A 57671-nucleotide genomic window follows, 5' to 3' on the forward strand; every position below is an offset into this window, starting at 1 on the left:
CAACACCCCAATTGCGCCACTACAAAGCATTCATGCAGTTGCCACTACAAAACTTCCGCAAAAATGTGCATAAGTCGTTGATTCACATGGAAGCGGCTTCACCAAAAACGCGAAATCGGCATTTTGGTGTCGAACTCGGGCGCTCTCTCCATCCCTTGCCGTAGCCATGACCAACCCTTCGCCCTCACGCAGCCCGTCGTCCGCACATTGCGCCTTCGTCACCGGCGCCGCCCATGGCATCGGACGCGCGACCGTTCTGGCGCTGCTCAAAGAAGGGTGGCTGGTGGGCGCAGCGGACATCGACACGGCCGGGCTGGAGCGACTGGCGACCGAAGCCCAGTCTCCGCGCTGCCTGACCTACAAGCTGGACGTCGCCAGCATCGGTGACTGGCAAGCCGCGCTTCAGTCCTTTCACACCGTCAGCCAACGCCTGGATCTGTTGATCAACAACGCGGGCATTCTGGTCTCAGGTGACTTCGAGTCGATTGATTTGGCGCGCCAACTCAGATTGGTGGACATCAACATCAAAGGGGTGATGACCGGCTGCTACGCCGCTTTCCCTTATCTGCGCCAGACACCCGGCGCCACCGTGATCAATCTGTCGTCGGCATCGGCCACGTATGGTCAACCCAGCTTGGCAACGTACTCCAGCACCAAATTCGCGGTACGAGGTCTGACCGAGGCGCTCAACATCGAATGGCAACGTCACGGCATCCGTGTGATCGACATGATGCCGCTGTTCGTGCAAACCGACATGGTGGTGGGCATGGACGCCCGCAGCATCGAGCGCCTGGGTGTGCATGTGCGCCCTGACGATGTCGCCCGGCACATTGTGCGTGCTGCCCAACGCGCCCGCAGTCATTACCCGGTGCACTGGCATGTCGGCCCGCTGGCCGGACCGTTGTTCGCCCTGAGTGGCATGGTGCCCGGCCGGTTGCAACGCTGGATTGCAAAAAAAATCGCCGCGTGAGGGCGGGTGCCCCCCCCCCCCCAAGCGCTCACCCGGTGGTAACGCGGAAGGTCGCCACCGCCGCAACCAGCTGTTGCGCCTGATTGCGAAGGCTCTCTGCGGCCGCTGCACTCTGCTCCACCAATGCCGCATTCTGCTGCGTGGCGGCATCCATCTGATTCACTGCACGCCCAACCTGCTCGACACCTTCGCTTTGGGTCGAGCTGGCGGCGCTGATGCGTCCCACGGTGGCCGACACGCCATGAATCGAGCTCACCACTTCCTTCATGGTGGCGCCTGCCTGATCCACCTGCCGCGAGCCTTCGTCCACCCGCTCCACGCTGATGGCGATCAGTTCCTTGATTTCTCGCGCCGCTTCGGCTGAGCGCTGCGCCAGCGATCGCACCTCGCCCGCCACCACGGCAAAGCCTCGCCCCTGCTCTCCGGCCCGCGCAGCCTCAACCGCAGCATTCAGCGCCAGGATGTTGGTCTGGAAGGCAATGCCATCAATCACCCCGATGATGTCGGCAATCCGTCGCGAGCTGTCGTTGATGCCATGCATGGTGTCCACCACTTGGGCCACAGCCTCGCCCCCCTTGCTGGCCACCTCCGACGCGCTTTGCGCCAGTTGATTGGCCTCGTGTGCGCTGGCGGCGTTTTCACGAACCATCTCGCCCAACTGCGACGCCGAACTGGCGGTCTGCTGCAAGTTGCTGGCCGTCTGCTCGGTTCGTTGGCTCAGGTCAGCATTGCCCGCGGCCACCTCTGCCGCGGCCAACTCGATGCTGTCTGCTGCACCACGCACCTGACCGATCACCTGCGTCAGGTTGCGGCGCATTTGCTCCATGCTCAACAGCAATTCCCCAATCTCGTTGCGACTATCCGACTCGATGTGAACCGTCAAGTCGCCTTGTGCGATGAGCTGAGCGGATGAGTTGGCTTTTTCAAAGCCTCGGCGCAAGCGATGCAGCAGGCGCAACGACACGACCATGACCGGCACCCCAAGGCCGAACAACACCAGCCCGAACATGATTCCCGCCGTGCGATGACGACGATCGGCCGCAGCAGCAGCCTCAGCAGCGGCCGATGCCTGGTACGTGGTCAGTGCATCAATCGCCGTCATCATGGCGTCGCCTTCCTCGCGACCCGCCTTCAAGTAGGCGGCCATGACCTCGCTGCTGTATTGATCGTGCCTGACCGACTCAAGCGCCGCATCCGCCTTGGGCACCCATGCCTTGCGAGCCTCGGCAGCCTGCGCAAACAAGGCATGCTCCGCGTCATCCATGGGTGTGTCTTGCACCTCTTGCCAAAGGCGAGAGGTTTCCTCGCGACGTTTGGCGTACCGCTCAAAATGCACGCTGATGGCATGGTCATGCACGCCGTGCAAGGCACCCTGCGGATCATGCTGGAACATCAACATGATCTCCAACCGATTCTTGGTGATGTTTTCCGCGATCTGAGACAGCCTGTCCACTTTGGCCATCCGCTCGCCGTGCACCGCATGCAAGCTCGCGGATGCCGTCGACGTGGCCCACCAGGACAAGCCGGACAGAAGCAAGATGGACAGGCACAGCCCGATCACGATCGTTCTGAAGTAAAAAACGATCCTGAGATTTTTCAACATACCTGTCCCCGCCTCATCAAATCAAGGCCTCAGTCAGGCACGCAAACCCCGACCCAAGCCACCATTAGCTTGGCAGTTTTATCGGCATGCATTCAGGGTTCTTGAGTACCCCCACGGGTAAATCAGGCCGGCTTGTTCAACCCACGCTCGGCCCAGTCCGTGATGCGCCCAATCAAGGACTCCCCCTCCTGGCGCAGCAGCACGATGTGCTCGCGCAACTCCGCCAGACGCCCCTCCCGCTTCAAGCTCATCAATGCGGTGGCCTGATCGTGCAGGCGCAAGTGATCCAAGTCGGCTTCATGCAGATCTTGCTCGCTCAACCCGGCCTGCTGTGCCGCTTTTTGCAACCAGCGACCAAAGTGACAACGACCGGGATCCAGCTCAGGTGGCTGCTCACGGCGCCCATCCAGAAACGCATCGAGCGCATTGATCCATGCGCGCACATCAATGCTGGCTCGCAGGACCGACACCGCCGTGGGGCCCAAGGTCTGCGTGGCCACCCATCGGGGATGGGGCTGCCAGTGGCTCAACCACGGCAACAACTCCGCGGCCGGCAACGGACGAGAGATCCCGAACCCCTGTCCCAACTCACAACCCAGTTGCAGCAGCATGACCCCGTGGTCGATGGTTTCGATGCCCTCGGCAATGACCTCTCGGTCAAACGCCTTGGCCAAGCCCATGACCCCCTCCAGAATGGCCAGGTCATCCGGATCCTCCAGCATGTCCCGAACAAAGCTCTGATCGATCTTGAGCTGATGCGCCGGCAAGCGCTTGAGGTAACTCAGCGACGAGTACCCCGTCCCAAAGTCATCGATGGCGCTGCGCACGCCACGCGACGCACACGCCGCCAGCAAATGCGAGATCTGCGAGATGTCCTGCAGCGCGCTGGTCTCGACGATCTCGATTTGCAGGAAGGACGGTGGCACGTCGGGATGACGCGCCAAGATCATGTCCAGTCGCTCGATGAAATTGTCTTGCTGCAAATGGCGCGCCCCGATGTTGACGCTGACCGGAATGTCGTGCCCCGCCTGACGCCAAGCGCCAATCTGAACCAGCGCCGTCTCAATGACCCGCTCGCCAATGTCCACCGCCAGGGGATGGTTCTCGGTCACGGGCAAAAACACGGCCGGAGACAAAATGCCACGCATCGGATGGCGCCAGCGAATCAGGGCTTCCGCGCCCATCAGGTGCCCTGAGCGCAGATGCACCTTGGGCTGGTAGTGCAGCACGAATTCGCCGTCCTTCAAGGCGCGCGCGATGTCCTGCAAATGCTCGTGCAATCCACGGGCATCGCGATCCTTATCCGGATCGAAGATGTAGCACCGGTTTTTGCCCGCCACCTTGGCCTGATACATCGCCTGATCGGCCTGCCGCAGCAACTGATCGGCGTCGATGTCGTCGTGTCCACGGTAAAACGTGACCCCGATGCTGGCCGAGGCCTGCAAGGACAGCCCCTCCACGTCGCACCGCTCGAAGGCGGCCTGCTGCAGGCGTTGCAGCAAGGGTTCGGCATCGGCCGTGTTGCGCAAATCGATGAGCACGGCGACGAACTCATCACCCCCCAGGCGAGCCAAGGTATCGCTTTCGCGCAGCTCTCGCTTCATGCGGTCAGCAATGGCCGACAAAAAACTGTCACCCACGCTGTGCCCATGCTCATCATTGATGGCCTTGAACCCATCCAGGTCCAGATAAGCCACCGCCACCTGCAAGCCCCGCCGCTTGGCCTGAAACATCGCCTGCTGCAAGCGATCGGCCAACAGCACCCGGTTGGGCAGCAGCGTCAGTGCATCGTAATGTGCGATGCGTTCCAGTTGCTGCTCATGCTCCTTTTGCTTGCTGACGTCGGAAAACAGTGCCACGTAGTGGGTCACCTGATCCTTGGCATCGGTCACCGAACTGATGGTGATCTGCTCCGCATAGATCTCTCCACTGCGTCGGCGGTTCCAGACTTCGCCGCTCCAGTGGCCATGCGCGGCCAGGTCATGCCACATGGTCTGATAAAACTCACGTGTCTGACGGCCGCTTTGCAAGATGCGGGGCGTTTTGCCGATGGCCTCTTCACGGGGGTAGCCCGTGATGTCGGTGAAGGTCTCATTCACGTCGACGATGGTGCCATCCGCCTGGGTGATCATGATGCCTTCGCGCGCATGGGTGAACACGCTCGCCGCCAGCAAGAGTTGCTGCTCGGTCTTACGTCGCTCGGTGATGTCTCGCGCGATCCCCATGATGCCGAGCAGGCTCCCATCTTCCGTGCGGACGGGCACCTTGGTCGTTTCATACAAGCCACTGGGGCGGCCATCGACAAAGTCCAGCCACTCTTCAAACACGTAGGGCTTGTTGGACTCCGCAGCGATCAGATCATCGGACCGGAAGGCCGCGGCCTGGGCCTCGCCAACGAAATCACGGTCAAAGTGCCCGAGCAACTGTGCCTCGGGCACGCCATACATGCCCTCGAAGCCCTTGTTGCAAAACAGATAACGACCTTCCGACGACTTCATCCAGAACAGGTCAGGTAAGGTGTCGGTGAGCAAGCGCAACAAGCGGCGCTGTTCTTCAGAATGGCGCAACGCCACAAACAGGTCGTGCCGAGCCTTGTCGCGGTCGTCCTGAAGACGTTGCGTCAACTGATCATTGCCGCGGCACAACTCCACAGTTCTCGCCAAGTTGCGCAACACCGGGCTGAACACCTGCACAAGCGGCAATTCGGTTCTGGGCATTTCTGGCGCCAGCAACACGATCACGCCGCAGCCAGGTATGGGCAACCTCAGACCACAGACCAGCCTGTCGGCGCCCCCCAAAGCCCGCACATCGGACTCTCCCAGCCACCCCGACTCAGCTTCTTTGTACGCCGAGGGCAAAGACAAAGCCTGACCTTGTCGCGCACTCAACAGCTGATCGCCCAAAGCCACTTCGCACCGCAGCGCCATGTGGCCTGGCTCGCTCAACAAAGCGACCCCGACAGGAAACGAGGTATGGAACAGCAGACGTTGCAAGACCCGTCCGAGCAACGGCTGGACATGGACCTCGCTGCCGATGGTCAGCGTCAGGTCATACAAAACGGGAAGAACGTGCTCGCGCTTCATCGCCCGTTCCACGTGGTGCAGACCAAGGCTGCGTTGTGAAACATGGGATAGCCCCACACATCTGGGTTACCGACCTCGCCGAGAGACAGCGCGCCCCCCATGACCGGCGCGTGCAGACGCGCCTGCACGGCGGCCAGCTCGCCGTGAACGGCTTCCCCCATGTGCATGCGACGCCCTGCGCAATAAAACAGGCACGCGTTCTTGCCTTTGGCATGCGGTCCCAGTGCAGCATCCAACGCATCCACACAAGCCGTGCCCAAGGCATCTGGCCCGCGCAACACGACGAGCATGGCATGCTCGGGCACCTCACCTTTGAGGGTCAGCGACCCATCTTCATTGAGCAAAACAGGAATCCGAACCAGCACATCGCCATTCGCTCGCAGCAAGCCGATGGGGAAATGCACGGCATAGGTGTAAAAGTTTTCCTTGGTCAACTCCACACCATAGTGCTTGCGCACCAAGGCGCTGTACACCTCAAACGCAGGCTGCCAGTCAATGCTGACGATGCGATTGCCTTGTGTGGCCGTGGCACTCAATACGTGCTCGGGCACCGGATAGCAGTGCGCCAAAGCGGTCCGCGATGCCGGCGGCAGCACGGCACACAACACGCCTCGGGAGATCAAGCGATCGCGGTCAAACAGACAGGGAATGGGCTCAAACGTTTCCGAACCCGTACATACACCAGCGTAGCGGAAACGATCGGCCACCCGCTGATACAAGCCTTCGAGGATGGAACCAATGTGCTGCAAATCGCTGTCAAACATCAGGTACAGCGTCGGCGCCCCTTGCCCTTCATCTGGCACGCTCACCGCAGACAAAGCGTTGGCAATGCGCAAGGCGGCATCGGCGGGATCATCGGGCAAATCAGGCACCAAGGTGTACGCGGCACCACGCTCCTGCGCCAACAACCACACGCCATCGCCAACCAATTGATCGCCATCGATCAACTGCGGGAACACCCCGCCAAACAACGAGATGCCACGACGCTGGCAAATGCCTTGCAACACGGGCAAACGCACCACCTCGCGCTCGGGTAGCAAGGCCATGACCGCCACATCAGGCCATTGTGCTTGCCATGCCCCGAGCACCTCGTCGAGCAAGACCTCGTCCATCGCGACACGACGCATGTGTGTGGAATTCATAAGGCAACGGGTTTGTGCAGCCACGATGGGGCACCATACAGTCGGTCGAGTGTAGGCGCCTTTTCAGCGTCACGATGCTGTTAAATACTCCACAGGTACATGTCTGTTTTTCAGGCAGGTGTGGCGAGCTCACCCCATGGGAATCTCGTCAATCCGCACGCAGTTACGGCCCTCAGCCTTGGCACGATAAAGCGCTGAATCCGCCCGGGCCAGCCACACGGACAGGCTCAACTCACGTGGATCAAATTGGGCCACGCCCACGCTGACGGTATAGCGCAAGGGCTTCCCATCCACCATCAGCATGTGCTCATCGACGGCCTCACGGATCCGTTCTGCCAAAGCCTGAGATCGCTCGGCACTGATGTTGGGCAGCAGCACCACGAACTCTTCGCCGCCCAACCGAGCCACCAAGTCAACAGAACGCACCTGCTGCAACACGGTCTGAGCAAAGCTGACCAACACGGCATCCCCCGTCATGTGGCCGTAGGTGTCATTCACGGCCTTGAAGTGATCCAGGTCCATGATGAGCAAAGACAATTCCGTGCGGTAACGAATGGCCCGCTGCATTTCGGCCTCTGCGGCCTCCGTGAAGGCGCGTCGGCTGGCGACCCCTGTCAGGGCATCGGTTCGCGCGGCTTGCTCGGCCGCATCCTTTTGCACGCGCAACTCCTGCGTCGCATGCTCAATTTGCTGCTGCAATTCTTCCTGCGTGGTGGCGATGCGGGCGATCATCAAATTGATCCCGACCGCCAGAGGGCGCAAGATGCCCGCGCGCTCGGCCTCGACGCGCGAATCCAGATGCCCGCGCCCCACCTGGACCACCACCCGGTTGATCCGCCCGATCTGCGCGGTCACCACCGAGGCGATCACCGAAGCCAGAATGCCTGCGAGCAACAGCCCCCCGGCCGCCGTGGCCAAGGACCATGTCAACAGCTCCCGCCGTTGCTGCTCCAGCGTCAACATCGACATTTCGAGCACGGCATACCCCAGCACCTGCGCCTTGGCCACGCGCGCAGCCCCGGCCACGGGGGGCGCATAAGGATCGTCCACCGGCACCGCAGTGGGATAAATCGGTTGCGCCACCAACAGATTCTTGCCCGTGATCACCTGCAGCGCGCCGTCCAGCCGGGGCATCTGGGTCATCGGTTGCCCCACCGACGCACGCACCTGCCCTTGAGCGTTGTAGATGATGACCGCACGCAGTTGGGCGTCACTGCGCATGGCAGCTTCGGCCAAGCGGATCAAGCCCTCACGGTCCCCCGCGAACAGCATGAACTCTGCAGCACTGCCCAACTGCCTGGCTGACGCGATCGCGCGATCTTTCAACGCATCGGCCATGCGCTCGCCATAGCGCGAAGCAAAGCCCACCACCAGCAGCCCAATCACCAACATGGCGGGCAAGGCCGTTGCAATCCACAGGCGCGCCCGGATACCACCCAACTTCAGCGTCACCGTCCAACCTCCTGGCGCCTGATGGCTTCCGTCAATTCGGCAGCATCTGGCACATCCAATCCCATTGACCGACAAACCTGCTCGTTCACGGCAATGGTGAAACCATCGGCCAATCGGGGGGCAGGCCAACTCTGCGAACTCACGGAAAGCCGCAACAGGGTAGCCACCTGTTTTCCGACCTGCGCCGGACTGGCATACAAGCCCAACGTCGCACCGGCTTTCACCAGCGACGGCGAATACGCCACCACTGGCACCCGCTGCCGATACGCAGCAATCAACAAATTCTGAAGTGCCGAGGCATCCACCACGGCAGTGTCTGGCAAAACCAGCAACACATCACTGTCGGCCAGCACCGCTCGCAAACTGGCGTACACCGTATCCGACTTGGCGATCGTGCCCAGCACCAAATGCAACCCGCGATCACTGGCGGCCTTGCTCAGGGCCACGCGTGTCGCCGTCGCCTCCACACCAATCAATACGCCAACGCGACGCATGCGCGGGAAGGCACGAGCGATCAAATCCAGGTAGCGCTCCACAGGCTGATCCAGATAGGCCGCGGAGACCCATGCCGGAGGATGCTTCCATACGGCCTGGAAACCATCTTTGGGCAGCAAGCCGGCCACCACGGGCACACGCGACCAGTCCGCATTCACCTCCGCCCGCTCCATGGCGATGCGCACCGCCGAACTCCCCAAGGTGACCAGGGCCGCGGGTGGCGCCCCCACCGGCAACTCACGCCCGTTCAGCACCAGCAGGTCTTTGCCCCGCCCGATCTGACGCCATTCGGCCTGAAGCGCTGAGGCAGCTTCGGCATAAGTCCAAGAGTTGTCTGACAGCAGCACCCAGATGGAGTCTGACGCAGCCAGCACACGACCTGCCCCCGCAGCAAACCAGCTGCCGGCAGCCCAAGCCAGTGCATGACGTCTGCGAATCAGATCAATACTCCATGCTGATATTCATGAATGTGCGACGGCCTTGCTCAAACCCTTCCCGGGGTAAAACCAGTTTCGCCCCCTCCAGCGATTGAACCGTCACCGCCGCTTCGGCCTTGTGGGGGCCGACACGGAAAGGATAGGCCAAACGGATATCCGTTCGATGACCCGCGGGTTGCCAATCTTTAAAATCTCGCCACGTCCAGGCCCCCGAATACTGATAGAGCACCGACAACTGGAGTTGCGAAGGCAATTTCTGAAACCAGGCGATCGTCGTCGCGTACCTGGGCGGGAAACGGTCCTTGCTGCGCTCGAATTTGTCCACCTGCCAATTCACATTGGTGAAACTCTGGTTCACCCAGATCTCCGAACCCTCCACCGGGTGCCATTTCAACTGGAACTCGCTGCCCGTGATCGATAAATCGGTTCGGTTCTTGAAGTCCACCCCCGACGAGCGAATCACCCCGCGCATGGCTTCCTCGTACAGGCGCACGTCCAGCGTCATGTTCGCCGACGGGAAGCGCCCCAGATACCCGATCTCCCGGCTCTGCAGCGTTTCCGGCTTGACCTGCCCCGATGCCAGCACCTCCTGGTCATACAAGGCGCCCACATTCGTGTAGATGCGGGTATTGCCCCGCAACTCGTACAGACTCGGCGTGCGAGTGGATTCGGTCACCCCGGCCCGAAAGGTATGGTTATCGGACGCGAGCCAGTTCACCATCATGCGTGGCGACGAATGGTTGCCCACCTCGCTATGGTGCCCCACAAACAAACCGCCGTTCAGCAGCCACTGCGGCGCGATGCGCCACTCCACCGTCCCGAACACCCGCGTTTCGTCATAGCCCACCCAGTTGGGCGAGGCATACAAGGCCATCGACTGCGTGGCCTCCGATTTGTAGCCAACCCCCACCAAGGTCCGCAAGTCGGGACGCCACACCGAGATGTACTCCAGCTCCCAGTTGGTGCGTCGCCCTTTCCCGCTGTAATCCCAGTACACCGCCGTGCCGGGCACGTCGGGCTCATCATTGGGTGAAATGCCCAAATCTTTGCGCGTGTCCTCCATGTAACTCATCGACAAGCGAATCTCCCCGCCCTCGCGCACCTGGTGATGCCAAGCGGCCTGGAAATAGCTGTCTTGGGTCGTGATGGTGTGAAAGGGGTTGCCGACATCATCCGGCGCACTGCCCTCGCCGGCATCGTGAGACGTCACGCCTATCGACACCATGACATCGTCTCGGAGTGAGGGCTTCCAGTCTGCCCGACCATGTACCTGCCGCAACCGGGCATCGTCGTACGCATGCAGATAGCCACTGTCACGCTGCTCGCCGACAGACAGTCGGAAACTGGCCGTCTCATCGCCCACACCGATCCGCGCACGTTGGCCCAGGATGCCGTCATTGCCCGACGTCAGCAACACCTCGCCGCCGATCGTGTCAGCACTGTGCCGCGTGATGATGTTGATTACACCAAACATCGCATTCGCACCATACGCTGCCGAGTTGGCGCCACGCAAGATCTCAATACGTTCGATGTCTTCGAGCATCACGTCCATCAGTCCACGATGCGTGTCACCGCGGTACGTCGACGAATACACCGATCGCCCATCAATCAACACCAGATTGCGCGTGCCGTAGTCATCGAGGGGCACATGGTAGGAAGCCACGGGATTGGCCCCGTTCCACCCGCCCACTAGATAGCCTGGCACGAGGCGCAAGACCTCGACCACATTTCTCGCCCCCGACAGCTTGATGGTCTTGCGATCAATCACCGTCATGGCGCCAGGTGCCTCGTTGAGCGGCTGCTCCAGGCGACTGGCCGTCAACACCACCGGAACGTTGGCAAAGTAATCATCCTCGGAGGCGACCCGATCGACGCCCTGTGCAAGTGAGAACGAAGCCCCGCCGCCCAGCATGGAGCAGAACCCCAGCAATTTGCAAACAGTCCGGATACGAAACATCGATGAAAACTTCGGTTAGACAAATACACGTGTCACGGTTTGATTATCACCGTTGCTAACCGACCGTTACACCCAGTCAACCCTACTTGTCGGCAAATCTGGCCATGATGCGCAGAGATGGCGACAAGATGATGACGCCCGCACGCCGTATCGCCCGCGCTGCCAGATGGCTCTCCGCTGCAGCGCTGACAACAGGCACAACGGCGGACACCGGGAAAACACGCACGCAAAAATCGGAGCGAGAACGTGACGAAGTGGACATTCCCCCCTTCACCGGAATCGATAATGTCATAGCATTTAGCTCGACAACCATGACTGCAGTGCCGCCCAATTCCCTTGACGATCGCCTCCATGTCCTTCGGACGCGGTGGGGTTTCTATGTCTCGGAAGGCCGCTTCGAGCAGTTCATCGAATTTGCCGTCGCGGTCAACAGCCTCGCTGAACACCTCAATCGGATGCGCCTGCCAGGGCTGGTGCGCATCTGCGAGGGCCTGGAGGGCGTGGTCCTCGCTCGCCTCGGCACCGAAAGCTCGCATCCGCTGGCGGAGCAAGACATCGGCATCCTGCAAAGACAGCTCGACGCATTGCTCGGGGCCGTCGCCACCGCCAAGCCGCACGTCCCGGAGCCGAATCGTCGGCACGATGAATCGACCACCACGTCGCCCACGGATGTGGACTGGATCAAGCCGCGCTCCGTGTGGCTCTTCAGCCCGGCCGCCCATGGCGACATGGCCGAGGCTTTGTGCAAGCAATTGCGCTATTTCGGCTTTCAGGTTCTGGACATGGCGTGGGGCGACCAGCCCCCAGCCGAGGACATGCCCTTGGCCGTGCTGTTCATTCCAGCCGAACTGGCAACCTCTTCGTCCGATTTTGATTTCATCGCTCAGGTGCGCGCAGCCTGCCCGGCCAGCCAGCTGCTTTACTTGGGTGCCCAGTCGGCCATCGAGCCCATCGTGGCCCTGATGCGCGCGGGCATTGACGTCGCCATCCCGGCTGATGAGCAAACGGCCATGGTGCTGGACCGCATCCTGGATCTGGTGCAAAACCTGGAACAGGAAAAGCACCGCGTGCTGGTGGTCGAAGATTCCCGCGTCGCGGGCGCGCTGATTCAGCGCACCCTGGCACAACACGGCATCGACAGCCTCGTCATCCGCGACCCGGGCACCCTGATCGAGGCCCTGGAAACCTATCGGCCCGATCTGGTCCTGATGGACATGTACATGCCCCGCTTCAATGGTGTGGAGGCCACCCGTGTCCTGAGGCAGATGTCTGCGTACAGCACGGTTCCCATCGTCTACCTGTCCGGCGCCACCGATGTCGGCATGCAGGTGGAAGCCTTGCGTCTGGGCGGCGACCAGTTCCTGACCAAGCCCTTCAACCCCGTGCTGCTGGCGGCCGTGGTCAAGACCAAGATTCAACGCTTCCGTGAAACGCAGCGTTCGACCCGTCTGGACGGTTTGACCGGCCTGCTGAACCACACCGCCGCCAAGGCGCGCTTGAACGCGTTGCTCACGCAAGCCGAGCACAGCGAGCAGCCGCTGCTGACGGTGGCCATGATCGACATTGATCACTTCAAATCGATCAATGACACCTACGGGCACCCGGTGGGCGATCAGGTCATCCGTTCGCTGGCCTGGCTGCTGAAGGGACGTCTGCGCTCAGGCGACCTGATCGGGCGCTACGGTGGGGAAGAGTTTCTGATTGCCCTGCCCGGCGTATGCCCGGAACAGGCCAAGACAGTGATCGATCGCATCCGCAGCGATTTCTCTGCCCTGCCCCACGCGCACCCGGGTGGCACGCTGCACGCCACGTTCAGCGCGGGCATGGCGTCCTACCCCTTGTTTGATTCCGCCGCATCGCTGACGGAGTCTGCGGACCATGCCCTGCTGCATGCCAAGCGCATGGGCCGCAACCGCGTCGAGACCGCCCACGGCCACCATCACTTGAGCCTGGCTTCTTCGTCCCGCAGTTGATTGCTCATCGCATCGCAACTGTCGGACCAGGCCTGAAGCCAGGCGGGCAGCGGCGGCGACTGCTCGGGCAAGCCCATGCCGCGCACAAACGCCACGGGTGACACCGTGCCCTTGGGTGAGCGAAACAGCCAACGAATCACGACCACGCCCAGCACCCGGCCGTGGCGCACAAAACGATGCTCGACAAAGCTCCATTTGTCGTCCCAACCCAGCATGCGTGTGTGAGTTTCAAAGGTCTCGAACAGGCGCAACTCACGTCGGAATTTGCCCCACGTGTCCCCCACGATCGGCAAGGCCTTGTGCTGCAAAGCCACTTTGTAGGCCCCTGTTCGCAAGACGTAGTGCATGCGTCCCACATCGGCCATGGTGAAGTAACGCCCGTTGGTGACATGGCGGTTGAAGTCGAGATCGAGCGGCCAGACCCGCATGCGCACCACCGTGGTGTCCAGGCCATGGGCGGGCTGTCGCCAGGGGCGACGACACAACATCAAGAAAAGGCGAAACCAGAGATTCATGGTGAAGCAGACTGCATGTGAAAACCTTCGGCACTCTAGTGAAGCGCTCTCTGATAAGGTAGATGCAGAAATGACATTTTTCATGCGAAAAACGCACTAGCCTCTCATGCATGTCACACTGCTCCTGGCCGAACACTGCTCGGCCGCCAGTGCCACCATGGCCGCTGAACTGCTGGCTGCGGCCAATGCGTTCAGCGCCGGCGATCGCCCCCTCTTTCAGGTCACCACCGCGTCGCTGAGCGGGCAAGCTGTTCGCTCCACCGGCACCCAGACCCTCCATGTGGACGCGGCACTGTCGAGCATCCGCCAAACCGATCTGGTCATCATCCCGGGCTTCCTGTTCACCCTGCGCGAGGCCATGCCCGCATTTGCGCAATACCGGACCTGGCTGCGCAAGCAACATCGGCAGGGTGCCACCCTGGCCACACTCTGTACGGCCACATTTCTGCTGGCCGAGTCCGGCTTGCTGGATGGGCTGCGCGCCACCACGCATTGGGCGTTTGCATCACTGTTTGCGCGGCAATATCCGCAGGTACACATCGACTGCCAACAGATCCTGTGCGAAGACAACCGCCTGGTGACCAGCGGAGGCGCCAGTGCAGGCATGGATGTCATGCTGCATCTGATTCGGCGATTTGCCTCTTTGGAGTTGGCTCAGCAATGCAGTCGCTACCTGCTGATTGATCACACGCGGCACGAACAAACGCCTTACGTCTTGTGGTCGATGCCCAAAAGCCATGGTGACGTGGAGATTCTGCGCGTCCAGAACTGGCTGGACACGCACTTCGCCAAGCCCATCCTGATCGACGATCTGGCTCAACAATTTGGCTTCGGCGTTCGCAACTTCAAACGACGCTTCAAGGATGCCACCGGCTATACCCCGCTGGCTTATCTGCAAACCTTGCGCCTCGAAAAGGCCAAGCACTTGCTGGAATCGACACGCATGGCGCTCGACCGCATCACCTTTGCGGTGGGCTATGAAGACAGCAATTCGTTCCGGCGCTTGTTCCAGAGTCGAGTCGGACTGCAACCGGCTGCGTATCGCAGAAAGTTTCAGCTCACGCCCCCGTGACGCGCGCCCCGCTGCCCAACAAACTGCCCGGGTGCCTGCCCCATCACGCCCCGGAACATGTCGATGAAGCTGCTGGACTCGGTGTACCCCAGCGTGATGGCCACCCGCTGCACACTGTGTCCGGCGTCCAGCAGCGTCAAGGCGTGCTGCACCATCAGGCGGCGGTTCCAATCCCCCACCGACATCCCCACCGCCTTGACAAACAGCCGCGCCAAAGTGCGCTCACTGGCACACGCCACCTGCGCCAACTCGGCCATCGAGAACACCAAGCCTGGCCGCTCGGCCAAGGCATCCATCACACGCTTGACTCGCGGCTCCGTGCTCATGGGCAGTCCGATTTCCGTCACCGTGGCTTGTGCCATCTCATCGAGCAGCACACGCATGAAACGATCCGCAGGCGTGTCGGGCTCATAGTCCGTCCCCAGGCGGCCTGCACGCAAGATCATCTCTCTGAGCAGTGATGACACCTGGATCACCGAGCACTGGTCAAACAGCGGGGCTGCGGCGGCTTCTGCCACAAACAAGCTGTGCAAGGTCACCGCGCCGGGCAAGGCCACCTCATGCACCACATGCGGCGGAATCCACACCGCCTGCGACGGCGGCACCAGCCAGGCGCCTGCCGGGGTGCTCACGCGCACCAGGCCATGACTCGCATACAGCAGTTGCCCACGTGGGTGCGCATGCGGGGCCTGGCAGACTGCGTTGTCAACGGTCAGGCACAAGCCCATGACCGGGCGCTCGGGCTCCTCGCGGAACCCCAGCGTGATCGGCCTGAGTTTTGTCAGTTTTCCTTGATGGGTTGGCATGCTGGCTGAATCGCCTCGTCATGGATCGCGGGAGGATGTGACATCACACATCAGGAGTGGCGCATGCGCATCCCCCCAACCGATCATCTTGACATCATCATCGACCAATTCACACGACAGTCCATCCCGTTTACGCAGATCCCGGGGCACTTCAGTGCCATCGACACCTTGCTGCGCATGAGCGCCGTCACCGCGGACGACACCGTGCTGGACGTGGCCTGTGGCCCCGGCATCGTCGCCTGCGAACTGGCCCGGCACGCCCGATCGGTCACCGGCGTGGACATCACCCCCGGCATGTTGCAGCAAGCTCGGCAGCGCCAGCGGCAACAAGGCCTGAGCAACGTCCAATGGCAAGAGGCCAATGCCGTGCAATTGCCCTTTGCGGCCGACACGTTCTCGCTCGTGGTGACGCGCTACAGCTTCCATCACTTGCAGGATGTCCAGCAAGCGCTGCGTGAAATGATGCGCGTGTGCGCACCCGGTGGCCGCGTTCTGGTCGCCGATGTGGTCATGCCCGACGAGCAGGCTGCCGCCTATGACGAGCTGGAAACCTTGCGCGACCCTTCTCACACGCATGCGCTGTCCACCAGCGAGAGCCTGGCGCTCTTTGCCTCGTCGGGGCTGACGGACTGTCGCTTCGGCACGTATGAAGTCGAGATCGAACTCGAAGCCCAACTGGCTGCGTCGTTTCCCGCAGAAGAAGACGTTCCACGCATTCGGCGCATGGTGACCGACGACATCGGCATCAACCGACTGGGCATTCACGCGCGTCGAGATGCCCAGGGGCGGGTGCACTACACCGTGCCGATTCGGGTCTATGTCGGGCGCAAGGCTCACGCGACCGACGTGGTCTGACGGGCAATGTCAATGAACGCGCGGAGATAGTCGATGTCCACATCGGCCTCCCGCGCGCCCAGGTAGATCTGCTTGGCAATGCCACGTGCCCCCAGTTGAACGGGCACCACTGGCATGGTCTGCGCGTAGTGCGCCACCAACCATCTTGGCAAGGCCGATACCCCTCTGCCGCTGGCCACCATCTGCAGCAGGATGTCCGTCGTTTCAATGGTTTTGTGCTGACGTGGGGCCACGCCGGCAGGGGTCAGGAACTGCGTGTAGACATCCAGGCGATCGGGGGACACCGGATACGTGATGAGCACCTCTTTGGCCACCTGACGCGGGGTCACATGATGGGCGCCCGCCAAGGGATGCGAGGCTGCCACCACCAGCACTTGCTCGTAATCGAACACGGGCTCAAAGTGCAAGCCCGGCTTGAACAGGGGATCCGGGGTCACCAGCAGGTCGATCTCATAGCCGAACAAGGCCCCCATCCCGCCAAACTGAAACTTCTGTTTGACGTCCACATCCACATCGGGCCACGCGGACAAATAAGGCGACACCACTTTGAGCAACCACTGATAGCAGGGGTGACATTCCATCCCGATGCGCAAGGTGCCGCGCTGCCCCTTGGCAAACTGCTGCAGGCGCTCTTCGGCCAAGACCAATTGCGGCAACACGCGGTTGGCCAACGCCAGCACCTGCTGGCCGGCCTGCGTCAGGCGAAGCCGCCGCCCCTCTCTCAACCAGATGTCTGTGCCGAGTTGCTGCTCCAGCTTCCTGATCGCATGGCTGAGCGCCGACTGCGTCAGGCACAACACATCGGCCGCCGCCGTCAGCGAGCCGCGTTTTTCAACTTCCTGAACGATGGACAGGTGGATGCGCTCCAGCACTTGAATGAGCCAAATTCATGGATTGTTGAATTAATACCATTTTACTTCATGCATGGCGATCCGTAGTCTCGCGGCTTCTGCAATGAATCGAGCACGCTCTCACCATGATCACCACACACAACCTGGGCTTTCCTCGCATTGGCGCCCAGCGTGAATTGAAGTTCGCCCTGGAGTCCTACTGGAAGGGCCAATTGCCTGCAGCCGACCTGCACGCGCTGGGGCACACCTTGCGTCAGCGTCACTGGACCCAGCAAGCCGACCTTGACTGGCTGCCCGTTGGCGACTTCTCGTTTTATGACCAGGTTCTGGACATGAGCCAGACACTGGGCAACCTGCCTGCGCGCGCGCTGCATGGCCACGGCACCGAACTGGACGCCTACTTTCGTGTGGCGCGCGGACGCTCGGCCCCCGGCCAAGCAGACCCGGCTTGCTGCACCGCGCATGCTGTGGCCGCGGGTGAAATGACCAAATGGTTCGACACCAATTACCACTACATCGTCCCCGAGTTTGATGCCCACACACACTTTGCCTTGCATGCCGACCGACTGGTGGCGCAATTGCAAGAGGCCCTCGCACAAGGTCATGCCGCCAAGCCTGTGCTGATCGGGCCCGTGACCTACCTGGCCTTGGGCAAGTCCAAAGATGGCACGTCCAAACTGAGTCTGCTGCCGCAACTGTTGAATGTGTATGCGGAGTTGATCGAAGTGCTGGTGCAGCACGGTGCCACCTGGATCCAGATGGATGAACCGATCCTCGTGACCGAACTGGACGCCGACTGGAAGCATGCATTTCAAACGGCGTACCACCAGCTCAAACCCTGCCGGGCCAAGCTGCTGCTCACCACCTACTTCGGCCCCTTGCAAGACAACCTGCATCTGGCAGCCACCCTTCCCGTTGCCGGCCTGCACCTGGATGCCATCACCGGTCGAGAAGACGTGCCTGCGCTGCTGAACCTGCTGCCCAGCCACAAGGTCCTGTCGCTGGGCGTGGTCAATGGCCGCAACATCTGGAAGACCGACCTGAACGCCACCCTCGATTGGTTGGCACCCCTCCATGACCGGCTGGGGGATCGGCTGTGGCTGGCCCCCAGCTGTGCCTTGCTGCACGTCCCGGTTGACTTGTCCAGCGAGCAGCACCTCCCCACCGATGTGCAGCGCTGGCTGGCGTTCGCCGTGCAGAAGCTGGACGAGGTCCGGACCCTGGCACATGCGCTGAACCACGGGCGAGAATCGGTGCACGCGGCGCTGCAGGCCAATGCCGCCGATGTGCAATCCCGCAGCACCTCCCCCCGCGTCCATCTGCCCGAAGTCAAGGTAGCCGTCGCCAAGATTCACGCCGGCATGGGGCAACGCCAACACCCTTATGCCGTCCGGGCACGTCTGCAAGCCGAACGGCTGCGGCTCCCGCCCTACCCCACCACCACGATCGGCTCATTCCCGCAGACCACCGAAATCCGTCAGGCGCGCCGCGCTTACAAGTCGGGTGAGCTGGATGCCACGCGCTACCAAATCGCCATGCAGGCCGAGATTGCGCGCAGCGTGGCCGAGCAGGAGGCCTTGGACCTGGACGTGCTGGTTCACGGTGAGGCCGAGCGCAACGACATGGTTGAATACTTCGGCGAGCAACTCGATGGCTATGCCTTCAGCCAGTTTGGCTGGGTGCAGTCTTACGGCTCGCGCTGCGTCAAGCCGCCCATCCTCTTTGGGGACATCCGTCGCCCCGCCGCGATGACGGTGGCATGGACACGCTTTGCCCAATCACTGACGCAGCGCCCCATGAAGGGGATGCTGACGGGTCCGGTCACGATGCTCAACTGGTCCTTTGTCCGGGACGATCAGCCACGCTCGGAAACCTGTCTGCAACTGGCGTTGGCCATTCGGGAAGAGGTGTTGGACCTGGAGCGCGCCGGTGTGAGCATCATTCAGATCGATGAGGCCGCCTTGCGCGAAGGGTTGCCCTTGCGGCGCACACAGTGGGCCACGTATCTGAATTGGGCCATTGAGGCCTTCCGGATCACGGCCAACGGGGTGCGCGATGACACCCAGATCCACACGCACATGTGCTATTCGGAGTTCAACGACATCATGGACGCCATTGCCGCCATGGATGCCGATGTGATCACCATCGAGACCTCCCGATCAGACATGGAATTGCTGGATGCCTTTGAACACTTCGCCTATCCCAACGAGATCGGACCGGGGGTGTATGACATCCATTCGCCCAACATCCCCAGTCAGGATCAGATCGTGGGCCTGATGCGCAAGGCCCAGTCCCGCATTCCTGCTGAGCGCCTGTGGATCAATCCCGATTGCGGCCTCAAGACACGCCAATGGCAAGAGGTGATCCCGGCGCTGCAGAACATGGTGGCCGCCGCCAAGCAGCTGAGACAGGCGGCCTGACCGCGCTAGCCCAGCATCTGTGTCACACCGTCCACGCCCACGGGCGGCTGCGACAACATGGGCACCCGAAACAGTCGCTGCGCCAGGCCCGAACGGATGCGCGCCACCTGCTTGCGCTCGCCCTGAAGGCGGGCTGCCAGCGTCGGGTCTGTGCTGCCGATGGCGCTCAAGGACTTGTTGAGGATCCAAGCATACGGCTCGATCTGGGCGCGCCGCAGATCGTCCTGCAAGGCGACGGCCTGCGACACAGGCGTCGTCTCAGGCAAGGTCACCAACAGGATGCGGGTGTACTGGGGATCTTGCAGGCGCATCAGCGGGGTCACGATGCGGGCGGCCGTTTTGCCCTCCAGCTCACGCGTCATCTGGCGGTGATAGGCCCCGGTGGCATCCATGAGCAACAGCGAGTGACCGGTGGGCGCGGTATCCAGCACCACAAAGGCGCTGCGCGCCGATGCCACCGTGTGCGAAAACGCGTGGAACACCGCCACCTCTTCGGTGCAGGGAGACTGCAGGTCTTCCAGCAAGAGTGCGCGCTCCTGATCATCAAGCTGCGCGCCACGCGTGGCCATGATCTTGTCGATGTAGCGCTGGGTTTCTGCCTTGGGGTCGATGCGGCTGAGCGTCAGCCCGGGCACCTGCCCCTCCAGCGTGCTGGCAAGGTGGGCAGCCGGATCGGTCGTGCTCAAATGCACCGCATGCCCGCGGCGCACCAAGCCCAGCGCCAAGGCCGCCGCAATCGACGTTTTGCCGACGCCGCCTTTGCCCATCACCATGATGAGCCCCTTGCCTGCGATCGACAACTCGTCGACCAAGGCCTGCAAGGAGGCCGCGTCCGGCAGATCGTCCGCCGCAGCGGGGGCCGATGGCACCCAACGCTGGGCGGACGCGTCATCCAGCAGCGCCCGCAGCGCGCTCACCCCCACGGTGTCAAACGCACGCAGCGGCACCTGCGCGGAGGGCAGCGCACGCAACGGCGCAGGCATGGCGGCCATCGCGGCCGCGCCCGTTGCCGCCAGCGCACAGGCCAGCGGATCATCGGCCTGCGGGTCTCTCAACACGCCGTTGACGATCAGGGCTTGGTGCGACAGGCCCAAGGGCAACAGTTCCTCTGCGGTGCGCGCCGCCTCACGCAGCGCAGACGTTTCCGGGCGTGCGACCAAGACCACCGTCGTCAGGGCCGGGTCGCTCAAGGCGCGCAAGGCCGCGTTGAAGCGGGCTTCTTGCATCTTCAAGCCGGAATGCGGCCCCAGGCAGGACGCCCCACGATCATTGTCCTTGAGGAAGCCACTCCAGGCCTTGGGCAGACTCAGCAATCGCAGCGTGTGCCCCGTCGGCGCGGTGTCAAACACCACATGGTCGTAGCCCTGCGCCCCGTCGGCCAGCAGGCTGGCAAATTCGTCAAAGGTGGCGATCTCGGTGGTGCAGGCGCCCGAGAGTTGCTCACGCACGGTGGCGCGTTCCTGCTCACTGCTACGGTCGGCCATTTGGGCCAGCACCCGCTGCCGGTAGTCTTCTGCTGCAGTATTGGGATCGATGTTGAGCACCGACAAGCCCGGCACATCCGGCACCGGCGTTGCTGAATTGTGCAGCGGCACATGCAGCATCTCATCCAGGTTGGATGCGGCATCGGTGCTCACGAGGAGCACCCTCAGCCCACGGTCTGCCAGCTGAATCGCTGTGGCGGTGGACAGCGACGTTTTGCCAACCCCGCCTTTGCCGGTGAAAAACAGAAAGCGGGTGGGATGTTCAAGCCATGTCATGGTGATGCGCGCCACGAAGTCAGATCAACCAGCTCCGAATCTTGTCACGACTGGGCACGCCCCCGGCATGCACCACTTTGCCATCGACCACCACGCCCGGTGTCGACATCACGCCGTAGCTCACGATGCGGGGCATGTCCTGCACCTTCTCGATCTGGATGGCTGCACCCACTTCTTGTGCCACGGACTCAATCAATGTGATGGTGTTGCGGCAATTCGCACAACCCGAACCCAGGACCTTGATGTCTTTCATGATGTTTCTCGTCGTTGCGATGCTGCGTCACAGCACCAGATTGAACACATAGCCCACCAGCAAGATGCCCGTGGCCACCACCGCCGCAAACGTTGCAATCAAAGGCGGCTTGAGCACTTTGCGCAAAATGATCATTTCGGGGGCCGATAGCGCAATCACGCTCATCATGAAGGCCAGCACGGTCCCCAACGCAGCCCCCTTCCCCAGCAAAGCCTGCACGATGGGGATGATGCCTGCCGCATTGGTGTACATGGGCACACCCAACATCACGGCCACCGGGACCGACCACCAGGCGGAGCGTCCCATGATGCTCGCCATGAAGTCCTCGGGCACGTAGCCATGGATGCCCGCCCCGGCGGCGATCCCGGCGATCACATAGGGCCAGACTTTGCCGACAATCTCCTTGACGTGCACCGCCCCGGCTTGCAGGCGTTGCGGCCAAGACAGGCTTTCGCTGGCAGAGTCAGCCGCGCCCGCGCCCTGCGCCACGGCTTGGACCCAGTCCTCCAGATGGTGCTCCATGCCAAGGCGGCCGATGACCACGCCAGCCACGATGGCCACGGCAAGCCCCAGCCCCAGGTACAGCGCGGCCACTTTCCAGCCGAACAGGCCCAGCAACATGACCAAGGCCACTTCATTGACCATGGGGGCCGAAATGAGGAAGGAGAACGTCACCCCCAACGGTACGCCCGCCGACAGGATGCCAATGAACAAGGGCACGGCCGAGCAGGAGCAAAAAGGGGTGACGATGCCCAGCAAGGCGGCGAGCACGTTGCCGATGCCCGCACGGTGCCCGGCCAACAAGGCACGTGTGCGCTCAGGGGCAAAAAAGGTCTGCACCACGCCCATCACGAACACCACACCCGTCAGCAACAGCAGCACCTTGGGCGTGTCGTAACAGAAGAAGTGCAAGGCCTCTCCCAAAGCGGTCTGGCGGGTGAGCCCGGCGAGCACCACCACGGCATCGGCAAAGTCTGTGAGGTGGACATAGGCCCACCACCATGTGGGCAGCAAGACAGCCATGGCGGCCATCCAATGCCAAAACCGGTGGGTCTCTTGTGACACTCTGGCTGCTGTTGTGCTCATATGGGAAGCATCCCGCGACGGATTCTGGGTGTCAAGCAGCTGCGTCAAACTTGATCGCATCCACAGCCCGCCATGACGTGACCGTGGGGGCACCCTACTGCAAACGGACGGGTTGGCCGAGGGGATCGGTTTCCGAACGGATCATCTCGCCCCAACGCTCCAGCGAATGCTCCCGGCGTCCGATTTCCTGCGGGCAGACCCAGGCCTTGATGTCTTTGGCGTATCCCATGCACATGCGCATCTCCTGTGTGGTTCAGCAAGAAGACGCAGCAGTCCGCCAAAAGATGCAGGGGGCCAGTCCCTGCTACCTCATGGTGACCGGGGTGTGAAGCAACAGACCGATCCGTGTGAATCAAGCGAGACCTGACAGGACGTCATCAGTTGCGCCTTGAGACGACGTCGGGCCCGTTGGATGCGTGATTTGGCGCCAGGCAGCGTGATGCCCAGCAGTCGGGCGTAGTCTTCTTGACTCATGCCATTCAGGTCACAGCGGGTGATGGCATCCCGGTCTGCTTCGCTGAGTTCAGCCAGCACGCGCGGCAAGCAACTGGCGAGGCTGTCGACAGCGGCCGGCTCCTCGGGCTCGGCATCGGGCAAGGTGTCGTCCAGCACGTCTGTGGGGCGGTGCTTGCGCCAATGGTCGGTCAGGGTGTTGCGTGCCACCTCGAACAACCACGCCCTGGCGTTGGTGACATCACAAAAGCGCCCACCCATGCGCAGGGCTTTGATGAACACGTCCTGCAGCAGGTCACGCGCCGTCGCCGGGTCATCCAGACGGTACGCGAGCCAGCCCAGCAATTCCCGTTCGTGGGCATGCCAGGCCCGCATCAGGCAGGGCCATTGTTCGGCCGCACTCATGCGCGACGGCCCCCTTGTTCGTACCAGCCCTTGCTCTGGTTGACCACACGCACCACCAGCAACATCACCGGAACCTCGATCAGCACGCCCACCACCGTGGCCAGCGCGGCCCCCGACTGGAAGCCGAACAGGCTGATGGCTGCCGCCACCGCCAACTCGAAGAAGTTGCTGGCACCGATCAAGGCCGAGGGGCAGGCCACGCTATGCGACTCACCCACGCGACGGTTGAGCCAGTAGGCCAGCGCCGAGTTGAAGAACACCTGAATCAGGATGGGCACGGCCAGCATGGCGATGACCAAGGGCTGCTCAATGATGGCCTGCCCCTGGAAGGCGAACAGCAACACCAGTGTGGCCAGCAGGGCAGCGATCGACCACGGGCCGATTTTTGCCAGCGCCGCGTCGAAGGCAGCCTGACCGCGTGCGAGCAAAGCCTTGCGGACCAACTGGGCCAGCACCACAGGAATCACGATGTACAGCACCACCGAGGTCACCAGGGTGTCCCAGGGCACGGTGATGGCCGACAGCCCCAGCAGCAGCCCGACAATGGGTGCGAAGGCGAACACCATGATGGTGTCGTTGAGCGCGACCTGGCTGAGCGTGAACAGGGGATGACCGTTGGTCAGTCGGCTCCAGACGAACACCATGGCCGTGCAAGGTGCCGCCGCCAGCAGGATCAGGCCAGCGACGTAGCTGTCGAGTTGCTCTGCGGGCAACCAGGGCGCGAACACCTGACGCACGAACACCCAACCGAGCAAGGCCATCGAAAATGGCTTGACCGCCCAGTTGACGAACAGCGTGACGCCAATGCCCTTCCAATGGGCCTTCACCTGCGACAGGCTGCCAAAGTCCACCTTGATGAGCATCGGGATGATCATCACCCAGATGAGCAGGCCCACGGGCAGGTTGACCTGGGCCACATCCATGCGACCGATGGCCTGGAAGGGCTCGGGGGCAAACTGCCCCAGTGCGATGCCCGCGACGATACAGAGAAACACCCACACCGTCAGGTAGCGCTCAAAGACGCTCATCGGTTGTGCGTTGGATTGCGACATCTTGATCCCCTCAGCTTCGCGCGATGGCGGCCAAAGCATCGGCCAACGCGGACTTGTCCATGGTGTCCAGCGGCAAGGCCAGCAGTTGCAGCATCTTGTAGCCAATGGCCTGACGGGTCAGCTCGAACGCACGGCGCTTGCCTTCTTCGCCGCCTTCTGCGTTAGAGGGGTCTGGGTAGCCCCAATGCACCTTCACGGGCTGGCCGTTACCGCCGAAGAAGACCGGGCAGGCTTCAGCGGCCGCGCTGTCACACACGGTGATCACGATGGACAGGGGGGGCGCCTCGGGCGTGGTGAATTCGTCCCAGCTCTTGCTGCGGTAGGCCGAGGTGTCAATGCCGGCGTTGTTCAGTGCTTCGACGGCGAAGGGGTTGATGCGACCACTGGGCGCACTGCCGGCGCTGTGCGCCTTGACGTCCTTGCCCAACTTGGCGGCAAGGTGATTGAGCATGCCCTCCGACAACACACTGCGGGCAGAGTTGTGGGTACACAGGATCAGAACGTGAATGGTCATGGTGATCAGCAATCAGCAGTGAGGACAGGACGACGCATCAGGGGCAGACACCTCGCACGCGCCGCCCTGACAGCAGTGCTCGGTCAGGTAGTGCAGCAAGCCGTTCATGCGCGCAAACGCGGCGCGGTAAACCAGATGTCGCCCGTCTCGCTCCTGCGAGACCAGCCCGGCATGCGTCAGCTCCTTGAGGTGAAACGACAGCGAGGTGGCGGGCACCACCAACTGCTCACTCAAGGCGCCCGGCGTCAAGCCAGCAGGCCCGGCAACCACCAAGGCCCGAAACACACGCAAGCGGACGGGCTGCGCCAGCGCCGCCAAAGATTGGATGACATCGTTTTCTTCCACATTTCAATAATAGTTGAATTATTGAATGAATTCCAGCCGACCAGCCTCACTGACCCCGATCAAGGACACCGGGCGGTGCGCACCCTAGGATGGCACACCGCCTGCTGGCGGGGATTTGTCATACAAGAAGGTTTGTCATGAATGCGTCGCTGGACACCGATGTTCTGATCGTGGGCGCAGGCCCGGCCGGTCTGGCCCTGGCTTGCTCGTTGGCGGATGCAGGCATCCGCACACGGGTGCTGGAGCAAGCGCCCCTGTCCAGTCTGGCGCATCCTCCCGAAGATGGTCGCGACATCGCCCTGACCCACCGCGCCCGCCGCGTGCTGAGTGTGCTGGGCCTGTGGAATCGCCTGCCTGCGGACGAAGTGGCGCCGCTCAAGAAGGCGCAGGTCACCAGCGGCAACTCCCCCCTGGTACTGCCCTTTGACGCCCAGGACGAGGGACACGAGGCCTTGGGTTGGCTGGTCCCCAACCACCGCATCCGCGAGGCCTGCTACGCCGGCGCCGTGGCCCGTGCCGACTGGATCACCCTGCAAGGCGAGGCCCGGGTGACGGCCCTGCATCGCACTGCCGACCGCGCCACGGTCACCCTGGCAGACGGCAGCCAACTGAGCGCCCCGCTGGTGGTGGCGGCCGACAGCCGCTTCTCGACCGTGCGCAAGATGGCCGGCATTGGTGCCCGCATGCTCGATTTCGGGCGCACGGCCATCGTTTGCCGCATGGCGCATGAACACGACCACGAGGGCATTGCCCACGAATGCTTCCTGCACGGTCACACCCTGGCGATCCTGCCCATGGCGGGGCGACAGGCCTCGGCGGTGTGGACCGTCAGCACCGATGGCGCCGAAGCCATCATGCAATGGAGCGACGAAGCCTTTGCCCAAGCCGTGGACAGTGAATTCGGCCACCGCCTGGGTGACATGCGCACCGCCGGACAACGTCACGCCTACCCGCTGGTGGCCGTCTACGCCCAGCGCTTCTGGGCCGACCGCTTCGCCTTGATTGGCGACGCCGCTGTGGGCATGCACCCTGTCACTGCGCACGGCTACAACTTTGGCCTGTATGGCATCGAGACGCTGACGCGCGAACTCGTGGCGGCGCGCGCGGCCGGTCGGGATCTGGGCGACAGCCGTGCCTTGCAGACCTACGCCAGCGAACACCAGCGCGTGACCCTGCCCATCTACCTGGGCACCAACGCCATCGTCAAGTTGTTCACCAACGATCTGCCTGCTGCACACCTGGTACGCGGCGCCATTCTGCGCGTGTCCAAGCACCTGCCCCCACTGAAGGCCGCCATCACGCGCCAACTCACGGGCAGCGGCCTGTCCCCGTTTGATCTGGTTCGCGACAAGCTGAACACCTTGCCCCACATCCCGCGCCCCTCGTCCCTCTTCGGCCGACGCTGACACCGCATCCCGCGTCGCGTTTGCCCGGTCGCATGCGGTCGGCAGATGGCGCACTTTGTCAATACGCGCCACGGCCGCTTGCTTAGCATCCACCAGGTTGAATGACTTGAGAGGATGCGATTCATGGCACGGCGTTGGAACGGCTGGGGAGATGAAGCACACCATTTCCCGCTTCGACCGTCTGGTTTGGCTCACGTACAGAGCCTGCTGGGTGAGGGTCGCGTGTTGGCAGATGCCCCACTGTCAGCAGTGATGGCCACCGTGCCGCCCAGCCGACTGCCAGCCCACCCGCTGGTGGCGCAGGATGCCGAGACTCGCATCCGTCATGCGCGCGGACAAAGCCTGCCGGACTGGTATGCGATGCGATCAGGTCGCTTCGAGGTGTTCCCTGACGGGGTCGCCCAACCGACCCATTCGGACCAGGTTCGCGAGTTGCTGCAGTGGGCTCAGGCTCAGGGCGTGACCGTCATCCCATACGGCGGCGGCACCTCGGTCGCTGGCCACATCACGCCGCAGCCGTCGGATCGCCCGATCCTGACGCTGTCGCTGGCGCGCATGGACAAACTGCTGGCCCTCGACCCGGTGAGCCAAATTGCCCGACTGGGCGCAGGCACCCCAGGCCCAGAGATCGAGCGACAACTGGCCGCAAAGGGCTACGTGCTGGGGCACTTTCCGCAGTCGTTCGAGTTGTCCACCCTGGGCGGATGGGTGGCCAGTCGCTCGTCGGGGCAGCAGTCCATGCGCTATGGCCGCATCGAGCAGTTGTTTGCGGGCGGGCGCATAGAAACCCTGCGCGGCACGCTCGACATCCCCAGTGTGCCGGCCTCATCCGCTGGCCCCGACCTGCGCGAGATCTTCATGGGCACCGAAGGTCGCATGGGGATCATCACCGAGGTCGACGTGCGGGTCCAGCGCCTGCCCGAGCACGAGTCCTTCCATGTGGCCTTTGCCCCGGACTGGGACACCGCCCTGGAACTGGTCCGCAACATGGTTCAGGAAAAGCTGCCCTTGTCGATGCTGCGGCTGTCCAATCCGGAAGAAACGCGCACCCATCTGGTCCTCGGCGCCGACGCGTGGCAAGCCAAACTGCTGCACCGCTACACCGCCCTCAGAGGGTGCCCTGACGGCAAGTGCATGATCACCATGGGCGTGACGGGTAGCCGACGACAGGCCCGCTACCTGATCGGTGAGATCAAGCGCCGGGTTCGTGCGGGCGGGGCCCTGTACACCGGCACCTTCATGGGCAAACGCTGGGAACATGCCCGCTTCCGCTCACCGCACTTGCGCCACGGCTTCTGGGAACACGGCTACTCGGTGGACACCCTGGAGACGGCGGTGAACTGGTCCAAGGTCACCGAAACCATGCACGCCATCGAGCAAGCCATTCAGCGTCACTGCGGAGACGGTGAACGCGCCCACGTGTTCACCCATCTGTCGCACATGTACACGCAGGGCTCCAGCATCTACACCACCTATTTCTTCCGCAACTCGGACACCTACGAAGCCACGCAAGCGCGCTGGCAGGCCATGAAGTCCGCTGCGTCGGATGCCGTGGTTCAGATGGGCGGCACCATCAGTCACCAGCACGGCGTAGGCCGGGATCACGCCCCCTGGCTGCCCGCCGAAAAGGGCCCGCTCGGCATGGCGGCGGTGGGGCAGGTGCTGCGCTACTTTGATCAGGATGAATTGCTCAACAAGGGCTGCCTGGGGCACTTCCATGACTGAAGTGCGTGCATCAACCTTGCTGGCGCAACGCCCCCCACTGTCTGCACTGATCGGGCAAGACACGCCGTGGGATGTGGTGGTCATCGGTGGCGGCATCACCGGCGCGGGCATTCTGCTGGAAGCCGCGCGACGAGGGCATCGCGCCTTGCTGCTGGAACAAAAGGACTTTGCCTGGGGCACCTCCAGCCGCTCCTCGAAGATGGTGCACGGGGGCCTGCGCTACATCGCTCAAGGCGACATTCGCCTGACCCGCCACGCACTGCAAGAGCGTGAGCGACTGCTCGACGAGTTGCCGGATCTGGTGGTCCGCATGCCCTATCTGTTTGCCGTTCGGACAGGCCAGTTTCCGGGCCGCTGGCCACTGACCCTGGTGCTCAAGCTCTATGACTGGCTTGCAGGCATCCGAGACCACCAGTGGGTGCCTCGCCGGGCGCTGCTGGCGCACCATCCGCTGCTGCAGCCCGAGGGCTTGTTGGGGGCCATGCGCTACACCGATGCCCTCACCGATGACAGCCGGCTGGTGATCCGCGTCCTGCAGGAGGCCTGCCTGGAAGGGGCACACGCGCGCAACTACACCGCCGTGCGGTCGATCCATCGCCCCCACCCCGATGGGCTGCATACCCTGTCGGTACACGACGAGATCGACGGCCGCACCACCGCCATCGCAGCGCGACATGTGTTCAATGCCACCGGGCTGTGGGCTGATCAGCTGTCAGGCACACCCCCGGTGGTGCGCCCGCAGCGCGGCACCCACGTGTTCGTCTCACACGCCAAACTCCCCGTGTCGGAATGTCTGACCTTCCTGCATCCGCGAGATCAGCGCCCCGTCTTTGTCTTTCCTTGGAAAGGCCAGACCTGCATCGGCACCACCGACCTGGATCATCAAGGCCGACCGCTTGACGAGCCCACGGCCACCGAGGCCGAGATCGATTACCTGCTGGAAGTCGTTCGCCATGAGATGCCCGCCGCATCGCTGCACACCCAGGATGTACTGAGCACGATGGCCGGCGTGAGACCCATCATTGCCTCGGGCAAAGGTCGCGACCCGTCCAAGGAACGTCGAGACCACCTGGTGTGGCAGCACGATGGTGTGATCTCGGTGTCCGGCGGCAAGCTCACCACCTTCCGGCAAATTGCGCTCGATGCGCTGTTGGCCGCTGGCTTGCTCGACCGTCGCAGCCATCAACAAGCCCACGGGGACCGCGCTCAGCGTTGTTTCAATCATGAAGTGACCGTCCCCCTGGGGCTCAACCATCCCTTGCGGGGCGCAGCCCACGGCACGCAATTTGCCGCGCATGTGGACTGGGTGCTGCAACACGAAATGGTGGTGCACCTGGATGACCTGTTGCTTCGACGTCTGCGCATCGGCAATGTGCAAGACACCCTGAGCCCCGAGCAACTGCGCACCGTGCGAGAGGCATGCACACGCTGGCTTGGCTGGCAAGAAGGCACATGGCAACAAGAGTGGCAACGCTATCAGGACATCCTGACGCATCACTACCGGCTGCCGGTGCGTGCCGCCACAGAAAGGGTTCACCATGGCTGACGAACCGCTCTTCCTGGCGATCGATCAAGGCACGCAGAGTGTGCGCGCCATGCTGTTTGACCCGCGCGGCCAGTTGGTGGCCAAAGCCCAGCAGCACATCACGCCCTATTTCTCGAAGCACCCCAATTGGGCCGAGCAAAACGGCGAGTACTTCTGGCATCACCTCGGCCTGGCATGTCAGCAACTGTGGCAACAGCACCCGACCTTGCGTAATCGGGTGGCCGCTGCGGCACTGACGTGTCAGCGCGCCACCATGATTTGCCTGGATGAGGAATTCCAGCCCGTTCGGCCCGCCACCATTTGGCTCGACTCCCGACGCACCGACCGCTACCCTCCTCTGCCTTTCTGGATGCGTTGGGGCGCTGCCGCGGCCGGCATGTCCCACATGCTGTATCAACTGCGCTCGAAAGCCGAGTGCAACTGGCTGGCGGCCGACTTCCCGCACGACTGGGCGCGCACCCGGCACTTTGTGCAACTGTCGGCCTACCTGAGCCACCTGCTCACAGGCACCTTGCAAGACGCCGTGTCGTCGCAAGTAGGCTATGTTCCGTTCGATCACAAGCGACAGGACTGGGCACGCCCAGGCGACCTCAAGTGGCAGGCGTTGACCGTGCGTCCCGAGCAATTGCCTCCTCTGGTGCAGGCGGCGCGACCCCTTGGGCGGATCACCGCTGACGCCGCGGCCCACACGGGCATTCCGGCCGGTTTGACGCTCTATGCGGCTGGTGCCGACAAGGCCTGCGAAGTCCTGGCCTGTGGCGGCATCCGCCCCGATGTGGGCTGCATCAGCTACGGCACCACCGCCACCATCAACACAGGCAACACCCGCTACATCGAGCCCATGCCGTTTTTGCCGGCCTACCCGGCCGCAGTGCCACACGCCTACAACTCGGAAATCATCGTCCAGCGTGGGTACTGGATGGTGAACTGGTTCAAGCGGGAGTTTGCGGCACACGAGGTTCGCCAGGCCGAGGAACGTGGCATCGCCCCGGAACTGCTGTTCGACGAACTGCTGGATGCCTCGCCCCCCGGGGCCATGGGGTTGGTGCTGCAGCCCTTCTGGAATCCGGGCGTGAAGTTTCCTGGCCCGGAAGCCAAAGGGGCCGTCATTGGCTTTGGCGATGTGCACACCCGTGCCCACCTGTACCGATCGATCATCGAAGGTCTGGCCTACGCTTTGCGACATGGCAAAGATCAGCTCCAGAAGCGCAACGGCACGCCCATTCGCACCCTGCGTGTGGCCGGTGGTGGCTCACAGAGTGATCGCATCATGCAGATCACGGCCAACATCTTTGGTCTGCCCACCGAACGCATTCACACCTATGAGGCATCGGGTCTGGGCGCGGCCATCAATGCAGCGGTTGGCTGCGGTGTCCATTCAGACCATGCGACGGCCGTGGAAGCCATGTCACACCCCGGCCAGGTGTTCGAGCCCCATGCAAGCACCGCGCAGGTGTATGACCGGCTCTACAAGGAGGTTTACCTGCGCATGTACGACCGCCTCTCGCCCCTGTATCGATCGATCCGTCACATCACCCATTACCCCAAGCGCTGAACGAAGCCGATCGACTGGTCAATAGGTCATGACACGATGGCGGCCGCCTTGCCCTCTTGATAGGGTGAGGCATCGCCTTCAGCGGAGTCACCATGAGCCAGGCCCTTCAGATGTTCAACACCGTCGGCGCTGACCAGTTCAGCCGCATGGTGTGCGAGATCGCCCCCTACTTCAGCACCATCACCCCCACCCTGGTGGACCTGCGCCCACAGCGCGCCGAAGCACGCATTCCCTTCCGAAAAGAGATCACCAACCACCTGGGATGCGTGCACGCCATCGCCTTGTGCAACGCTGCGGAACTGGTGGGCGGCATCATGACCGACGTGTCACTGCCCGCTGGCACACGCTGGATTCCGTCCGGCATGACCGTGGCGTACCTGGCCAAAGCCAAGACCGATCTGACGGCGATCTCTGACGGCTCGGCGATCGACTGGTCAGTCCCCGGCGACAAGGTGGTCCCTGTCGAGATCTTCGACACCACGGGCAAGAAGGTGTTCACGGCGCAGATCACGATGAACGTCAAGTCGCTGGATTCATAAGCAAACGCGATTTCGTTCGTTCACGTTGTGCGACGGGCTCTCTAGAGTGCATCCATTGCATTCATCCCGTTCGACACAACCATGAAAACCATTCGCAACACCTTTGTGGCCGCTGCATTGATCTTGAGCGGTGCCTTCGTTTACGCCAAAGACATTTCACTGCTCAATGTCTCGTATGACCCCACCCGGGAGTTCTACGCTGACTACGGCAAACTGTTCTCAAAGTACTGGAAAGCCAAGACCGGTGACGACGTGGTGGTGAAAGCCTCGCACGGCGGTTCCGGCAAGCAAGCACGCTCGGTGCTCGACGGTCTGGACGCCGACGTCGTGACACTGGCGTTGGCCTACGACATTGATGCCATTGCCGACAAGGGCCTGTTGCGCCCTGACTGGCAGCGGCAACTCAAGGCCAACAGCACGCCCTATACGTCCACCATTGTGTTTCTGGTGCGCAAGGGCAACCCCAAGAACATCCGGACGTGGGACGACTTGATCAAGCCCGGCCACTCGGTCATCACCGCCAATCCCAAGACATCAGGCGGTGCACGCTGGGCCTACCTGGCCGCCTACGGTCATGCGCTGAAGCGGCATCAGGGTGACGACGCCAAAGCTCGCGCCTTCATCAAGCAGCTGTTCGAGCACGTACCGGTTCTTGACTCGGGCGCACGGGGTTCGACCGTTTCCTTTGCAGAGCGTGGCCTGGGTGACGTGCTGCTGGCCTGGGAGAACGAAATTGCGCTGATCAAGAAGGAATTTGGCGACACCCAATTTGACGTGGTGTACCCACCCCAATCCATCCTTGCGGAGCCACCCGTGGCCGTCGTGGACAAGGTGGTCGACAAGCGCGGCACCCGTGAAGTGGCCACAGCCTATCTGCAATACCTCTACACCCCGGAGGCTCAAGATCTGATCGCCCGATACTATTACCGCCCGATTGACCCGAAGGTGGCCGCCAAGTACGCCAAGCAGTTCCCCAAGATCAACCTGTTCACGATTGACGACACGTTTGGGGGCTGGGCTCAAGCTCAAAAGACGCACTTCTCGGATGGCGGCGTCTTCGATCAGATCTATCTGAAGCGGTGATGCCGTGCGCGCTCACCCGGGCGAAACGCCCAACGACGCGCGCAAAAATCCCATCATGCGGTGCACATGATCCGGTCCCAGGCCTTCTGTCAGGTCATGTCCGCCCGGCACGGCCAGACAGGTGGACGCTTCCGCGCCGCGGGCCTCTGCCAAACGCACAGCATCGGAAAATGGCACGGTCTCATCCTCGTGACCATGCACAAACAGAATGGGGCACGAGAGCGCCGCTGCGCTGCGCAGCGGCGCGATGTCATCAAAGCGAGCCCCAATCACTTCCTGGACATGCGCCAGGATCCAACGCCCCGGCCATCGCATTGGAATGCGCATCTGCGCCAGCCAGCGCTGCATCACCTCAGCCGGATGCGCGAAGGCACTCAAGCTGATGACCGCACGCACATCGGGTTGGCGCGTGGCAGACAGCAGCACCGCACCCGCGCCCACGGAATGACCGACCAAGGCCAGGCGCGTGGCATCGATTTCAGGCTGTTGACGTAGCCAACTCAGGCCTGAATCCACGTCTTGCGCAAAGCGTGGCAAGGACTGAAAGTCCACCGGGCTGCTCAGCCCATGTCCTCGCGCGTCCAGCACCAGCACCGCCAACCCGGCCTCGTGGAGCCACGCCGCAGCGGGCCACATCAGCCCAGCATGGGCGCCCCAGCCATGCATGAGCACCACCCCTGGAGCAGGCGCACGCTGCTGGGGTGGCGGCACGAACCAGCCAAACAATCGGCTGCCGCCCTCGCCGTCGATCCAGACCGGTCGCGTGGGCTGCGCTGCTTGTGCCAGTCCTTCCGGGATCAGCGGATGAGGCTGATGCGGGGCTTTCAGCCCCCACAGCAAGGCGCGATGCGCCAGCGTCTTGAATACATTCACGATACAGATGTCAGTATGTCAGGCCAGAACGGCCATCAACCCGGTGCGTCTGGGCAGCGCCGCATCGCGTCAGTGTGTTGATTTGACATAGGCGGCGACCAGCACGCCCAGCGTACACGACCACCCCGAAAACAATCCGCGCCAGAGCCAGAAGGTCGGTACAAAGCCCACGCCTCGGATGAATCCGGCACTCATGGCCCAGAACAGGGACGAGGCCAGGACGTGATCGGCACGCCCGGCCGCATTGGCCATCAGCGGGGGATACAAGGTCCCCCCGATCATGATCAGAACCGCCACCCACAGCGATGGCCAGTGAAGCCCTGGCTGCCGCGATGACGAGGGTGTGAGCGGGGCCTCCATGTCAGCGCTCGGCCTTGGACCGGGCCTCTTCGTTCTCGCCCCACATGGCGTTGAGGATGGCCAGCAGCACGGCGAAGCCCACCCCCAGAATCCAAGCGAAATACCACATGACTGTCTCCTTCAATATCAAGGTTGGCGCACGCGTCAATATGCGGCGTGGTCGTTCTCTCGGATGTAGGCTTCGGTTACCTTGCCGCGCATCACACGGTAAGCCCAGCCGGTGTAGAGGACGATGAGCGGCATGAAGATGACCGTCGCCCAGAACATGATGCCCAGTGTCAAATGGCTGGACACGCTGTCCCAGACCGTCAAACTGGCGTTGGGCATGCTGCTCGACGGCATCACGAAGGGGAACATGCTCGCGCCTGCAGTGCCAATCACACCCACCATCGACAGGGCCGAGCACACAAAGGCGGTCAAGGTGCGGCGCACCCGCAAAAACAGTGCCGCCAGCAGCGCCCCGGCCACACCCATGGCCGGCAAGCCCCACAGCAGGGGCTGTGCCGCATAGTTCGCCATCCAGGCCCCGGCCTCACGCACCACGGATTTGCCCATGGGGTCAGGCAAGGCAGCGGGGTCCACCAACGAGGTGATGCGGTAGCCATCGATGGCTTGAAGCCAGATGCCCGCCCCCACAAAGCCCAACACCATCACGACAGCGGCCCAACTTGCACCCGTGATGGCGCGCGACTGAACACGCCCCTCGGTCCGGTGCGCCAGATACGCGCCACCATGCATCGTGATCATGGCGCTGCTCACCACCCCTGCCAGCAAAGCAAAGGGATTGAGCAATTGCCAGAAGCTGCCGGTGTAGGTCGAGATCAGGTAGGCATCAAAGCCAAAGGGCACGCCTTGCAGCAGGTTGCCAAAAGCCACGCCGAAGATGACCGGCGGCACAAAGCCCCCCACAAACAGGCCCCAGTCCCACACGCTGCGCCAGGTGGCGTTGTGGATCTTGCTGCGGTAGTCGAAACCCACGGGGCGGAAGAACAGCGCCCACAGCACCGCCAGCATGGCCCAGTAAAAGCCACTGAAGGCCGTCGCGTAAACCAGCGGCCAAGCCGCAAAAATGGCCCCGCCACCGGTGATGAACCAGACCTGGTTGCCGTCCCAGTGCGGGCCGACCGTGTTGATGACGACACGGCGCTCGACATCGCTGCGCCCCACAAAAGGCAGCAAAGTGCCAACGCCCATGTCATGGCCATCCATGATGGCAAAGCCAATGAGCAGCACGCCCACCAACAGCCACCAGATGATCTTGAGGGTTGGGTAATCCAACATGATGTGACTCCGTATCTGATCAAGCGTGAGCAGTGTGGTGAATGACTTCGCGGTCGTAGCGACCCGTTCCCAGGCTGCCCGGCCCCATGCGCGCAAACTTGACCATCAGGTACATCTCGACGATCAGCAGCACGGTGTAGAAGCCAATGAACCCGGCCAACGAGCCGTACAAGCTCTGCACGCTCAAGGTAGACACGCTGAGGTGCGTGGGCAGCACGCCATAAATCGTCCAGGGCTGGCGTCCGTACTCGGCCACAAACCAGCCCACTTCACAGGCGATCCAGGGCGCAGGCAGCATCCATAGCGCCGTGCGCAACAGCCAGGGTCGCTTCGTGAACGTGCCTTTCACCGAGGTCCAGAACGTCAAGGCAAACAAGGCCAGCATGGCAAAGCCCAGGCCCACCATCACGCGGAATGACCAGAACATGGGCGTGACACGGGGCACGGTGCTGTCCACCGCCCGGTCAATCATCTCGGTGGTGACCTGGTTCATGTCGGTCGTGTACTTTTTCAGCAGCAAACCAAAGCCCAGGTCGGCCTTGTATTGCTCGAACACCTGCTTGGCGCCTGTGTCCTGGCGGTCTTTGCGGAGGGCATCCAGCGCCTTCACGGCTTCGATGCCACGGACCACACGGTCGCGGTTCTTCGCCTTGATGTCGTGGATGCCTGGGATTTCCTTGTCGAGCGAGCGGGTGCCGATCACGCCCATGACATAGGGAATCTCGACCTCCCAATCATTTTTTTGTTGCGCTTCGTTGATGCCCGCAATCAACTTGAGGCCTGCCGGCGCCGGCTCGGTTTCCCACATGGCTTCGAGGGCAGCCATCTTGGTTTGCTGCGCCTCGCCCACCGTGTAGCCCGACTCGTCACCCAGCACGATCACACTCAGCACCGATGCCAGGCCAAAAGCCGAAGCCACGCGGAACGAACGCTTGGCAAACTCCACATCTCGCCCCTTGAGCAGGTACCACGACGAGATCGACAGCACGAACATCGCGCCGGTCACATAGCCGGCCGAAACGGTGTGCACGAACTTGGCCTGGGCATCGGGGTTGAACACCACCGCCCAGAAATCCACCATCTCCATGCGCATGGTCTGGTAGCTGAACTCGGCACCCACGGGGTTCTGCATCCAGCCATTGGCGATCAGGATCCACAGGGCCGACAGGTTGGTCCCAATGGCCATCAGCGTGGTCACCAGCAAATGCTGCGTCTTGCTCAAGCGGTCCCACCCAAAGAAGAACAGCCCGATGAAGGTGGACTCCAGGAAGAACGCCATCAGACCCTCGATGGCCAGCGGCGCGCCAAAGATGTCCCCGACGTAGTGGGAGTAGTAGGCCCAGTTGGTGCCGAACTGAAACTCCAGCGTGATGCCGGTGGTCACGCCCAGGGCGAAATTGATGCCGAAGAGCTTGCCCCAAAACCGGGTCATGTCTTTCCAGACGACCTTGCCGGTCATCACGTACACACTTTCCATGATGACCAGCAACCAGACCATGCCGAGGGTCAACGGCACGAACAGGAAGTGGTACATCGCTGTCGCGGCAAACTGCAGCCGAGACAGGTCAACCAATTGTTCGGATATCACTTGGAGGCTCCTTGAGAAGAGGTGACACCGCCCAGGCGTTGGTCGATGCGGGTGGCGTCCACCGTGACGCGGGTGTCACGGACGAACAGCCACCACAACGCCGTCAGCACGATGAGCTTGATCACCACGGCGACGACCAGATGACGTAAAAGACGACGATCAGCGGATGTCATACCCCACCCCGTATACACAATCCATGCCAAGCCCGGCCTCCCCACAAACATGAGGCAAATCAAGGACTTGGCCTTCTAGTGCAAAAAAGCAGCCGCCAACATGACTGCCAAAGTGACACAATTGACCGCCAGCCCGGCAGCCATATGGCGGTTACCTGGAGAAAAAACCATGTCTGACGACTTGCCCGCCCTCATGTCCTATCTGGATGGCTTGCCAGAGCCCCACATCCTGTTCGACATGGACTACCGCATCGTGTCAGCGAACACCGCGTATCTGCGTGAGTACGCGCAAGGACGTGATGTGCGAGGACGGACTTGCTTTGAGGTGTCGCATTGCTTTTCAGAGCCATGCGACCACGCCGGCGAGAGCTGCCCACGTGCGCGGGCCATGGTCTCCGGTCAGCGGGAAAGGGTGCTGCACCTGCATCACACGCCCACCGGCGAGGCTTACGTCAACATCGAACTGGTGCCACTGAAGGATCACCACGGGCAGATCCGTTACTTCATCGAAAAGATGGAGTCGATGACCACCCATGATGGGGCGCCGGTCGAACAAGGGATGGTGGGACGCGCGCCCTCGTTTCGCGCGACCTTGGAGATGGCGCTCCGGGTGGCCCCGTCGACAGCCAGCGTGCTGCTCCTGGGCGAATCGGGGACCGGCAAAGAGTTGATGGCCAAGGCCATTCACGAAGCCAGCCCACGGGCCGGCGCACCTTTTGTCGTCGTGGAGTGCGCCAGCCTCAGCGAGACGCTGTTTGAGAGCGAGCTGTTCGGCCATGAAAAAGGGGCCTTCACTGGGGCATCGTCGAAGCGTGTGGGCCTGGCCGAATCGGCCAACGGCGGCACACTGTTTCTTGACGAGGTGGGCGACATCCCGCTGAGCATGCAAGTCAAGCTACTGCGCCTCTTGGAGACGGGGACTTTTCGGCGGGTCGGCAGCAGCGATTTGCGCCACACCGATGTGCGCGTGATCGCTGCCACACACCGTCCTCTGAGAGAGATGATCGCGCAACAGCAGTTCAGAGAGGATCTCTACCACCGCATCAGCACCTTCCCCATCCGTCTGCCCCCACTGAGAGAGCGTCGGGAGGACATCCCCTTGCTGGCCGACGCTCTGTTGTCACGCGTGGCACCCGCTCGCAGACTGAGCATTTCAGCGGCAGGTCAGCATCGACTGATGAGCCACCCCTTTAGCGGCAACATCCGAGAGTTGCGCAATGTCATGGAGCGCGCTGCGCTTTTTTGTGACCATGACCTGATCGAGGTGTCGCACATCGAGCAAGCGCTGGCGGCCGATGCGTGGGATGGCAGCCCCCCTTCCCACGCAAGGCCGGAGACCGATCCCCCCCTTGGCACCGCTGTCGCACCGGCGCTGTTGCCTTGGCGCAAGGATCAGGCCGATGCGGCCTTGCTGGCTGCGGTGCAAGGCCACCGAGGCAGCCGCGCCGAGTTGGCGGCCAGTCTGGGCATGAGCGAGCGCTCGCTCTATCGCAAGCTCAAGGCCCTGCAGTCCAAAGCCAAGTGACTTGCTTAGACATGATGCATCCGATAGACCACATGAGCACCGCGCCGAGCCTTGAAGGATTGGAACACGCGGTTCATCATGTGCGCTGTATCAATGCATTTCGGGAGCGCTTTGTGAAATTGATGGTGCGTATTTCAGTGCTTGCAGCCTCTGCCGCGTTGTTGACGGGGTGCGTGACACCGCAAAAGAAAGAGGATGGCAAGGGCGTGCCGGTTCAGGCAGGCCTGCGTGATGCAGGCACCCCATCTGCAGGTCAGCCCGTTGCACAGCAAGCCGACGCATCCAAATCATCCTTGCCCTTGCAGGCCACCTGCTCTGCCGCGAAATGGCAGGGACAGGAATGGGGCGGACGAATCGCTTATGCGGGAGGTGATTGCGACAATTTCGGCAAGCCGACAGGCATGGCAACCGTGCGCGTCAACCCGCCTGTGCTTGGGGAAACAGGTTCTGGCGAAAGCTACTTGGTGGAAGGACTCTTTGTCGCTGGCAAGGCCGTACCGGGTACGCAGTACACCGTGCGTGCGCAAAAAACACTGGATATCAAAGCCAGTGGCAATGGCATTGGCGTGTCTGCCAGCATGACCTGCACCAACCTCTGGCATCAGCCCGATCAGCCTCTCACAGGCAAGGACGATGCGGAGTGTCAGTTCTCATTCGCCCACTCGAAGAAGGTCTATCTTTCCGCCAAAATTTCCTCAACCAACACCACCACCCTGGTTCAACGCACGGCGGGCAAATTGACTGGTCCAGTGGTCGTCACATCACCGAGGGGAGGTCACCTGTGGGCGGCGAAGTTCGCCAATGCCAAGGGGAGCGTACGGATCGACGCCCCCTTCCCTGGCAGCCTGTTGGACGAATTGAACCAACGCGTGTCTCGCAGCATCAGGCGGCTCGAACCAACCATCGCACAGAGCAAGTTGGCAAGTGTTTCGACACTCACCCTGCAAGGCGTGGGGGGTTCGCTGGATGCCAGACACGGGCTGACCGGGGCTTGGGTCGGTGACATTGAGTTCGTGATGGGTGGCGAAACGCTGACCGCGAAAGGCGTGTCTCTGAGTGACGCACTCTCCTTCTGTGGAGATAACCCGTCCGTCACCTTGATTGACCGTTCCGGACGGTCGCTGGTGTTGCACTTGACCGTCCAAAAATGGGCGGGTGGCGTGGAATGCTATCCATCTGGCTTCACCCTGCAGAATGGCGCACGCCTGACGGCATCGGCATCGGAATACACAGAGGGCTCGTGGCCTCGGGGTGTGCGCAGTGCCTTCTATCTGGCTGCAGCATCGACCTCCAGCCCGTCCGACTTCCGTTTCGGCCCCCTGCAACTGATGCCGATTTGGGGGACGGTCACCTGGCCAGATGGGCGCGTGTTCGATGGGCGATTCGAAAACGGCAAGCCCATCGGGCAATGACATCATGGCACTGCGGATTGCGATGTTGGCCGCGGTTGGTCTGGTGGCCCTGACTGCCGGCGCACAAGAGGCCCGGCCCACCAACCATGCAGGGATTGATAGCTATTGCGTGCGCGTGCATGGCAGCGACTCGGTGGCCATGCACAACTGCCGCCAGGAGGAAAAAAAGAACCTCGAAAAGCGCATCGTCGATTGCGCGCAGTCAGCCAACAAGCTGCAACTGCGCGCCGACGAGCACAAAAGCTTCATCGCGCGCTGTATGGGCGCATCGTCCGATCAGGCACTGGTGGCCGACAACATTGAGGCCCAAGTCGAACGGGGCAGCCTGAGTTATGCCTTGGCGACCTCGCTGCTGAGCCAGGGCAAGCTGAGCCCCGCCCAAATCACCAAGCTGGCAGAGAAAAAGATTCTGCCGGGCATGCCGTGCGCCGCAGACACCCGGCAGTTTGGCGGTTGGCGCGCGCTCGACACGCTGGATCAGCAAGACGGTGTGCAAGTCATCCACCCCGAGCGGGTCTCGCACATGTTCTGGACAGGCGACTGCCGCCAGGGGCGCGCGGAGGGCCGCGGCACGCTGACGGTAGACGGCGAGTTCAGGCCGTCAGGATGGGTCACCAAGGCCGCCTCGGGGGTGGTGGCGTTCCGAGGCAATATGCGCGACGGTCGCTTCGACGGGGCCATCACCCTGGACGCGTTGCCACCGACTCACCCGTTCCGCGACTTCATCAACGATTACAAAACCAACCACTTTGCCGAGGGGCGCAACCAAGGTCTGGTGCGCGACTCCACCATGCTGGCAGTGCAATGCCATCAGCAGACATCGCGTTACACCGACAACCGTGATGGCACCTTCACCGACAACAGCGACCGTACCTGGCTGAGGTGCCCGCTCGGATCCACGCTGCGTGACGACACCTGCGTTGGTGAGCCCAACCGCTATGACTGGGGGGGCATGCTGCGCGCCGTGCGTGAATTCCGCTTTGCGGGACAAAGTGACTGGCGCTTGCCAACGCGCAACGAATTTCGAAGCCTGAGCTTTGGCCAGCGCTGCAGCCATCAGGGCCACCGGCTGCTGTTTGGGCAGAGCCACGACGACGTATTGCTGGCGGATCAATTCGACGGCATGACCACCCTGCGCACCCAAAGACTGGATGGCGAAGATGGCTGGCGAGAGTACGAGCCGGACAAAAGCCTGGGTGTGATCCTGGTACGTGGCGGCGTGGTTCCCCCGGAAGCGGCCGCCGTGCCGCAATCGGAAGCACGGTGGCGACAAGGCGTCGTCATTCGTCAACGACAACTGGCGGAAGGCCGTCGCGAGCGTGAAGAACAGGCAGCACGCGCATCCGTGCGTGAGGCACGTCGCCAGGCCAACAACTGTGCGGCCTTGCGCTCAGCCTGTGAGGCGCAATGTGAGGGCCTGTCGAATCAAGACGGCACAGGCTTCTTTGGCGGTCGGAGCTCTTCTGGCTCGTCCCGAGCACGGTGCATAGATCGATGCGGGTTCGCAGACTCGCAATGTGGTGACTGAAACGGAACCGGGGCCTGCCCCCGCTGGTTCAAGATGCCGACCTTTCATCATGGATAAATGCTTGCTGCAACAACAGGTGCTGGAACGCCTCGCCGAAGACCTGCTGCAAGTTGAACAGGCCGCGCGCGTGGCCCATGAAACGGCGACGCACGAAGAGAACATCGCCGAAAACAAATACGACACCTTGGGCCTTGAGGCCGCATACCTGGCCACCGGCCAGGCTCGGCGCGCAGAAGCCATCCGCCAGGCCATGGCCCATTGGCGCCAGTTCCGCCCCAGTCCCTATGACGCCCACAAAGGCATCCAGCTCGGCGCGCTGGTCTGCCTGGTCGATGCCAATGACCAGCAGCAATCGCTCTTTCTCGGACCGGATGGCGGCAGCATGAAGTTGGTCAGCGGCGACCAGTTCGTTCAGGTCATCAGCAGCGCATCGCCCTTGGGTCGGGCCTTATTGGGCAAATGCGAGGGCGATGAAGTGTCCATCCAGATCGCGCAAGTCCGACAGCAATTTGAGGTGCTGCAGGTTCAGTAAGCGGCAAGCCAGTGCTGCCAACTGGACATTTGGCTTTTCGATGTCAGCGATAGGCTGAAACCGAACCCATCCATATCACTTGGATACTGGTAGCGATGAACGGACTCGCCTGACAACTTACTGCGGCTTGACTGTTGAGCCACGTTCATGCTTGTCTGGCGTCAGGCAAACCATTCGGAGTCGATGCTCCCGAGCATCTCTTCAGGCGTCAGCTGCCGCGTCATGCGCCCGCGCAGCACCTGCCGGTGTTTGAACGACCGCGCGCCGCGCGCCATCACCTTGGCCTTGAACGCCGCGATCTGGTCGGCGGCCAGGTTGCTGTTGAAGGTGTTGAACAGCACCACGTGCTGGCCGTCGAAGCGGTTGTGTTCGACAAAGGCCCAGATCGGTGAGCCCAGCCAGACCGTGTCGAAGGGCTTGAGGTTCAACCGGCGTGGTGTGATGTCTGGCAGGGCCTCCGGATCGGTTCGGCGCGCATTGGCTGCAAACGCCGAGCGGGCCAGCCCGCCCAGGCCCAGCTCGTACTCAGGCACTTGCAGCGGGTAGAGCGCCGAGCCCATCCGCTTGGCAACGTGGCGCGCCGCCAGCCCGGTGTTGCCCGAACGCGAGAAGTACACCACCGCGCCCCGGCTGTGCGCCGGGGCGTCATGGGGCACCATGCCCGCCACCGCCCGGGCCTGCCGCTTTTCGATCAAAGTCACGCCGATGAAAAACGCGAGCCCCGAGAGCATGGCCACGGCCAGCAGCATCAACAGCCACTGCGCGATCTGCCCATTGGCCCCGAGGATGAGCGCGTGCTTCACAGCTTGTCCTTGAAGAAGGGCACCACCTTCGACAGGGCGAAGCCCACCGGTTCGGGCTGGTCATACAGGTCGTAGTGCGACCAGCCTTCGGCCACAACGAGGTGCTTGTCCTTCGAAGCAGCGCGGCCATGAATTTCCATGCCATCGCGATAGGCGCCAAAACCACCCGGCTTGTCGCCGATCACCACCATCATCGGCTGCGTCAACAGCGTCTCGGCAAAGGCGAAGGCATCCCAGGCGAGGTTGGTGGCCGCGTGCGAGAACAGCATGCGGGTGCCTGCGTTCGCATTCGGTTGGCGGCGGCGGTAGTAGTCGGTGGCCTCCAGCACATCGATGTCGCTGATGCCGGCGGCCTGGCCCGCTGCGACGCTCTCGGGCAGGAAGATGTCGACGCGCGGCTCGGCGCCAGCGTTCTCGGCCGTGCGTTGTGCCGCCATCGCTTCAAGCGTGCCCACCGGGTTGAAGCCGCTGAAGCCTTCGCGGAACAGCCGGCCGAAGTTGACGCCGGTGATGCTGGCCAGGGCCTTGATCCGCTTGTCGATGATGGCGGTCTTGATCGAGTAGCCGCCGCCCCCGCAGATGCCCAGGATGCCGATCCGCTCAGGGTCCACATAGGGCAAGCGCTGCAGGTGGTCGATCACGTCGCGGTAGTCGCGAACACGCTGTTCGGCGTCCTCCAGCCAGCGGGGCGAGCCGCCACTGCCGCCTTGGAAGCTGGCGTCGGGCACGATGACGACGAAGCCGGCTTCGGCCAAGGCCGCGCCATACACGTTGCCCGCCGTTTGCTCCTTGCTGCTGCCAATCGGGTGGTTGGACACGATGGCCGGGTAGCGGCGAGTCGCATCGAAGCCCGGCGGGACGTGGATGTGGGCGGCGATGTCCCAGGTCATGCCCGGGTTGCGGATGGTGACGGCTTCCATGGTGAATCTCCTGATGAGGTGGGCGGCGGCTCAGCCAGCCAGCTTGGCGCGGAAGAACGGCGCAAGCTTCGACACGGCCTCGTTCACGTACTGCGGCACGTCGTACAGCGACATGTGGTTGGCGCCTTCGACGATGTGCAGGGTCTTGTCGGTACTGGCCGCGCGGGCCAGCAGGTCTTCGCTCATCCACTTGCTGCCCGCCACGCTGCCGGCCACAGCCAGGATGGGCTGCGTCAGGAAGGCTTCGGCCAGGTGGTAGGCGTCGTACGTGATGATCTGGTTGAGGTTGCGGGCCAGGGCAAAGCCCGGTGCGCGGGGGTGCTCGGCGCGGGGCGTGTGGTAGTACTCCCAGGCCTCGGCCAGCTCGACGTTGGGCGCGTCTTCCTTCTTCAGCGGTGCCAGCGGGATGGTGGCGAAGCCTTGCTCACGGGCATCGGCGGTGCGGGCGCTCGAGCCGAAGTCCAGGTAGCCCACGGCGTCGGCGTCCTTGACGTTGTTCTCCCAGCCATTGCGGAACATCTGGCCAATGTTCACCGCGCTCACCATGCCCAGCGCCTTGATGCGGCGGTCGTTGATGGCGGCGTTGGCGCTGTAGCCGGCACCGGCGCAGATGCCCATGGCGCCGATCTTGTTCGCGTCCACGTAGGGCAGTGTGGTCAGGTAGTCGATGACGGCGCTGACGTCTTCGACTGCCACGTGGGGGTTCTCCAACTGGCGGGGCTCGCCGGTGCTGGCGCCTTGGTAAGAGCGGTCGAAGGCGATGGCCACCAGGCCGTGTTCGGCCAGCTTGCTGGCGTACAGGCCGGCGGCCTGCTCCTTGACGCCGCCGCCCGGGTGCGACACGACCACGGCGGGGTAGGTGCGGGCAGCGTCGAAATCAGCCGGGAAGTACAGGGTGGCGGCCATCGTGATGCCTTGGCCGTTGAGGTTCTTGAAGGTGACGTTGGTCGACATGGGGTGCGCTCCGGTGGGGGGTGAATCCGCCGCTGAATGTGTGCGGCATGGGTGCATCGTAGGAATTCGATTGGCATAGATAAATAGCCTTTCTCGGACATGACTGCTTAGTTAAACTAACCAAATGCCCATCGAACCCTCTTTGCTCGCCTCGCTGACCTGGTTCGCGCACATCGCCCGTCACCGCAGCTTCACCAAGGCCGCCGACGAGATGAACGTGACGCGCGCGGCGCTGTCTCAGCACCTCAAGGGGCTGGAAGAGCGCTTGGACGTGCGCCTGCTCCACCGCACGACCCGGGACATGTCGCTGACGGACGAAGGCCAGCGCCTGCTGGACGTGCTGCAGCCCGCGCTGTCGGCCATCGAGCGCGCCGTCAACGAGCTGGCTGAGCAGCACGACGAGCCTTCAGGGCTGATTCGCCTGAACTCGTCGCGCATCGCCGCGCGGCTGCTGATCGAGCCGCACCTGGGCGAGTTCCTGTCGCGCCACCCCAAGGTGCGGCTGGAGCTGGTGATGAACGACGGCTTGTCGAACATCGTGGCCGACGGCATGGACGCAGGCCTGCGCCTGGGCGAAAGCCTGGACGAACACGTGGTGGCGGTGCCAGTCACGCCGCCGATCGAGATGGCCGTGGTGGGCTCGCCCGACTACTTCGCCCGGCACGGGCTGCCCCAAACGCCGGTCGACCTGATGCGGCACAACTGTCTGGCCTACCGTTTCTCGTCCAGCGGCACGATCGACCGCTGGTCGTTCACCTCGCCCGACGCCGAGGCCCGTACCGTGGTGGTCGAGCCCAAAGGCAGCGCCGTGTTCAACGACGACGAGAACATGCTCAACGCAGCGCTGCAAGGCGTGGGGCTGATCAAGTACCTGGACATCTGCGTGCGTCAGCACCTGGCCGAGGGCCGCTTGGTGCGGGTGCTGGCGCCCTGGTGCTGGCCCTTCCCTGGCTTTTATCTCTACGTTTCGTCGCGGGCACAACGGCCCGCCAAGATCCGTGCACTGATGGACTTCTTGATCGAACGAAAACAGCTACTTGAAGACGAATCCAAGCGAGCCAGATTGGCTAACACCTGAACCCCGGTCATAAATCCTCGGGCCTGACACTTACGGGTTCGGTGAACTCGCGATTCGATCACTGCGCGAGGCCCGAGTCAATCAGTGTTGCCTGACCGCTCTTGCTTAATGCAGAGGAACAAAGTTGGCGTTCGATTGGCCACAACCTCTGCAGAACTGTCACTCGAATATCAAAGACAGCTTCCGGCTGATTGATCAGGCACTTTGGATCACTGAACTGACATCCGTGTGTTCAAGCTGGTGTCAGGAATGCCCCCAGTTCGGACAACACCACGTCTGCTCGTTCACGATGCGGTACATGGCCACAGCCGCGCAAGATACGCAGCGTGACTGCCCCACCCACCCCGCGCGCGATGCGCTGAGGGTGTTGCAAGGAGCCGTACTCGTCTTGATCGCCGTGCAGGCACAAGACTGGGCAAGTGACCATCGGCAACTGGGCGTCCAGGCTCCAGGGACGGAAGGCCTCGGACAGCCAGGTGTCGATCCAGGCCTGCAACACCCATTCGGCTTTGCTGCCGTGGTACTTCTGGAGCCGCTCCATCTGCCCAGCTTGCGCAAACTGGTCGCGGGCAGCACGGATGCCGTCGATCGTGACCGACTCCACAAACGCTTGCGCAGACTCGGTGACCACACCCACGCACGCATCGGGAAAGGCTGCGGCTGCATACACGGCCATTCCACCGCCAACGCTGTGACCGAAGACGACGAACTGTGTCAGGCCAAAGTGTCGCACCACGGCCGCTAAATCCACCAGGGGCTCGTCCTGCACAAAGGTGACGGGCAGGATGCCGGGGTGGGCATCAGAGCGCCCAAAGCCCAGACGGTCGTACGCGATGACCTGGCGTCCCGTCGCCTGTGCCAGCCGCTCAGGAAAGTCTCGCCAAAGGGCCACACAGCCCAAGGAGTCGTGCAACAGGATCAAGGGCACACCTTGCGGCTGGGGCGGGGTCCAGGACTGCGCATAGAGCCGGCCGCGCGCCGTGGCGACCCAGTGCGCGTGGGAAGACAGTGCCGTTGACATCATCGTGTGACCTCAGTCAGACAGCTTGTAGGCCGTGGATGTGAACAAGGCGATCCGGTGGTCGCTGCCATCGGTAACCCACACCTCATAGTGAGCAAACTTCTTGCTGCCACCCACCCGCGTGGCCGTGGCCGTTAGCGCTACACCGCGTGCCCCAGCCATGTAGCGGATTTCGGCCTGCATGCCGATGAACACGCCGTCACCTGCATTGCAGGCGGCTGCGAAGGCCATGTCGGCCAGCGAGAAGATCAGCCCACCGTGAATCCCGCCGAGTGCATTGCGTTGCTCGGCCCCCACCATGATCCGGCAAATGGCCTGATCAAAGCTGTGGCACATCACTTCCACACCCAGCGACTGCGCAAAGCGATCGACGCCCACCTCACTCGATTCCGACATACTCAACCTCTATGAAAGACGATCATGGTCTGATCGACTGGATGGCATCGTATGCTCTGACCCTCTGCATGAGGGAGCGCCAAACGGGCGCATTGATAGTCTGATCGGGCCACAAAAAATATGAAGAAGATTGCGATCTTGGCGTACGAAGGTTGCTGGGCCATGGGTGTGTACACCGTGACTGACTTCTTTCGCATCGTCGATCTGCTGGACCGGCATCTGGGGCACGCCGGGACTGGTCATCGTGTGGAAATCCTCACCGTCGACGGGCGTGATATCCACGCGGCCAGCGGCCATGGCATTGCTGCAGACCACGCCCTGTCGCGCGCCAAAGGACATGATCTGGTGGTTATTCCAGCAGTAGAAGGCATCCGCCTGAGCCAGGGCTTTCAGCCCGATCCTCGCCTGACCCGTTGGCTGACGCGGCGCATGCAAGACGGCGCACGCGTGCTGACCATGACCACCGGCGCCTGCTTTGTCGCGGCGACCGGTTTACGCGAGGGCACCTTGCTGGCCACGCATTGGGCTTTTGTTCGTCCCCTGCAGAAGCAGTACCCGACGCACCGCTTCCTGGCGCACCCCTCCTGCTTGCAGGGCGATGGCATCTGGAGCACCGGTTCACTCATGGGCAGCTTAGATGCGCTGCTGGAAATTCTCGCGCAGGAGCGAGGAGATCCGTTTGCCCAATTGGTTGCCACGCACCTCCTGGTGTCCGCGCCGGAGAAGCTCAACCCCATGCTGCCGGGGCACCGCAACCATGCGGATGCGACCATCTTGAAAGTGCAAGAGTGGATGGAGGCCCAATTCGCGCGCCACATCACGATCGCGCAGATGGGACAGGAGATCGGCATGGCCGAGCGCACGCTCAAGCGGCGCTTTCAACAGGCCACGGGGCTGCCACCCACCACCTATTTGCAGAAGGTGCGTGTCGACAAAGCAAAGAAGCTGCTGTTGGCGACAGACTGGTCAATCAAGGCCATTGCCTACGAGGTCGGCTACGAGAACGTCAGTTTTTTCGTGCGCGTGTTCAAGGTGCACATCGGCCAAACGCCAAATCAATGGCGACAGTCTGCTACCCGAAAAGTGGCCTCTGAGATCGTGAGGCCCATATAGCCAGGAAGCTGACCTGTTCGACTTAGGTCTCAGGTTGACTCGACGGTGAACAGCAACTTTCGCAGCAGAACTGCCACTCGAATATTAAAGACAGCTTCAGGCCGGAAGCAGCCGGTTACCACTCGTCGACCTCGTCTCTTACGAACGCTGGATCGGATGCCCATCAGCAGTCATTCATCAGAGGCGGAGATCGACCCTAAACAAACACACACATGCCCAAACGTGATGCCCATCAGCTAGGGGCGGCTGCTCAAGCAGCCACGACGAACATCACCAGCATTCGCATGACATTGAATGCAGAAGCCAGCCTGCACGTCTTTGGCTGAAGTGACTAACTAGCCGCCCAGACTTGTCACCGCAAAGCTGCCCTCCAGGGTCTCGCCTCAGCCGGAGCTTTTGGGCGCGGAGCAACCGCCTGCTGATGGCCGGGAGCGGTTCTCGGCCGCACTGGCTGGACGCACAATGCCGGTTAGACGTCTAGAACCTGCTTCGTGCAGGGAGCCTCTGTACGCCGCACGACCCCTCGTTTTAGCCTCGATAATGCGACATTGCCAAGTCTCGGCGGCCTTCAGGAGCCTTACATGTCAAAGCCGTACAAGCGTGCCGACCCGCTAGCGCAGAAGCCCGATCACAGCGACGCAGGTCGTTCGGAAAAGGACTCTGCTCGCCTTGGGCGCGACACACGCGGGTGGGTCGCCGCCAACAAGCGCCCAGGTAAGGCGTTTGAAGCCCGACGCAACCTTCCATCCGGCCCGCTGGGTGGCTCAGGCCGCAAAACGAATATCTCGCGATCCTCCTAGGCTGCCGCGAGACCGCCATCGGCCAGTCAGCGTGCCGTCATCCGATGATGTGATGTTGGCTTGAGGTGGGTCATGGCCGTTGGTGCCAGGGATCTCGTGTGGCCGCTTTCGCTGCCAAGCCACCACCCCGCTTTTGCATCCCGCTGCGTCACCACGCCCGACAATGCTACGCTCCGCGCATCCGTTTCAGATCCGCGCAGAGCCCCGCTGCGGACCGAAACCTCGCCGCATCATTTCGACCTCGCCAACATGTTCCACCGCCTCACCATCCCTGTCACACCGTTTGAACAAAATTGCTCGCTCATCTGGTGTGATGAGACGAACGAGGCCGCTTTGGTGGACCCCGGTGGCGACATTGGTCGACTGCTGGAAGCCGTGGAAGAGCGCGGTCTGACACTGAAGGCCTTGTGGCTGACCCACGCCCACATTGACCATGCGGGCGGCACCGGCACGCTGGCGCGTGAACTGGACCTGCCCATCATTGGCCCCCACACGGGCGACCAATACTGGATTGATGGCCTGCCGCAGCAAAGCAAGATGTTCGGCTTTCCGCCGGCCGAGGCCTTCACACCCACGCGCTGGCTGCAACAGGGTGACACGGTGCAAATTGGCCATTGCACGCTGCAGGTGCTGCATTGCCCGGGGCACACACCCGGTCACGTGGTGTTCTTTGAGCCCAGCACGCGCCATGCTTTCGTGGGCGATGTGCTGTTTGCGGGCAGCATTGGTCGCACGGACTTCCCCGGCGGCAACCATGCCGATCTGATCAACGCCATCAAGACACGCCTGTTTGCGCTGGGTGATGACGTGACCTTCACCCCCGGCCACGGCCCTGAAAGCACCCTGGGCGAAGAGCGTCAGTACAACCCGTTCTTGCGCTGACGGGGCAGCCGCTCAGCGCTTGCCTTGAGGCGCAAAGCGGTGCGCCAGGCCGTGATAGAGCACATCCATCATGGCCTCCAGGTGGTGATCCATCGGTAGACTGGGGAACCATTCGTCATCGGCCCCCATCACCAAGTGGCGTGAGGTCATGCCATGCAAGCCTTCCCAGAACAGTTGGGTCATCAGGTCGATGTCGTCCGGGTGCGCCGACACCAGCCCGTGCTGCGCCAGATCCTGAAACAGCACGCGTGCAAAGGCATACGGGTCTTGCGCCGGGTCGCCATGCTGCACGCGGGCCTGATTGGTGGGCGCATGCGGGCGCCGCTGCATGAACACAAAGGCGTATTCGTCCGGGTGTGCCAGACCAAATTTCACATAAGCCCGGCCCACGGCCCGCAAGCGCGCCACGGGGTCAGCCTCGGCGCGTGCGGCAGCATCCAGCACCCGCGTGAGCTCCAGCAGGTCTTCGTCCATGGCCTGCGTGATGAGCATGGCCTTGTCTTCAAACAAGGAATAGACCACGGTCGTTGAATAGCCGGCCATCTCTGCCACTTTGCGCAGAGAGATCTCGCCGATGCCGCCTTTGCGGATCAGCTTGCGCACGATCTTGATGATGGCTTTGCGGCGCTGCTCAGCCTCACGCTGCTTGCGCACGTCTCTGGCAGTCAATGTCACGACCCAGTCTCCTCAGCACGCTCAGTGTCACGGACTGAGCGCTTTATGGCGCGAGGGTTTATCTGAATAAACCGTCGGCAGTCAGAAGAATATTCTGATAACAGTGTATTTTTTTCTGACAGTGTTTTGCAATGAAACGTTTTGGTGTCTTTCGGGCAATCTTGCTCATGGGGGTGTTGGCGACCAGCCTGTTGAGCGGCTGCCAGGACAAGCCCGTTGAGCCCAGCGCGCAAGATTTGCAGCGCGCCGAGCAAGCCCGTCCGGGCGATGCGCGACTGGCTGCCATCTACGACCGTTCTTGTGTCACCTGCCACGGCACACGCAGCGCAGCACCTTTGGCAGGCTTTGAGCCCGCATGGCGCCCCCGGTTGAAGCAGGGCATGGATGTCTTGCTGCAACACGCCCGAGATGGCTTCAACGGCATGCCCGCCAAGGGCTTGTGCACAGATTGCACAGACGACGATCTGCGCGCCCTCATCGCCTTCATGAGCTCATCCCATGACCACTGATTCGCTGCACCCCACCCGTCGCCAGGTCTTGCAAGGCAGCTCGGCGCTGGCCGTGGCCCATGCCTTGGGACTGATTGGCCTGCCCGATGCCGCACAGGCGCAAAGCGCCCCCACTGCTACCGCCCGCCCCACCTGGCACAACTGGTCGGGCTTGCAACAAGCCACGCCGGCCGCGATTGCCACCCCGGCCAACGAGGCCGAACTGATTGACCTGATGCGCAAGGCGCGGGGTGAAGTCCGGGCCGTGGGCTCTGGTCATTCGTTCACGGCCCTGGTACCCACCACGGGCACCATCATTTCGCTGGATCGCCTGTCGGGTGTCATCTCGGTGGACAAAGCAGCCATGACGGCCACCATCCATGGCGGCACCCGCCTGGGTGTGCTGTCACGCGAGCTGGACCGCTTTGGCCTGGGCCTGCGCAACCTGCCCGACATCGACGTGCAGTCCATTTCGGGCGCCATCTCTACCGCCACACATGGCACGGGCATGACCTTGCCCCCCATCCATGCCGATGTGGTCGGCCTGCGCATCGTGAAGCCCGGCGGTGAGGTGGTCGAGATCAACGACAAATCACCCGGCGAATTGCTGGCAGCAGCACGCGTGTCAGTGGGCAGCCTGGGCGTCATCTCGCAGGTGACCATGCGTGTGCTGCCGGCTTACAACCTGGCCAAGCGCGTGTGGGTGCAGCCCATTGAACAGCTGTTGAGCGTGGCGCCCGATCTGGCGCGCCAGCACCGCAACTTCGAGATGTACTACCTGCCCTTTACCGGCTACGGCGTGGGGATCACACACGATCTGTACACCGGGCAGGACTTTCACATCCCCCCTGCCCTCGACGATTCCACCTTGGCTGACCTGCGCAAGCTGCGTGACTGGCTCGGACGGGTGCCTAGCGTGCGGCAGTGGGTGGCGCAGAAATTGATCGACCCGAACACGGTGGAAGAAGCCCGCCACCGCTCGTGGCGTTTGCTGTCCACCGTGCGGCCCATGAAGTTCAATGAGTCGGAATGGCACCTGCCCCGCGAGCAAGGCATCCCTTGCTTGCGCCAGGTCATCCGCACCCTGGAGCAACGCAACGAGGTTTACTTCCCGCTGGAGTTCCGCTTCGTCAAGGCCGACGATGCCTGGCTGAGCCCGTTTTATCAGCGCGAAACCTGCTCGATTGCCGTACACGCCTCAGCCGATGAGGCCTACCAATACCTGCTCACCGACATCAACCCTTTGTTCCGCGCACATCAAGGTCGTCCGCATTGGGGCAAGTTGCATTGGATGGGGGCGGCCGAGTTGTCCACCATGTACCCACGCTGGCAAGACTTCCAGCGCGTGCGTCAGCAGTTCGACCCACAGGGGCAAATGCTCAATGCGCACCTGCGCAAGCTCTTTCTCAAGGCTTGACCGCTCATGACACTGACCTCGCGACGAACATTCTTGTTGGGCACGGGTGCAGCGGTCGCGGCCGTGGGCGCGGTGGCACTGCGTCCTGCCACACAGGGCACCCCCCACCAAACTTACTTTGCGCACCTCAACAAGTTGCTGAAGGATGCCGGGGTGGGCACCCCCACGCTGGTGCTAGACCTGGACCGTGTGCGGGCCAATGCCCAACAGGTGATGGGGCACATTGGCGGACGCATGGCACTGCGACTGGTCAACAAGTCCCTGCCTTGTCTGCCGCTGCTGGATGAACTCAGCAAGCAGTGCGGCACCCAGCGGCAAATGGTGTTCAACCTGCCCTATTTGCAATTGGTGGCCAAAGAGCGCCCGCACGTGAATGTGCTGATGGGCAAGCCCCTGCCCGTATCGGCAGCCGCCGCGTTTTACCGCGACCGGGCGGTCAACACCTTCGAGCCCGCTCGGCAACTGCAGTGGCTGATTGACACGCCCGAGCGGCTGGCGCAGTACCGCGATCTGGCACGACAGCTGCACACCCCCATTCAGGTCAACATTGAAATCGATGTCGGCCTGCACCGGGGGGGCGTGAGCAGCGACGAAGCCTTGCGGCACATGGCCCAGCAGATCAAAGAAGAGCCCTTGCTGCGCTGGGCAGGCCTAATGGGCTATGACGCCCACACGGAAAAGGTGCCCGCACTGGCCGGCAACCGCCAGCGCGCGCGAGACCATGCCAAGGCGCTCTACAAAGAGTACTTGGAGGTGATGCTGGGCAGCGGGCTGATGATCCCCATTGAGCCGCTGACGTTCAACACGGGGGGCTCGCCCACCTATCGACTGCATGACGGCAGTGGCGCAGCCAATGAGCTTGCCATCGGTTCGGCCATGGTCAAACCCTCTGACTTTGACACCCCCCTGCTGGATGACCTGCTGCCCGCCGCATTCATCGCGACGCCGGTCATCAAGGCCTCGGACCACTTCACCGCACCTTACGGCGCCGAGTGGGCCAGCCAGGCCTTGCAGTGGTGGGACCCGAACCAGCGGGCATCGGTGTTCACCTATGGCGGCAACTGGCTCGCACAACCGGTTTCCCCCGAGGGACTGGCCAACAGCGGCTTGATCGGCAAGTCGTCCAACCAGCAAATCCTGGTCGGATCGGGTCTGCAAGCCCTGCACCCAGACGATTTTGTGTTTTTCCGCCCCACCCAAAGCGAGGCCGTGCTGCAGCAGTTCGGTGACATCGCAGTGGTGGAGCAAGGTCACCTCAGCACGCGGTGGCCCGTTTTCCCGGCCATGGCCTGAACCCCTGAGGAGATCCGCATGAAGCACGCATTTTGGACCGGTCTGTTCTTGAGCGGCATGGTGGCAACGGCCCACGCGGCCATCCCTGGCGATGAGGCCAAGGGCCTTTGGCTGAGCGGCGACAAGGCCGCCATCATCGAGTTCAAAGAATGCAGCGATGTGGCCGGCGCCCTGTGCGGCACCATCGTCTGGGACAAGGACGCCGGCACACCGGCCGATGCTTGTGGCACGACGATCGCCAAGCTCAAGCGCTACGACGGCGAGGCCTGGCGTGAAGGCTGGGCCTTCGACCCCCGCACCAAGAAGTACTACAAGGCCACCGTTCGCACCGAGAAGAGCAGTCTGCTGCTGCGCGCCTTTGTGGGCGTGGAGTTGCTGGGTGAGACCGAAGAGATGACCCGCGCCAGCAGCATCCCCGCTGGCTGCAAACCCCGTTGAGTTGCCGATTTACCGACCAAGAGGAGCACCACCATGACCCATGTCCGTCCCCTTGCTGCCGCGGCAGCTGCCCTGACCCTGACCATGGCGAGTCACATCGCCGCAGCAGCCGAATCCGGTGAGCCGCAGATCGCATCGTACGCCTTGGACATCGAAGCCAAGGTGCTGAGCGACCGCCGTACCAACGGCTTGTCTGACACCTACCTGAGCCCGGGCGCGGAGCTGACATTCAATGTGGCGCACGAGAGCGGCATGGTGGGCTTCCTGCAACTGGGCAATGTGGCCAAGGAGAGCTTTCCTGACGGCGGCACCACGGCCGTGGGCGCCATTGGCTACCGCTGGGGCAACCCGTCAGGCTGGCACTTTGGTGTCGGCGGCGTGCTGGAAGCCTTCCCCCGCGCCAAAGTGAAGGACGCACCTCGCAATCCGCTGGAGTCAGCCGACACCGTCAACACCCGCTTTGACACCACCTTTGGCATCTTCGAGTTTGGCTACGGCATCATCGAAGGCCGCTACCTGCTGGTGGCCAGCAAGGACTTCCGCGGCAACAACACGTCGGTGGTGTGCGGCAGTGCCGCCATGACGGCGATGGCAGAAGGCGATGCCACCCTGTCCAAGGCGATGGACTGCTATGGCCGCGGCACCCACCACAGCCGTGGCTCCCAACTGATTCAACTGGAAGCACGCATTCCCGTGGCCAGCAACACCAAGGTGCTGACCCACATTGGCTACACCGCCGTCAACAACTTCTCGTTCTTGAACACGGTGGACTACAAGTTTGGCGTGATCCACAACCGCTGGGGCTTCGAGTTTGAAGCCGACGTGGTGGGCGGACTGATGCGTGACAGCTATTACGCCAAAACTGTCAATGAAGATGGCGATGTGAAGCGCATTGACCGCATGGGCTTGATTCTCAGCGTGGCCAAGCGCTTCTGATCACACGCGCTTACTGCGCCACACCCCAGTACGCCAGGGGTTCCTGGCTCAGGTGGGCAGCGCCGGTCTTCTTGGGCGCATCGTAGCGTCGGTCAGGCTTGGCGGCGCGCTCGTACAGCGGCATCACCTGCGGCAGGGCCTCTTCCATGTCCTGGATGCGGGTGTCGCTGGCCGGGTGGGTGGACAGCCACTGCGGTGGCGCACCCTTGTTGGCTGCGGCCATCTTCTTCCACAGGCTGATGCCAGCGCGCGGATCGTAGCCCGCGCGTGCGGCCAGTTCCATGCCGACCAGATCGGCCTCGGTTTCGTTTTCGCGACTGAACTTCAAGGTCAGCAACTGGCCGCCCATGTTCAGCAGGCTGTCGCCCACACTGCCCAAGCCCAGCAAGCCGGAAATCAAGCTGGCCCCCAGCTTGGTGGCCGAGGTCTTGCCCATGCGTTCACGCGCATGTTCACGCAAGGCGTGGGCAATTTCGTGGCCCATGACCATGGCCGCTTCGTCATCGGTCAGCTGCAACTGATCGAGGATGCCGGTGTAGAAGGCGATCTTGCCCCCCGGCATACAGAAGGCGTTGAGTTCCTTGCTGTTGAGCACCATCACCTGCCACTGCCACTGGTTGGCGCGACGGTTCCACTCCAGGCTGTACGGGATGATGCGCTTGGCGATGGCGCGCAGGCGCACCACCTGAGGGTGGTTGTCGGGGAGCAAGGCGTTCTGATTGCGCGCCTCGGTGGCCATCTGCTGATACTGCGCCGTTGCCGCTTGCTCCACCTGCTCGGCAGAGACCAAGCGCGTGAAGCCGGACTGCTGACGGGGCACATCGACCCCTTCTCGCGCCCAAGCCGGCACCACAGCCAGTTGGGCCACCAGCGCCAGCGAGACGGTACTCAGCGAAAACAGACGACGAATTTGCATAAACAACTCAGATGGCAAAGACCAGGGTTGATGACTCAACGCACCTCAGGGCGTTCGAGCATACGCCGAACCGCGGGCAGCAAGAAGTAAGACGGAAATGACAGCCAGAACGTGAGGAAAAAGAAGGCTGCATAGCCCATGTGCTCCACCCCCAGGCCACCCGCCCAACCGGCCACGGCCCGAGAAAACGCAAAGATGGACGACAGGATGGCGTATTCGGTGGTGGCGCGTGCCTTGCTGGTGATGCCCATCAAGAACGCCATGAAGGCCCCGGTGCCCAGGCCACCGGTGAAACTCTCCAAGCCACTGGCCGTGTACACCGCGATTTGATAGTGAATGCTCACTTGCTCACCAGGCGCCGCCACAGGGACATACCAAGCGGCCGCGGTGTAGCCCAGGTTGGACAAAGCCTGCGCAATGCCCAGCACCCACAGGCCTTGGAAAATGCCCACGCGGTCCACGTACCAACCGCCGACCAAGCCCCCGGCGATCGACAAACCCAAGCCCACGTTCACACTCACCAGCCCGATTTGGGCCGGCGTGAACCCGGCATCCACCCAGAAGGGTTTGACCATGAAGCCCATGGCCGCGTCGCCCAGTTTGAAGGTCAGGATGAAGAGCAACACCGCCAGCATGCCGGGGCGCGACAACAATTCCACCCAGGCCCCAAACACCGGCCCCTCGACCAGGGCTTGAGCCTGAGGCCCCCGGGCGGCGCGCACCATCAGGCTGGCGCCCACAAACATCAGCCCGACCGGCACCGCGCCTTTGAACCACCAGGTGCCACTGACGGCCTGAACGCTGGCCCACCCGAAGGTTTTACCCAAGGGGCCCAGCACCGGCCAGAGCAAGCCCAGCATGACCAGTCCCAAGGCCACCAACCACAAGGGCTGCTCACGCAGCACGGCCCATTCAC

54 protein-coding genes (1 of these 54 running past the window's edge) are annotated in these 57671 nt (G+C 62.5%); 23 read left to right on the forward strand and 31 right to left on the reverse strand.

Annotated elements, in window-relative coordinates:
• Window positions 1-166 precede the first annotated feature (166 nt).
• Window positions 167-970, forward strand: coding sequence for an SDR family oxidoreductase (locus ACMV18_RS13560; protein WP_420818272.1), 804 nt, complete (start codon window positions 167-169; stop codon window positions 968-970).
• A gap of 28 nt (window positions 971-998) precedes the next feature.
• Here the strand turns inward: ACMV18_RS13560 and ACMV18_RS13565 are convergent, their stop codons facing one another.
• The 6 genes from ACMV18_RS13565 to ACMV18_RS13590 form a co-directional block, all read right to left on the reverse strand.
• On the reverse strand, window positions 999-2573 hold the full coding sequence (locus ACMV18_RS13565) for a methyl-accepting chemotaxis protein (RefSeq protein WP_420818273.1): 1575 nt from the start codon (window positions 2571-2573) through the stop codon (window positions 999-1001).
• A 122-nt stretch (window positions 2574-2695) separates the two neighbouring features.
• Entirely contained in the window at window positions 2696-5656 is a 2961-nt protein-coding gene (locus ACMV18_RS13570; protein ID WP_420818274.1) for an EAL domain-containing protein, read from the reverse strand.
• A complete protein-coding gene (locus ACMV18_RS13575) occupies window positions 5653-6798 on the reverse strand; it encodes an FIST signal transduction protein (RefSeq protein ID WP_420818275.1) in 1146 nt (381 codons plus the stop codon). The genes ACMV18_RS13570 and ACMV18_RS13575 overlap by 4 nt, the downstream gene beginning before the upstream one ends.
• A gap of 129 nt (window positions 6799-6927) precedes the next feature.
• Window positions 6928-8250 carry a diguanylate cyclase gene (locus ACMV18_RS13580; RefSeq protein ID WP_374256531.1) on the reverse strand — a complete coding sequence of 441 codons (1323 nt, stop codon included), beginning with the start codon at window positions 8248-8250 and terminating at the stop codon, window positions 6928-6930.
• Window positions 8247-9119: an ABC transporter substrate-binding protein gene (locus ACMV18_RS13585; protein ID WP_420818276.1), complete on the reverse strand. Its 873-nt coding sequence runs from the start codon at window positions 9117-9119 to the stop codon at window positions 8247-8249. Before ACMV18_RS13585 ends, ACMV18_RS13580 begins: the two co-directional genes overlap by 4 nt.
• Window positions 9120-9186: 67 nt before the next feature.
• Window positions 9187-11139, reverse strand: coding sequence for a TonB-dependent receptor plug domain-containing protein (locus ACMV18_RS13590; RefSeq protein ID WP_420818277.1), 1953 nt, complete (start codon window positions 11137-11139; stop codon window positions 9187-9189).
• Window positions 11140-11450: 311 nt separating this feature from the next.
• On the opposite strand from ACMV18_RS13590, the gene ACMV18_RS13595 reads away from it, so the two are divergent.
• Window positions 11451-13112: a diguanylate cyclase gene (locus ACMV18_RS13595; protein ID WP_420818278.1), complete on the forward strand. Its 1662-nt coding sequence runs from the start codon at window positions 11451-11453 to the stop codon at window positions 13110-13112.
• On the opposite strand, the gene ACMV18_RS13600 is transcribed toward ACMV18_RS13595, so the two are convergent.
• Window positions 13079-13627, reverse strand: coding sequence for a thioesterase family protein (locus tag ACMV18_RS13600; protein ID WP_420818279.1), 549 nt, complete (start codon window positions 13625-13627; stop codon window positions 13079-13081). The two genes, ACMV18_RS13595 and ACMV18_RS13600, sit on opposite strands and share 34 nt — an antisense overlap.
• A 106-nt stretch (window positions 13628-13733) precedes the next feature.
• Here ACMV18_RS13600 and ACMV18_RS13605 point away from each other — a divergent pair, with 106 nt between their 5' ends.
• The gene (locus ACMV18_RS13605) at window positions 13734-14699 is read left to right on the forward strand and encodes a GlxA family transcriptional regulator (RefSeq protein ID WP_420818280.1); all 966 of its coding nucleotides are present in this window, start codon (window positions 13734-13736) and stop codon (window positions 14697-14699) included.
• Here the strand turns inward: ACMV18_RS13605 and ACMV18_RS13610 are convergent.
• Window positions 14681-15505: an AraC family transcriptional regulator gene (locus ACMV18_RS13610; RefSeq protein WP_420818281.1), complete on the reverse strand. Its 825-nt coding sequence runs from the start codon at window positions 15503-15505 to the stop codon at window positions 14681-14683. The two genes, ACMV18_RS13605 and ACMV18_RS13610, sit on opposite strands and share 19 nt — an antisense overlap.
• A 63-nt stretch (window positions 15506-15568) precedes the next feature.
• Between ACMV18_RS13610 and ACMV18_RS13615 the strand changes: the two genes are divergently transcribed.
• Complete coding sequence (locus ACMV18_RS13615; RefSeq protein ID WP_420818282.1) at window positions 15569-16360, forward strand: class I SAM-dependent methyltransferase; 792 nt, start codon at window positions 15569-15571, stop codon at window positions 16358-16360.
• Here the strand turns inward: ACMV18_RS13615 and ACMV18_RS13620 are convergent.
• Window positions 16339-17232 (reverse strand): LysR family transcriptional regulator, encoded by an 894-nt coding sequence (locus tag ACMV18_RS13620; RefSeq protein WP_374256545.1) that lies wholly within the window; start codon window positions 17230-17232, stop codon window positions 16339-16341. The genes ACMV18_RS13615 and ACMV18_RS13620 overlap by 22 nt on opposite strands.
• A 104-nt stretch (window positions 17233-17336) precedes the next feature.
• Between ACMV18_RS13620 and metE the strand changes: the two genes are divergently transcribed.
• Window positions 17337-19631 carry a 5-methyltetrahydropteroyltriglutamate--homocysteine S-methyltransferase gene (gene metE / locus ACMV18_RS13625; RefSeq protein ID WP_420818283.1) on the forward strand — a complete coding sequence of 765 codons (2295 nt, stop codon included), beginning with the start codon at window positions 17337-17339 and terminating at the stop codon, window positions 19629-19631.
• A 5-nt stretch (window positions 19632-19636) separates the two neighbouring features.
• Here metE and arsA read toward each other — a convergent pair whose 3' ends face one another.
• The 8 genes from arsA to ACMV18_RS13665 form a co-directional block, all read right to left on the reverse strand.
• Window positions 19637-21391: an arsenical pump-driving ATPase gene (gene arsA / locus ACMV18_RS13630; protein WP_420818284.1), complete on the reverse strand. Its 1755-nt coding sequence runs from the start codon at window positions 21389-21391 to the stop codon at window positions 19637-19639.
• Window positions 21392-21410: 19 nt separating this feature from the next.
• Window positions 21411-21644 (reverse strand): thioredoxin family protein, encoded by a 234-nt coding sequence (locus tag ACMV18_RS13635; RefSeq protein WP_374256550.1) that lies wholly within the window; start codon window positions 21642-21644, stop codon window positions 21411-21413.
• A gap of 27 nt (window positions 21645-21671) precedes the next feature.
• Window positions 21672-22676, reverse strand: a complete 1005-nt coding sequence (locus ACMV18_RS13640; RefSeq protein ID WP_420818328.1) for a permease — start codon at window positions 22674-22676, stop codon at window positions 21672-21674.
• Window positions 22677-22824: 148 nt separating this feature from the next.
• The gene (locus tag ACMV18_RS13645) at window positions 22825-22959 is read right to left on the reverse strand and encodes a hypothetical protein (RefSeq protein ID WP_420818285.1); all 135 of its coding nucleotides are present in this window, start codon (window positions 22957-22959) and stop codon (window positions 22825-22827) included.
• A gap of 80 nt (window positions 22960-23039) precedes the next feature.
• On the reverse strand, window positions 23040-23588 hold the full coding sequence (gene sigZ / locus ACMV18_RS13650; protein ID WP_420818286.1) for an RNA polymerase sigma factor SigZ: 549 nt from the start codon (window positions 23586-23588) through the stop codon (window positions 23040-23042).
• The gene (gene arsB, locus ACMV18_RS13655; protein ID WP_420818287.1) at window positions 23585-24640 is read right to left on the reverse strand and encodes an ACR3 family arsenite efflux transporter; all 1056 of its coding nucleotides are present in this window, start codon (window positions 24638-24640) and stop codon (window positions 23585-23587) included. The genes sigZ and arsB overlap by 4 nt, the downstream gene beginning before the upstream one ends.
• Window positions 24641-24650: 10 nt before the next feature.
• Complete coding sequence (locus ACMV18_RS13660) at window positions 24651-25154, reverse strand: arsenate reductase ArsC (protein WP_420818288.1); 504 nt, start codon at window positions 25152-25154, stop codon at window positions 24651-24653.
• A 12-nt stretch (window positions 25155-25166) separates the two neighbouring features.
• Window positions 25167-25499, reverse strand: coding sequence for an ArsR/SmtB family transcription factor (locus tag ACMV18_RS13665; protein ID WP_420818289.1), 333 nt, complete (start codon window positions 25497-25499; stop codon window positions 25167-25169).
• 137 nt (window positions 25500-25636) lie between these two features.
• Between ACMV18_RS13665 and ubiM the strand changes: the two genes are divergently transcribed.
• The 6 genes from ubiM (at window position 25637) to ACMV18_RS13695 (ending at window position 33353) form a co-directional block, all read left to right on the forward strand.
• Window positions 25637-26905, forward strand: a complete 1269-nt coding sequence (gene ubiM / locus ACMV18_RS13670) for a 5-demethoxyubiquinol-8 5-hydroxylase UbiM (protein WP_420818290.1) — start codon at window positions 25637-25639, stop codon at window positions 26903-26905.
• Window positions 26906-27028: 123 nt separating this feature from the next.
• Window positions 27029-28630, forward strand: coding sequence for an FAD-binding oxidoreductase (locus tag ACMV18_RS13675; RefSeq protein ID WP_420818291.1), 1602 nt, complete (start codon window positions 27029-27031; stop codon window positions 28628-28630).
• Window positions 28623-30176: a glycerol-3-phosphate dehydrogenase/oxidase gene (locus ACMV18_RS13680; RefSeq protein ID WP_420818292.1), complete on the forward strand. Its 1554-nt coding sequence runs from the start codon at window positions 28623-28625 to the stop codon at window positions 30174-30176. Before ACMV18_RS13675 ends, ACMV18_RS13680 begins: the two co-directional genes overlap by 8 nt.
• Window positions 30169-31731, forward strand: a complete 1563-nt coding sequence (locus tag ACMV18_RS13685; RefSeq protein WP_420818293.1) for an FGGY-family carbohydrate kinase — start codon at window positions 30169-30171, stop codon at window positions 31729-31731. Before ACMV18_RS13680 ends, ACMV18_RS13685 begins: the two co-directional genes overlap by 8 nt.
• A 92-nt stretch (window positions 31732-31823) precedes the next feature.
• A complete protein-coding gene (locus ACMV18_RS13690; RefSeq protein ID WP_420818294.1) occupies window positions 31824-32270 on the forward strand; it encodes a hotdog fold domain-containing protein in 447 nt (148 codons plus the stop codon).
• Between the two features lie 81 nt (window positions 32271-32351).
• Window positions 32352-33353, forward strand: coding sequence for a sulfate ABC transporter substrate-binding protein (locus ACMV18_RS13695; RefSeq protein ID WP_420818295.1), 1002 nt, complete (start codon window positions 32352-32354; stop codon window positions 33351-33353).
• Window positions 33354-33365: 12 nt separating this feature from the next.
• Here ACMV18_RS13695 and ACMV18_RS13700 read toward each other — a convergent pair whose 3' ends face one another.
• From ACMV18_RS13700 to cydP, 6 genes are all read right to left on the reverse strand, one after another.
• Window positions 33366-34226, reverse strand: a complete 861-nt coding sequence (locus ACMV18_RS13700; protein WP_420818296.1) for an alpha/beta hydrolase — start codon at window positions 34224-34226, stop codon at window positions 33366-33368.
• A gap of 69 nt (window positions 34227-34295) precedes the next feature.
• The gene (locus ACMV18_RS13705) at window positions 34296-34586 is read right to left on the reverse strand and encodes a cyd operon YbgE family protein (RefSeq protein WP_420818297.1); all 291 of its coding nucleotides are present in this window, start codon (window positions 34584-34586) and stop codon (window positions 34296-34298) included.
• A gap of 1 nt (window position 34587) precedes the next feature.
• Window positions 34588-34695, reverse strand: a complete 108-nt coding sequence (gene cydX / locus ACMV18_RS13710) for a cytochrome bd-I oxidase subunit CydX (RefSeq protein WP_374256574.1) — start codon at window positions 34693-34695, stop codon at window positions 34588-34590.
• A gap of 35 nt (window positions 34696-34730) precedes the next feature.
• Window positions 34731-35867 carry a cytochrome d ubiquinol oxidase subunit II gene (cydB, locus tag ACMV18_RS13715; protein ID WP_420818298.1) on the reverse strand — a complete coding sequence of 379 codons (1137 nt, stop codon included), beginning with the start codon at window positions 35865-35867 and terminating at the stop codon, window positions 34731-34733.
• Between the two features lie 19 nt (window positions 35868-35886).
• Window positions 35887-37455 carry a cytochrome ubiquinol oxidase subunit I gene (locus ACMV18_RS13720; RefSeq protein ID WP_420818299.1) on the reverse strand — a complete coding sequence of 523 codons (1569 nt, stop codon included), beginning with the start codon at window positions 37453-37455 and terminating at the stop codon, window positions 35887-35889.
• A complete protein-coding gene (gene cydP / locus ACMV18_RS13725) occupies window positions 37452-37628 on the reverse strand; it encodes a cytochrome oxidase putative small subunit CydP (protein WP_420818300.1) in 177 nt (58 codons plus the stop codon). The genes ACMV18_RS13720 and cydP overlap by 4 nt, the downstream gene beginning before the upstream one ends.
• Window positions 37629-37797: 169 nt before the next feature.
• Here cydP and ACMV18_RS13730 point away from each other — a divergent pair, with 169 nt between their 5' ends.
• The 4 genes from ACMV18_RS13730 (at window position 37798) to ACMV18_RS13745 (ending at window position 42625) form a co-directional block, all read left to right on the forward strand.
• Window positions 37798-39153: a sigma-54 interaction domain-containing protein gene (locus ACMV18_RS13730; protein ID WP_420818301.1), complete on the forward strand. Its 1356-nt coding sequence runs from the start codon at window positions 37798-37800 to the stop codon at window positions 39151-39153.
• A gap of 122 nt (window positions 39154-39275) precedes the next feature.
• Window positions 39276-40565 carry a hypothetical protein gene (locus ACMV18_RS13735; protein ID WP_420818302.1) on the forward strand — a complete coding sequence of 430 codons (1290 nt, stop codon included), beginning with the start codon at window positions 39276-39278 and terminating at the stop codon, window positions 40563-40565.
• Window positions 40566-40569: 4 nt separating this feature from the next.
• Window positions 40570-42093, forward strand: coding sequence for a hypothetical protein (locus tag ACMV18_RS13740; RefSeq protein ID WP_420818303.1), 1524 nt, complete (start codon window positions 40570-40572; stop codon window positions 42091-42093).
• A gap of 49 nt (window positions 42094-42142) precedes the next feature.
• A complete protein-coding gene (locus tag ACMV18_RS13745) occupies window positions 42143-42625 on the forward strand; it encodes a GreA/GreB family elongation factor (RefSeq protein ID WP_420818304.1) in 483 nt (160 codons plus the stop codon).
• A 161-nt stretch (window positions 42626-42786) separates the two neighbouring features.
• Here the strand turns inward: ACMV18_RS13745 and ACMV18_RS13750 are convergent, their stop codons facing one another.
• The 3 genes from ACMV18_RS13750 to ACMV18_RS13760 are packed head-to-tail and all read right to left on the reverse strand — an operon-like array spanning window position 42787 to window position 45302.
• A complete protein-coding gene (locus ACMV18_RS13750; RefSeq protein ID WP_420818305.1) occupies window positions 42787-43428 on the reverse strand; it encodes a flavodoxin in 642 nt (213 codons plus the stop codon).
• On the reverse strand, window positions 43425-44348 hold the full coding sequence (locus ACMV18_RS13755; RefSeq protein WP_420818306.1) for an alpha/beta hydrolase: 924 nt from the start codon (window positions 44346-44348) through the stop codon (window positions 43425-43427). Before ACMV18_RS13755 ends, ACMV18_RS13750 begins: the two co-directional genes overlap by 4 nt.
• Before the next feature lie 30 nt (window positions 44349-44378).
• Entirely contained in the window at window positions 44379-45302 is a 924-nt protein-coding gene (locus ACMV18_RS13760) for an alpha/beta hydrolase (RefSeq protein WP_420818307.1), read from the reverse strand.
• Window positions 45303-45426: 124 nt separating this feature from the next.
• On the opposite strand from ACMV18_RS13760, the gene ACMV18_RS13765 reads away from it, so the two are divergent.
• On the forward strand, window positions 45427-46380 hold the full coding sequence (locus ACMV18_RS13765) for a LysR family transcriptional regulator (protein ID WP_420818308.1): 954 nt from the start codon (window positions 45427-45429) through the stop codon (window positions 46378-46380).
• Between the two features lie 232 nt (window positions 46381-46612).
• On the opposite strand, the gene ACMV18_RS13770 is transcribed toward ACMV18_RS13765, so the two are convergent.
• Together ACMV18_RS13770 and ACMV18_RS13775 are read right to left on the reverse strand one after the other, a co-directional pair.
• On the reverse strand, window positions 46613-47404 hold the full coding sequence (locus ACMV18_RS13770) for an alpha/beta fold hydrolase (RefSeq protein WP_420818309.1): 792 nt from the start codon (window positions 47402-47404) through the stop codon (window positions 46613-46615).
• A gap of 9 nt (window positions 47405-47413) precedes the next feature.
• Window positions 47414-47797: a PaaI family thioesterase gene (locus tag ACMV18_RS13775; RefSeq protein WP_420818310.1), complete on the reverse strand. Its 384-nt coding sequence runs from the start codon at window positions 47795-47797 to the stop codon at window positions 47414-47416.
• Window positions 47798-47917: 120 nt separating this feature from the next.
• Between ACMV18_RS13775 and ACMV18_RS13780 the strand changes: the two genes are divergently transcribed.
• Together ACMV18_RS13780 and ACMV18_RS13785 are read left to right on the forward strand one after the other, a co-directional pair.
• A complete protein-coding gene (locus ACMV18_RS13780) occupies window positions 47918-48910 on the forward strand; it encodes a GlxA family transcriptional regulator (protein ID WP_420818311.1) in 993 nt (330 codons plus the stop codon).
• Window positions 48911-49959: 1049 nt separating this feature from the next.
• Window positions 49960-50592 carry an MBL fold metallo-hydrolase gene (locus ACMV18_RS13785; RefSeq protein WP_420818312.1) on the forward strand — a complete coding sequence of 211 codons (633 nt, stop codon included), beginning with the start codon at window positions 49960-49962 and terminating at the stop codon, window positions 50590-50592.
• A 12-nt stretch (window positions 50593-50604) separates the two neighbouring features.
• On the opposite strand, the gene ACMV18_RS13790 is transcribed toward ACMV18_RS13785, so the two are convergent.
• The gene (locus tag ACMV18_RS13790; protein ID WP_420818313.1) at window positions 50605-51267 is read right to left on the reverse strand and encodes a TetR/AcrR family transcriptional regulator; all 663 of its coding nucleotides are present in this window, start codon (window positions 51265-51267) and stop codon (window positions 50605-50607) included.
• Window positions 51268-51398: 131 nt separating this feature from the next.
• On the opposite strand from ACMV18_RS13790, the gene ACMV18_RS13795 reads away from it, so the two are divergent.
• The 5 genes from ACMV18_RS13795 to ACMV18_RS13815 are packed head-to-tail and all read left to right on the forward strand — an operon-like array spanning window position 51399 to window position 55839.
• Window positions 51399-51776 carry a c-type cytochrome gene (locus ACMV18_RS13795; RefSeq protein WP_420818314.1) on the forward strand — a complete coding sequence of 126 codons (378 nt, stop codon included), beginning with the start codon at window positions 51399-51401 and terminating at the stop codon, window positions 51774-51776.
• Window positions 51766-53172 carry a D-arabinono-1,4-lactone oxidase gene (locus ACMV18_RS13800; protein ID WP_420818315.1) on the forward strand — a complete coding sequence of 469 codons (1407 nt, stop codon included), beginning with the start codon at window positions 51766-51768 and terminating at the stop codon, window positions 53170-53172. The genes ACMV18_RS13795 and ACMV18_RS13800 overlap by 11 nt, the downstream gene beginning before the upstream one ends.
• Window positions 53173-53178: 6 nt before the next feature.
• The gene (locus tag ACMV18_RS13805) at window positions 53179-54465 is read left to right on the forward strand and encodes an alanine racemase (RefSeq protein WP_420818317.1); all 1287 of its coding nucleotides are present in this window, start codon (window positions 53179-53181) and stop codon (window positions 54463-54465) included.
• Between the two features lie 18 nt (window positions 54466-54483).
• Window positions 54484-54903 (forward strand): DUF2147 domain-containing protein, encoded by a 420-nt coding sequence (locus tag ACMV18_RS13810; RefSeq protein WP_420818318.1) that lies wholly within the window; start codon window positions 54484-54486, stop codon window positions 54901-54903.
• Between the two features lie 33 nt (window positions 54904-54936).
• Complete coding sequence (locus tag ACMV18_RS13815) at window positions 54937-55839, forward strand: hypothetical protein (protein WP_420818319.1); 903 nt, start codon at window positions 54937-54939, stop codon at window positions 55837-55839.
• Window positions 55840-55849: 10 nt separating this feature from the next.
• Here ACMV18_RS13815 and ACMV18_RS13820 read toward each other — a convergent pair whose 3' ends face one another.
• Complete coding sequence (locus tag ACMV18_RS13820; RefSeq protein ID WP_374255717.1) at window positions 55850-56755, reverse strand: M48 family metallopeptidase; 906 nt, start codon at window positions 56753-56755, stop codon at window positions 55850-55852.
• 35 nt (window positions 56756-56790) lie between these two features.
• On the reverse strand, window positions 56791-57671 hold the 3' portion of the coding sequence (locus ACMV18_RS13825) for an MFS transporter (protein WP_420818320.1). 643 nt of this gene lie beyond the right edge of the window; 881 of the gene's 1524 nt are visible here — the last part of the coding sequence; the start codon falls outside the window, past its right edge — the gene reads right to left on this strand; it ends in the stop codon at window positions 56791-56793.

The organism is Aquabacterium sp. (assembly GCF_048860245.1).
Lineage (GTDB): Bacteria > Pseudomonadota > Gammaproteobacteria > Burkholderiales > Burkholderiaceae_C > Aquabacterium.

Coding starts and splice junctions, on each gene's coding strand:
- ACMV18_RS13560 (WP_420818272.1), top strand. CDS start 167: ATGACCAACCCTTCGCCCTCACGCAGCCCGTCGTCCGCACATTGCGCC.
- ACMV18_RS13565 (WP_420818273.1), bottom strand. CDS start 2,573: ATGTTGAAAAATCTCAGGATCGTTTTTTACTTCAGAACGATCGTGATC.
- ACMV18_RS13570 (WP_420818274.1), bottom strand. CDS start 5,656: ATGAAGCGCGAGCACGTTCTTCCCGTTTTGTATGACCTGACGCTGACC.
- ACMV18_RS13575 (WP_420818275.1), bottom strand. CDS start 6,798: ATGAATTCCACACACATGCGTCGTGTCGCGATGGACGAGGTCTTGCTC.
- ACMV18_RS13590 (WP_420818277.1), bottom strand. CDS start 11,139: ATGTTTCGTATCCGGACTGTTTGCAAATTGCTGGGGTTCTGCTCCATG.
- ACMV18_RS13595 (WP_420818278.1), top strand. CDS start 11,451: ATGACTGCAGTGCCGCCCAATTCCCTTGACGATCGCCTCCATGTCCTT.
- ACMV18_RS13600 (WP_420818279.1), bottom strand. CDS start 13,627: ATGAATCTCTGGTTTCGCCTTTTCTTGATGTTGTGTCGTCGCCCCTGG.
- ACMV18_RS13605 (WP_420818280.1), top strand. CDS start 13,734: ATGCATGTCACACTGCTCCTGGCCGAACACTGCTCGGCCGCCAGTGCC.
- ACMV18_RS13610 (WP_420818281.1), bottom strand. CDS start 15,505: ATGCCAACCCATCAAGGAAAACTGACAAAACTCAGGCCGATCACGCTG.
- ACMV18_RS13615 (WP_420818282.1), top strand. CDS start 15,569: ATGCGCATCCCCCCAACCGATCATCTTGACATCATCATCGACCAATTC.
- metE (WP_420818283.1), top strand. CDS start 17,337: ATGATCACCACACACAACCTGGGCTTTCCTCGCATTGGCGCCCAGCGT.
- arsA (WP_420818284.1), bottom strand. CDS start 21,391: ATGACATGGCTTGAACATCCCACCCGCTTTCTGTTTTTCACCGGCAAA.
- ACMV18_RS13635 (WP_374256550.1), bottom strand. CDS start 21,644: ATGAAAGACATCAAGGTCCTGGGTTCGGGTTGTGCGAATTGCCGCAAC.
- ACMV18_RS13640 (WP_420818328.1), bottom strand. CDS start 22,676: ATGGCCGCCATGGCTGTCTTGCTGCCCACATGGTGGTGGGCCTATGTC.
- ACMV18_RS13645 (WP_420818285.1), bottom strand. CDS start 22,959: ATGGGATACGCCAAAGACATCAAGGCCTGGGTCTGCCCGCAGGAAATC.
- sigZ (WP_420818286.1), bottom strand. CDS start 23,588: ATGAGTGCGGCCGAACAATGGCCCTGCCTGATGCGGGCCTGGCATGCC.
- arsB (WP_420818287.1), bottom strand. CDS start 24,640: ATGTCGCAATCCAACGCACAACCGATGAGCGTCTTTGAGCGCTACCTG.
- ACMV18_RS13660 (WP_420818288.1), bottom strand. CDS start 25,154: ATGACCATTCACGTTCTGATCCTGTGTACCCACAACTCTGCCCGCAGT.
- ubiM (WP_420818290.1), top strand. CDS start 25,637: ATGAATGCGTCGCTGGACACCGATGTTCTGATCGTGGGCGCAGGCCCG.
- ACMV18_RS13675 (WP_420818291.1), top strand. CDS start 27,029: ATGGCACGGCGTTGGAACGGCTGGGGAGATGAAGCACACCATTTCCCG.
- ACMV18_RS13680 (WP_420818292.1), top strand. CDS start 28,623: ATGACTGAAGTGCGTGCATCAACCTTGCTGGCGCAACGCCCCCCACTG.
- ACMV18_RS13685 (WP_420818293.1), top strand. CDS start 30,169: ATGGCTGACGAACCGCTCTTCCTGGCGATCGATCAAGGCACGCAGAGT.
- ACMV18_RS13690 (WP_420818294.1), top strand. CDS start 31,824: ATGAGCCAGGCCCTTCAGATGTTCAACACCGTCGGCGCTGACCAGTTC.
- ACMV18_RS13695 (WP_420818295.1), top strand. CDS start 32,352: ATGAAAACCATTCGCAACACCTTTGTGGCCGCTGCATTGATCTTGAGC.
- ACMV18_RS13705 (WP_420818297.1), bottom strand. CDS start 34,586: ATGGAGGCCCCGCTCACACCCTCGTCATCGCGGCAGCCAGGGCTTCAC.
- cydX (WP_374256574.1), bottom strand. CDS start 34,695: ATGTGGTATTTCGCTTGGATTCTGGGGGTGGGCTTCGCCGTGCTGCTG.
- cydB (WP_420818298.1), bottom strand. CDS start 35,867: ATGTTGGATTACCCAACCCTCAAGATCATCTGGTGGCTGTTGGTGGGC.
- cydP (WP_420818300.1), bottom strand. CDS start 37,628: ATGACATCCGCTGATCGTCGTCTTTTACGTCATCTGGTCGTCGCCGTG.
- ACMV18_RS13730 (WP_420818301.1), top strand. CDS start 37,798: ATGTCTGACGACTTGCCCGCCCTCATGTCCTATCTGGATGGCTTGCCA.
- ACMV18_RS13735 (WP_420818302.1), top strand. CDS start 39,276: ATGGTGCGTATTTCAGTGCTTGCAGCCTCTGCCGCGTTGTTGACGGGG.
- ACMV18_RS13740 (WP_420818303.1), top strand. CDS start 40,570: ATGGCACTGCGGATTGCGATGTTGGCCGCGGTTGGTCTGGTGGCCCTG.
- ACMV18_RS13745 (WP_420818304.1), top strand. CDS start 42,143: ATGGATAAATGCTTGCTGCAACAACAGGTGCTGGAACGCCTCGCCGAA.
- ACMV18_RS13755 (WP_420818306.1), bottom strand. CDS start 44,348: ATGGAAGCCGTCACCATCCGCAACCCGGGCATGACCTGGGACATCGCC.
- ACMV18_RS13760 (WP_420818307.1), bottom strand. CDS start 45,302: ATGTCGACCAACGTCACCTTCAAGAACCTCAACGGCCAAGGCATCACG.
- ACMV18_RS13765 (WP_420818308.1), top strand. CDS start 45,427: ATGCCCATCGAACCCTCTTTGCTCGCCTCGCTGACCTGGTTCGCGCAC.
- ACMV18_RS13770 (WP_420818309.1), bottom strand. CDS start 47,404: ATGATGTCAACGGCACTGTCTTCCCACGCGCACTGGGTCGCCACGGCG.
- ACMV18_RS13775 (WP_420818310.1), bottom strand. CDS start 47,797: ATGTCGGAATCGAGTGAGGTGGGCGTCGATCGCTTTGCGCAGTCGCTG.
- ACMV18_RS13780 (WP_420818311.1), top strand. CDS start 47,918: ATGAAGAAGATTGCGATCTTGGCGTACGAAGGTTGCTGGGCCATGGGT.
- ACMV18_RS13785 (WP_420818312.1), top strand. CDS start 49,960: ATGTTCCACCGCCTCACCATCCCTGTCACACCGTTTGAACAAAATTGC.
- ACMV18_RS13795 (WP_420818314.1), top strand. CDS start 51,399: ATGAAACGTTTTGGTGTCTTTCGGGCAATCTTGCTCATGGGGGTGTTG.
- ACMV18_RS13800 (WP_420818315.1), top strand. CDS start 51,766: ATGACCACTGATTCGCTGCACCCCACCCGTCGCCAGGTCTTGCAAGGC.
- ACMV18_RS13805 (WP_420818317.1), top strand. CDS start 53,179: ATGACACTGACCTCGCGACGAACATTCTTGTTGGGCACGGGTGCAGCG.
- ACMV18_RS13810 (WP_420818318.1), top strand. CDS start 54,484: ATGAAGCACGCATTTTGGACCGGTCTGTTCTTGAGCGGCATGGTGGCA.
- ACMV18_RS13815 (WP_420818319.1), top strand. CDS start 54,937: ATGACCCATGTCCGTCCCCTTGCTGCCGCGGCAGCTGCCCTGACCCTG.
- ACMV18_RS13820 (WP_374255717.1), bottom strand. CDS start 56,755: ATGCAAATTCGTCGTCTGTTTTCGCTGAGTACCGTCTCGCTGGCGCTG.